General features: G+C 36.8%; 55 protein-coding genes (2 of these 55 cut by a window edge). 37 read left to right on the forward strand and 18 right to left on the reverse strand.

All coding sequences use genetic code 11. From position 1 onward, the window contains the following. Nucleotides 1-806: the 5' portion of a glycine betaine ABC transporter substrate-binding protein gene (locus E2R67_RS01255; protein WP_134289094.1), read on the reverse strand. Its footprint begins 1,960 nt before the window's first position; 806 of the gene's 2,766 nt are visible here — the first part of the coding sequence; the start codon lies at nt 804-806; its stop codon lies beyond the left edge, outside the window. A 386-nt stretch (nt 807-1,192) separates the two neighbouring features. Beyond that, the gene (locus tag E2R67_RS01260) at nt 1,193-2,566 is read right to left on the reverse strand and encodes an MATE family efflux transporter (protein ID WP_134289095.1); all 1,374 of its coding nucleotides are present in this window, start codon (nt 2,564-2,566) and stop codon (nt 1,193-1,195) included. A gap of 247 nt (nt 2,567-2,813) precedes the next feature. Between E2R67_RS01260 and E2R67_RS01265 the strand changes: the two genes are divergently transcribed. Next, nucleotides 2,814-3,464 carry a DsbA family oxidoreductase gene (locus E2R67_RS01265; protein WP_134289096.1) on the forward strand — a complete coding sequence of 217 codons (651 nt, stop codon included), beginning with the start codon at nt 2,814-2,816 and terminating at the stop codon, nt 3,462-3,464. A gap of 84 nt (nt 3,465-3,548) precedes the next feature. Further along, nucleotides 3,549-3,824, forward strand: a complete 276-nt coding sequence (locus tag E2R67_RS01270) for a nitrogen fixation protein NifW (RefSeq protein WP_134289097.1) — start codon at nt 3,549-3,551, stop codon at nt 3,822-3,824. 10 nt (nt 3,825-3,834) lie between these two features. On the opposite strand, the gene E2R67_RS01275 is transcribed toward E2R67_RS01270, so the two are convergent. Continuing rightward, nucleotides 3,835-4,308 (reverse strand): GreA/GreB family elongation factor, encoded by a 474-nt coding sequence (locus tag E2R67_RS01275; protein ID WP_134289098.1) that lies wholly within the window; start codon nt 4,306-4,308, stop codon nt 3,835-3,837. Between the two features lie 1,115 nt (nt 4,309-5,423). Between E2R67_RS01275 and E2R67_RS01280 the strand changes: the two genes are divergently transcribed. Further along, complete coding sequence (locus E2R67_RS01280) at nt 5,424-6,077, forward strand: hypothetical protein (RefSeq protein ID WP_134289100.1); 654 nt, start codon at nt 5,424-5,426, stop codon at nt 6,075-6,077. 216 nt (nt 6,078-6,293) lie between these two features. Continuing rightward, a complete protein-coding gene (locus E2R67_RS16580) occupies nt 6,294-6,458 on the forward strand; it encodes a hypothetical protein (RefSeq protein ID WP_166739290.1) in 165 nt (54 codons plus the stop codon). On the opposite strand, the gene E2R67_RS01285 is transcribed toward E2R67_RS16580, so the two are convergent. After that, complete coding sequence (locus tag E2R67_RS01285) at nt 6,455-7,642, reverse strand: benzoate/H(+) symporter BenE family transporter (RefSeq protein WP_134289101.1); 1,188 nt, start codon at nt 7,640-7,642, stop codon at nt 6,455-6,457. The genes E2R67_RS16580 and E2R67_RS01285 overlap by 4 nt on opposite strands. 69 nt (nt 7,643-7,711) lie before the next feature. On the opposite strand from E2R67_RS01285, the gene E2R67_RS01290 reads away from it, so the two are divergent. Next, complete coding sequence (locus tag E2R67_RS01290; RefSeq protein ID WP_134289102.1) at nt 7,712-8,251, forward strand: helix-turn-helix domain-containing protein; 540 nt, start codon at nt 7,712-7,714, stop codon at nt 8,249-8,251. A gap of 49 nt (nt 8,252-8,300) precedes the next feature. After that, complete coding sequence (locus E2R67_RS01295) at nt 8,301-8,792, forward strand: GNAT family N-acetyltransferase (protein WP_134289104.1); 492 nt, start codon at nt 8,301-8,303, stop codon at nt 8,790-8,792. A gap of 233 nt (nt 8,793-9,025) precedes the next feature. Here the strand turns inward: E2R67_RS01295 and E2R67_RS01300 are convergent, their stop codons facing one another. Together E2R67_RS01300 and yihG are read right to left on the reverse strand one after the other, a co-directional pair. After that, on the reverse strand, nt 9,026-9,313 hold the full coding sequence (locus tag E2R67_RS01300) for a hypothetical protein (protein ID WP_134289105.1): 288 nt from the start codon (nt 9,311-9,313) through the stop codon (nt 9,026-9,028). A 356-nt stretch (nt 9,314-9,669) separates the two neighbouring features. Next, on the reverse strand, nt 9,670-10,551 hold the full coding sequence (gene yihG, locus E2R67_RS01305; RefSeq protein ID WP_134289106.1) for a 1-acylglycerol-3-phosphate O-acyltransferase, YihG family: 882 nt from the start codon (nt 10,549-10,551) through the stop codon (nt 9,670-9,672). A gap of 247 nt (nt 10,552-10,798) precedes the next feature. On the opposite strand from yihG, the gene E2R67_RS01310 reads away from it, so the two are divergent. Both E2R67_RS01310 and E2R67_RS01315 read left to right on the forward strand, forming a co-directional pair. Continuing rightward, the gene (locus E2R67_RS01310; protein ID WP_134289107.1) at nt 10,799-11,674 is read left to right on the forward strand and encodes a DMT family transporter; all 876 of its coding nucleotides are present in this window, start codon (nt 10,799-10,801) and stop codon (nt 11,672-11,674) included. Beyond that, a complete protein-coding gene (locus tag E2R67_RS01315) occupies nt 11,671-12,255 on the forward strand; it encodes an acyl carrier protein phosphodiesterase (RefSeq protein WP_134289108.1) in 585 nt (194 codons plus the stop codon). Before E2R67_RS01310 ends, E2R67_RS01315 begins: the two co-directional genes overlap by 4 nt. Before the next feature lie 66 nt (nt 12,256-12,321). Here E2R67_RS01315 and E2R67_RS01320 read toward each other — a convergent pair whose 3' ends face one another. Then, the gene (locus tag E2R67_RS01320; RefSeq protein ID WP_134289110.1) at nt 12,322-12,891 is read right to left on the reverse strand and encodes a phosphoribosyltransferase; all 570 of its coding nucleotides are present in this window, start codon (nt 12,889-12,891) and stop codon (nt 12,322-12,324) included. A gap of 251 nt (nt 12,892-13,142) precedes the next feature. Beyond that, complete coding sequence (locus E2R67_RS01325; RefSeq protein ID WP_134289111.1) at nt 13,143-14,132, reverse strand: 2-hydroxyacid dehydrogenase; 990 nt, start codon at nt 14,130-14,132, stop codon at nt 13,143-13,145. Nucleotides 14,133-14,489: 357 nt separating this feature from the next. Here E2R67_RS01325 and E2R67_RS01330 point away from each other — a divergent pair, with 357 nt between their 5' ends. Continuing rightward, complete coding sequence (locus tag E2R67_RS01330) at nt 14,490-16,601, forward strand: protein-disulfide reductase DsbD family protein (protein ID WP_134289113.1); 2,112 nt, start codon at nt 14,490-14,492, stop codon at nt 16,599-16,601. A gap of 1 nt (nt 16,602) precedes the next feature. Next, nucleotides 16,603-17,118 (forward strand): protein disulfide oxidoreductase, encoded by a 516-nt coding sequence (locus E2R67_RS01335; RefSeq protein ID WP_134289114.1) that lies wholly within the window; start codon nt 16,603-16,605, stop codon nt 17,116-17,118. A gap of 58 nt (nt 17,119-17,176) precedes the next feature. On the opposite strand, the gene E2R67_RS01340 is transcribed toward E2R67_RS01335, so the two are convergent. Beyond that, nucleotides 17,177-18,085: a LysR family transcriptional regulator gene (locus E2R67_RS01340; RefSeq protein ID WP_134289115.1), complete on the reverse strand. Its 909-nt coding sequence runs from the start codon at nt 18,083-18,085 to the stop codon at nt 17,177-17,179. A gap of 117 nt (nt 18,086-18,202) precedes the next feature. Here E2R67_RS01340 and E2R67_RS01345 point away from each other — a divergent pair, with 117 nt between their 5' ends. Then, nucleotides 18,203-18,835, forward strand: a complete 633-nt coding sequence (locus E2R67_RS01345) for a LysE family translocator (protein WP_134289116.1) — start codon at nt 18,203-18,205, stop codon at nt 18,833-18,835. Nucleotides 18,836-18,899: 64 nt separating this feature from the next. Here the strand turns inward: E2R67_RS01345 and pckA are convergent, their stop codons facing one another. From pckA to hslR, 3 genes are all read right to left on the reverse strand, one after another. Then, nucleotides 18,900-20,516: a phosphoenolpyruvate carboxykinase (ATP) gene (gene pckA, locus E2R67_RS01350; RefSeq protein ID WP_134289118.1), complete on the reverse strand. Its 1,617-nt coding sequence runs from the start codon at nt 20,514-20,516 to the stop codon at nt 18,900-18,902. Between the two features lie 148 nt (nt 20,517-20,664). Further along, nucleotides 20,665-21,525, reverse strand: a complete 861-nt coding sequence (gene hslO, locus E2R67_RS01355) for an Hsp33 family molecular chaperone HslO (RefSeq protein WP_134289119.1) — start codon at nt 21,523-21,525, stop codon at nt 20,665-20,667. A 29-nt stretch (nt 21,526-21,554) separates the two neighbouring features. Next, a complete protein-coding gene (hslR, locus tag E2R67_RS01360; protein ID WP_134289120.1) occupies nt 21,555-21,959 on the reverse strand; it encodes a ribosome-associated heat shock protein Hsp15 in 405 nt (134 codons plus the stop codon). 290 nt (nt 21,960-22,249) lie between these two features. Here hslR and gspC point away from each other — a divergent pair, with 290 nt between their 5' ends. The 15 genes from gspC to E2R67_RS01430 all read left to right on the forward strand — a co-directional run bounded on the left by gspC (nt 22,250) and on the right by E2R67_RS01430 (nt 35,297). After that, nucleotides 22,250-23,092, forward strand: a complete 843-nt coding sequence (gspC, locus tag E2R67_RS01365; protein WP_134289122.1) for a type II secretion system protein GspC — start codon at nt 22,250-22,252, stop codon at nt 23,090-23,092. An 82-nt stretch (nt 23,093-23,174) separates the two neighbouring features. Next, nucleotides 23,175-25,178: a type II secretion system secretin GspD gene (gspD, locus tag E2R67_RS01370; RefSeq protein ID WP_134289123.1), complete on the forward strand. Its 2,004-nt coding sequence runs from the start codon at nt 23,175-23,177 to the stop codon at nt 25,176-25,178. Further along, a complete protein-coding gene (gspE, locus tag E2R67_RS01375) occupies nt 25,175-26,695 on the forward strand; it encodes a type II secretion system ATPase GspE (protein ID WP_134289124.1) in 1,521 nt (506 codons plus the stop codon). Before gspD ends, gspE begins: the two co-directional genes overlap by 4 nt. Before the next feature lies 1 nt (nt 26,696). Next, nucleotides 26,697-27,908 carry a type II secretion system inner membrane protein GspF gene (gene gspF, locus E2R67_RS01380; RefSeq protein ID WP_134289125.1) on the forward strand — a complete coding sequence of 404 codons (1,212 nt, stop codon included), beginning with the start codon at nt 26,697-26,699 and terminating at the stop codon, nt 27,906-27,908. A gap of 43 nt (nt 27,909-27,951) precedes the next feature. Continuing rightward, nucleotides 27,952-28,071, forward strand: coding sequence for a pilus assembly FimT family protein (locus tag E2R67_RS16985; protein ID WP_445177023.1), 120 nt, complete (start codon nt 27,952-27,954; stop codon nt 28,069-28,071). Nucleotides 28,072-28,316: 245 nt separating this feature from the next. Further along, the gene (gspG, locus tag E2R67_RS01385; RefSeq protein WP_134289126.1) at nt 28,317-28,751 is read left to right on the forward strand and encodes a type II secretion system major pseudopilin GspG; all 435 of its coding nucleotides are present in this window, start codon (nt 28,317-28,319) and stop codon (nt 28,749-28,751) included. Continuing rightward, entirely contained in the window at nt 28,752-29,342 is a 591-nt protein-coding gene (gspH, locus tag E2R67_RS01390) for a type II secretion system minor pseudopilin GspH (RefSeq protein ID WP_134289128.1), read from the forward strand. Nucleotides 29,343-29,371: 29 nt separating this feature from the next. Next, the gene (gspI, locus tag E2R67_RS01395; protein ID WP_166739291.1) at nt 29,372-29,734 is read left to right on the forward strand and encodes a type II secretion system minor pseudopilin GspI; all 363 of its coding nucleotides are present in this window, start codon (nt 29,372-29,374) and stop codon (nt 29,732-29,734) included. Continuing rightward, the gene (gene gspJ / locus E2R67_RS01400) at nt 29,721-30,353 is read left to right on the forward strand and encodes a type II secretion system minor pseudopilin GspJ (RefSeq protein WP_134289131.1); all 633 of its coding nucleotides are present in this window, start codon (nt 29,721-29,723) and stop codon (nt 30,351-30,353) included. The genes gspI and gspJ overlap by 14 nt, the downstream gene beginning before the upstream one ends. Then, nucleotides 30,353-31,330 (forward strand): type II secretion system minor pseudopilin GspK, encoded by a 978-nt coding sequence (gspK, locus tag E2R67_RS01405; protein WP_134289133.1) that lies wholly within the window; start codon nt 30,353-30,355, stop codon nt 31,328-31,330. The genes gspJ and gspK overlap by 1 nt, the downstream gene beginning before the upstream one ends. Before the next feature lie 22 nt (nt 31,331-31,352). Further along, nucleotides 31,353-32,549 carry a type II secretion system protein GspL gene (gene gspL / locus E2R67_RS01410; protein ID WP_134289134.1) on the forward strand — a complete coding sequence of 399 codons (1,197 nt, stop codon included), beginning with the start codon at nt 31,353-31,355 and terminating at the stop codon, nt 32,547-32,549. Beyond that, entirely contained in the window at nt 32,549-33,031 is a 483-nt protein-coding gene (locus tag E2R67_RS01415; protein ID WP_166739292.1) for a type II secretion system protein M, read from the forward strand. The genes gspL and E2R67_RS01415 overlap by 1 nt, the downstream gene beginning before the upstream one ends. Nucleotides 33,032-33,049: 18 nt before the next feature. Continuing rightward, a complete protein-coding gene (locus E2R67_RS01420; protein WP_134289136.1) occupies nt 33,050-33,805 on the forward strand; it encodes a type II secretion system protein N in 756 nt (251 codons plus the stop codon). Nucleotides 33,806-33,927: 122 nt separating this feature from the next. After that, nucleotides 33,928-34,554: a transcriptional repressor LexA gene (gene lexA / locus E2R67_RS01425; protein ID WP_134289137.1), complete on the forward strand. Its 627-nt coding sequence runs from the start codon at nt 33,928-33,930 to the stop codon at nt 34,552-34,554. Nucleotides 34,555-34,664: 110 nt separating this feature from the next. Next, complete coding sequence (locus E2R67_RS01430; protein ID WP_134289138.1) at nt 34,665-35,297, forward strand: SCO family protein; 633 nt, start codon at nt 34,665-34,667, stop codon at nt 35,295-35,297. Nucleotides 35,298-35,369: 72 nt separating this feature from the next. Here the strand turns inward: E2R67_RS01430 and E2R67_RS01435 are convergent, their stop codons facing one another. Next, nucleotides 35,370-35,858, reverse strand: a complete 489-nt coding sequence (locus tag E2R67_RS01435) for a GNAT family N-acetyltransferase (protein WP_134289140.1) — start codon at nt 35,856-35,858, stop codon at nt 35,370-35,372. Between the two features lie 161 nt (nt 35,859-36,019). On the opposite strand from E2R67_RS01435, the gene metA reads away from it, so the two are divergent. From metA to miaE, 4 genes are all read left to right on the forward strand, one after another. Beyond that, a complete protein-coding gene (gene metA / locus E2R67_RS01440) occupies nt 36,020-36,937 on the forward strand; it encodes a homoserine O-acetyltransferase MetA (RefSeq protein ID WP_134289142.1) in 918 nt (305 codons plus the stop codon). A 196-nt stretch (nt 36,938-37,133) separates the two neighbouring features. Continuing rightward, nucleotides 37,134-40,817, forward strand: a complete 3,684-nt coding sequence (metH, locus tag E2R67_RS01445) for a methionine synthase (RefSeq protein ID WP_134289143.1) — start codon at nt 37,134-37,136, stop codon at nt 40,815-40,817. 213 nt (nt 40,818-41,030) lie between these two features. After that, entirely contained in the window at nt 41,031-44,273 is a 3,243-nt protein-coding gene (locus E2R67_RS01450) for a DEAD/DEAH box helicase (RefSeq protein ID WP_134289144.1), read from the forward strand. Beyond that, complete coding sequence (gene miaE, locus E2R67_RS01455; protein WP_134289146.1) at nt 44,274-45,032, forward strand: tRNA isopentenyl-2-thiomethyl-A-37 hydroxylase MiaE; 759 nt, start codon at nt 44,274-44,276, stop codon at nt 45,030-45,032. A gap of 55 nt (nt 45,033-45,087) precedes the next feature. On the opposite strand, the gene E2R67_RS01460 is transcribed toward miaE, so the two are convergent. From E2R67_RS01460 to E2R67_RS01470, 3 genes are read right to left on the reverse strand one after another with little or no spacing between them, the layout of a single operon-like run. Next, complete coding sequence (locus E2R67_RS01460) at nt 45,088-46,188, reverse strand: YcbX family protein (protein WP_134289148.1); 1,101 nt, start codon at nt 46,186-46,188, stop codon at nt 45,088-45,090. Nucleotides 46,189-46,212: 24 nt separating this feature from the next. Next, on the reverse strand, nt 46,213-46,671 hold the full coding sequence (locus E2R67_RS01465; protein ID WP_134289149.1) for a methylglyoxal synthase: 459 nt from the start codon (nt 46,669-46,671) through the stop codon (nt 46,213-46,215). A gap of 22 nt (nt 46,672-46,693) precedes the next feature. Continuing rightward, entirely contained in the window at nt 46,694-47,062 is a 369-nt protein-coding gene (locus tag E2R67_RS01470; RefSeq protein WP_134289151.1) for a YijD family membrane protein, read from the reverse strand. Between the two features lie 217 nt (nt 47,063-47,279). Here E2R67_RS01470 and sthA point away from each other — a divergent pair, with 217 nt between their 5' ends. After that, nucleotides 47,280-48,710 carry a Si-specific NAD(P)(+) transhydrogenase gene (sthA, locus tag E2R67_RS01475; protein WP_134289152.1) on the forward strand — a complete coding sequence of 477 codons (1,431 nt, stop codon included), beginning with the start codon at nt 47,280-47,282 and terminating at the stop codon, nt 48,708-48,710. A 55-nt stretch (nt 48,711-48,765) separates the two neighbouring features. Here sthA and nudE read toward each other — a convergent pair whose 3' ends face one another. Then, nucleotides 48,766-49,317: an ADP compounds hydrolase NudE gene (nudE, locus tag E2R67_RS01480; protein ID WP_134289154.1), complete on the reverse strand. Its 552-nt coding sequence runs from the start codon at nt 49,315-49,317 to the stop codon at nt 48,766-48,768. A 457-nt stretch (nt 49,318-49,774) separates the two neighbouring features. On the opposite strand from nudE, the gene yrfG reads away from it, so the two are divergent. Then, complete coding sequence (gene yrfG, locus E2R67_RS01485) at nt 49,775-50,440, forward strand: GMP/IMP nucleotidase (protein WP_134289155.1); 666 nt, start codon at nt 49,775-49,777, stop codon at nt 50,438-50,440. Here the strand turns inward: yrfG and E2R67_RS01490 are convergent. Beyond that, nucleotides 50,437-53,193 carry a penicillin-binding protein 1A gene (locus E2R67_RS01490; RefSeq protein WP_134289156.1) on the reverse strand — a complete coding sequence of 919 codons (2,757 nt, stop codon included), beginning with the start codon at nt 53,191-53,193 and terminating at the stop codon, nt 50,437-50,439. The genes yrfG and E2R67_RS01490 overlap by 4 nt on opposite strands. Before the next feature lie 187 nt (nt 53,194-53,380). Here E2R67_RS01490 and pilM point away from each other — a divergent pair, with 187 nt between their 5' ends. The 5 genes in view from pilM to E2R67_RS01515 are tightly spaced (at most 29 nt apart) and all read left to right on the forward strand, a layout consistent with a single transcriptional unit that may run on beyond the window. Beyond that, on the forward strand, nt 53,381-54,439 hold the full coding sequence (pilM, locus tag E2R67_RS01495) for a type IV pilus assembly protein PilM (protein ID WP_134289157.1): 1,059 nt from the start codon (nt 53,381-53,383) through the stop codon (nt 54,437-54,439). After that, nucleotides 54,439-54,993, forward strand: a complete 555-nt coding sequence (locus tag E2R67_RS01500) for a PilN domain-containing protein (protein ID WP_134289158.1) — start codon at nt 54,439-54,441, stop codon at nt 54,991-54,993. Before pilM ends, E2R67_RS01500 begins: the two co-directional genes overlap by 1 nt. Further along, the gene (locus tag E2R67_RS01505) at nt 54,993-55,565 is read left to right on the forward strand and encodes a type IV pilus inner membrane component PilO (protein ID WP_134289160.1); all 573 of its coding nucleotides are present in this window, start codon (nt 54,993-54,995) and stop codon (nt 55,563-55,565) included. Before E2R67_RS01500 ends, E2R67_RS01505 begins: the two co-directional genes overlap by 1 nt. Beyond that, nucleotides 55,565-56,086, forward strand: coding sequence for a pilus assembly protein PilP (locus E2R67_RS01510; protein WP_134289161.1), 522 nt, complete (start codon nt 55,565-55,567; stop codon nt 56,084-56,086). The genes E2R67_RS01505 and E2R67_RS01510 overlap by 1 nt, the downstream gene beginning before the upstream one ends. A gap of 29 nt (nt 56,087-56,115) precedes the next feature. Continuing rightward, nucleotides 56,116-57,671: the 5' portion of a type IV pilus secretin PilQ gene (locus E2R67_RS01515; RefSeq protein WP_134289162.1), read on the forward strand. Its footprint extends 136 nt past the window's final position; 1,556 of the gene's 1,692 nt are visible here — the first part of the coding sequence; its start codon is at nt 56,116-56,118; the stop codon falls past the right edge of the window.

The raw sequence follows: 57,671 nt of genomic DNA on the forward strand, positions 1-57,671 counted from the left end.
CTAATAGCTGCATTATTTGAATTAAAAACAGATAGGTCATAAAACAGGCTTCCTAGTGCTAATATTGCGACGCCAACAAATGCCATTAATAGAATATTAGGTAATTCAGGAGATGGAATCGTTTCTTCCGATAGGAAAAAAATGATTACTAAAAGAATTGCTGAAACAGTTCTCGCTCCTCCTTCAGTTAACACTCCCTGTTTAAAGTTACTCAGGTTTAAATTTTGGCTTTTTGAAATTTCATTCCATACGTCAATAGATTTCATACGGAAAAAACAAGTTAATGCCATTGTTGCACCACCAAGAGCTGCTATTCCGACCGTTTTTAGCATAGGACTATCAAATAAAATCCAATCGGCTATATCAAGGTTTGGTGCGGTTAATACGATAAATCCTGAAAAAGCAGCTCCTGTGAAGATGTAATCACTGATCGATATTTTATTGCTACCTCGTCTTAGTGCGGTATCAATCAAGAAAAAAAGTATTGGCCAAGTTTCATATATCAGTATGGTGATGACATCAAACTCTTCAGAAGAGTTAAGCGCAGAATATAATAATAGATGGGTTGAGCAACTTAATGAGCCTGCTAGTAAAGTCGGTAGTGCGACTTTTTTTAAATTGTGACTTGAAAGTAAGCTTTTGAAATGAAGCTTTTCGTTACCTACAAACAGAAACGCTACAAAAGCCAGCGTACAAAGAGCTGCGAAAGAGTGCGTCATTGCGGCTACATATAAAATACTAACTTGATCAATGATGTGATTAACAATAGGGGGGTACAGCATCCAAAGTGCAACTGCTGTAATCATGAGGGAAACTGGACTTTTAAGTAAACTACTACAATTTAAACGCACGAGGTTATTTCCTTGTAATCATTCATATATTATTAACTCTAAATATTTTAAAGTAATAAACTACATATATTGAAACAAATACTGTGCTTGATTAAAGCTGTAAAATATATTGTCATTATTCGTTTTTTAAAGTCTCATACATTATGAGATTATATTTTTTTTAAATGCTATTTTGATAGTAGCAAATAAAATTTTTAATAAGTATTGCTGAATAACTTGGGAGTATCTAAGGTCTAATAAGCAATTAGATCAGAATACACGAAAATAATTAATAAAAATCATTATAAAAATTTTAACATTTATTCATGCAAGATAAAAATTTATTGAATTTTGTTCGTTACTTAATCATGTATTAAATGTTGTGCTTTTGTAAGATCAAATTCTTTAAGTGATTTTCTTGCTAATCTTCTAAACGGCAAAGCTTTCACTATTTCTTCGAAAGGTTGTACTGCAAAAGCCCAAAAGATAGATTCATCTAATCCAAAAATAATAAAAGCACAAAGCGGGATAGAAATGATCCATTGCCCTGTAAAGTTGATTTTAAAAACGGCGGTTGTTTTACCAAGTGCACGTAAGATATGTCCGTGAACGGTATTGTAGCCACGTACGATAGGCAACACTATGTAGATTGGAGCAATAACCGCTAATGCATGATAAGTGGTTTCACTCAACGCAGGGTAAATATCTGCAATGACAAAGCCAATCAACGCAAAGAAAAGCGCACATAAAATCGATATAACAACAGTAATATCAACACTTGTATCTACATTCTTCACTAAACCTTCCATTTTTTTAGAACCAATGGCTTGGCTAATAGTGATTGCCGATGCATGTGACCATGCTGCAAAAAGCTGAGAACTTGCTATTACCCAAGGCATGATCAAGGTAATTGCTACATAAGCATTAATCTCAAGTTGAGAGTAAAGCAATTGATAAATCGTCGCGCCAATCGATAAAATAAGCATATTTGCCGCAATGGGAAATATTTCTATCGCGTGCCCTTTGATATTACGTTTCATGGTACTGAAATTATTGGGTACGGTTAACTCAAGGTTAGGCGTATTACGTACCGATGAATAAAGATAAATAAGGCGAATGGTTATGGCAATAATGCTGCCCAGTGCCGCGCCTTGAACACCCATTGCAGTAAATCCAATTGTGTCGCTAAATTGATGGCCATGTATAAATAAGTAGGACAGGAGTGCGTTGACGGGTAACTCAATAAGATAACCTTTAAAAGGTATTTTAGTTTTACTTAAACTATTAAATAGAGCAATCATGACCTGCGTAACCGCGGTATAAAGGACGATATATTTAGATATATTTAAATAATCTTCAATTTCTTTATAAAGCTCGGTATTTTGAGTTAGTAATTGAATTAAATGCGTATCAAACAAGGTTAATAACAACCAAAATAAAGAAGCAACAGAACTGTTAATTAATAACCCCGACCAAAAAGCTTTTGATAATGACTCTGCGTTGCCAGAGCCAACAGCTCGACTCAGTACTAATTGTGTTCCATTTGCTAAGGCCATTTGCAGACCTAGAATGAAAGCGACGATTGTCGTTGCAATGCCCATCGCTGCTAATGAAATTTCCCCTAAAGGTGATACTAATAAAGTATCAATCATCAGCATGGATTGCATTAATAGTGCATTAAGTGCCAGCGGCCAAGCTAACGCGATATTTTTTCGAATGTAAGATTGGTTGTGCATAATTAGGTCTTAATTGAATAGAAGTCAAAAATATTAAGCGCGCAGTATAATATTTTTAAAGCAGAAAAGTATTAATTACTTATCTGGCTTAGTTAATTTACAACTTGGGCTCTTTAAGTTTATCGTTTTGAGTGCTGACTTACCTTTCTTGAGCGTTCGTTCATAATGAGGTATATTAAGCATCTTTAGCCAAGGTTATATTGTAAAATGTATCCTTATTATATTTTATGAATGAAGAGAGGTTGCCATGAGCAATAAAATTCAATTAGATGTTGTTTCAGATGTGGTTTGCCCTTGGTGTATTGTTGGTTATCAAAATTTAAAAAAAGCTATCGATGAACTCGATGTTGCTGACCGCATTGATTTACAATGGCAGCCCTTTGAGTTGAATCCTAATATGCCGCCTGAAGGGCAAGACCTTCGCGAACACGTTGCTGAAAAATACGGTTCTTCTTTAGAAGAAAGTAACCAAGCTCGCGTTAATATCACTGCTCGCGGTAAAGAAGCTGGATTTACCTTTAATTTCTTTGAAGAAATGAAAATAGTGAATACACGAGATGCACATATTTTACTCGAGTATGCTCATGAAATGGGTAAACAAACTGAATTGAAACTACGTTTATTCACTGCGGCGTTTACTGATCAAAAAGATGTTTCTAATCGTACTACTTTGTTAGAAGAAGTGGCCGCATTAGGTTTAGATATCAACGAAGCTACAATGCGTCTAGATAGTGATAAGCATCGCCAAGAAGTGATCGCTCAAGAGCAAGAATGGCAACGTTTAGGTATTTCAGCAGTACCAACGGTTGTATTTAACCGCACTAGCGCAATGTCTGGTGCCCAACCTGTTTCTGCTTACAAAGAAGCATTAACTGAATTTTTGTCATTGAATAAATAAGTTGAAAATAGCTGCTCTAAAACAAAGTTGGGGCTAAATGACTTGGTATAATTGCTCACTTATATAATTAGTGAGATTCTTATAGTGAGCGGTTTAACCATAGAGCAGCAATTAGCTGAGATGAAATCAGTAGAAGAGTTGATGTTATTTTTTGACATTAGCTGTGAAAGTGATTTTATTAAGCAACATGGTTCGGCATTAATAAAACGATTTTCGGGTAATATTCTTATTAAGAAACCCATTGATTGGTTTGATTATCGTCGTTGCCTAAAGAATGCTTATTGCCGAATTCAGCGATCTCTTTTACCTGCAGGCCAGCGTAGTGCTTGTCGTGGTTGTACTTCCTGTGAGCGACGTTAATTTCTCCTGATTAAATAATTTGTAGAATGTCATAGTCTTGGCGTTTATTGGCAACTGTAAGGCTAACTTGATCATCCTCTTGTTGATTTAATAAAGCGGCACCCATTGGAGATTGTGGCGTGACGACTAACACAGTATGCTGATTCCATTGTAATTTTATACCTCCAGCCACCGGACAAATTAACAAATATTTCGCTTGTTCATTTTCATCAACTAACACTACTAAAGCACCTAATTCCCCTTTATTTGATTTCCCTAAAGGTAAGTTGATACAAGCATCTAGATCGGCTTGGCATTGCGTTACTCTCTGTGATTGACCTTGTGCCAAATAAGCGGCTTCCAATGCTAAAGTATCATATTTATTCTCGGCAATATTTTCTTCGCTTGTCGCTGTTTCATGGGCGCGCTGAGCTGCCGCTTTTGCGCTCTCTAATAGTTTTTGTAAATGCACCATTAACTGTTGATGTAATTGTATTTTATTCATTATCTGCGACCACTGAGCGATCCCTTTTTGAGTATTAAGATAAAAAGGTCGATCATAACTTGCTGTTTGTAACTATGCTATTAATAAAGCAATTCCTAAAATGAACAGTCTGCAAAAGGGAGGTTGGTTATCTCATGTAGTTGCATTAATTTTTTGTTAAATCTGATTGCTTTATAACCAATAAGACAATTATAAAATTAAAGCTAAATGCAGTTTTTGCTTAATTTGTTCTTTTTTTATGCAAGTAAATCTTAATATTTATAAAAATTATTATTATTTAAAATCCTCTTGTGCGAGATCGACCATTGCTAATGTACTAGATCCTCTCTTTAAGCATGTAATTTTAGATGTTAATAAAATTTAATTTAAAGTTAACTTGTTGAAAATTAAGATTAATGTTTTTTTTGTTGTTCCTTTTTCTTAGTTTGTTCGTGTTGAGTCGCAATTAATGCTTGATAAGCATCGTATTATTTATCCCGCAAACAACAACGGAGCTAATTTACAGGATGTAAACTAGCAACGAAGATAACAACAGGATGTTGTTATAAGGACGCTTCAAGGATTGAAGTTAGATAAACAGGAAGTTTATCGTCAGGAAAAAAGTTAAAACGTTGCTACAGGATGTAGCATAGGACACCTTCCAAGGAATGGGAGCCGTTAATAAACAGGATGTTTATTGAATATGGATGTGTCATGGAAGAAACCCAATGGATGTTGGGAATGATAAGCAGGATGTTTATCATAAAAGGATGTAAACAGGGAAGAAGCCCAAAGGATTTGGGAAGTGGATGCCTAGTATGGCGGTAGTCAAAGGATGCATTGCATGGAGCAATTTTCTATCATGGATTGATAGTGTATGACTAATTTAGGGCAGCTTAGGTTGCCCTTTCCTGTTTCTGGCGTTTGGCTTTTTCATCAACCTCATCTTATTAACTCAATGTTAGATATCAAACACCTTCACCTCATTTAACTTCAATTTATTTAAAACTACTTACTCTGCAATATATTCATTTATCATCTATTAAATACGTTATTAAAATACCTACAAACTAATAAGAGTGTTGATTATTAATAGATCAAAACGTACTCTAACTTCTTTTTTATGAGTATTGTATATGGCTATTTATTCCGCTGTCGAAATCCCTTTTGATTACCGTAATACATGCTGGTTCTGTGGTGAACCAAGTGATAAAAAAATTAAATTTCCTCAACACGAATATGAAATTAATATTCTTGATCATCAACCGCTTAGTTTACCAAGCTGCAAAGAGTGTGCAGGTATTGTGAAGCGCTCTGCTTTCCCTTCTATTTATGGTTACCGAGATGCGGTCAAGCAAGCCTTAGCAACTAAGCACCAAAAAGTCCTTAGTATTGGCTCTAATTGGACTAAAAGAGAGTTAGAAGAATCTGAACTAGAGGGAAGTGCGTTCGAAGGTTTTAAGCGTAGTGCTTGGCCTATGTTTGAAATGATGCAAGCACGAATTAATTACCAAGGTTGGCCGTTAGTTATTAACAATAATTTATTAGAAGTGGATAGTAATAATGAAAGCTTTGAGTTTGATGGGGTTAAATATGTGTCATTAGATGATGCCGTCACACATGCAGTTAAAACTTTCTTTTTAGACGAAGCTTTGTTTACACGTGTATTAAGCGTATTAGGTAAGAATAAATTTAGCCAAGCAATACGTTTATGCCGTTTGTATCCTAATTTAACGCCTAAAACACGTGAAGAAGTTTTTCTAGAAATACTTGATAGCATCGGCATTTAAATGGAATGGTATTTAAAGAAAGTGGCATTTAAAAAATAATCTAATACCAATCATAGTAAGTAACTGATCTATTTTACTTGTTAAAATGGCTTATTTTTTCGTTGTAAGTTTCGTAAAGGGAACAACCATTTACATCAACTTACGCCTCAAACTAAGCTATTTTTCCAGCGCAAAATTTAGATCAGTTATTTAATACAATTGGTATAAGGAATCGATATGACAGACAAAGCAAAACCTACAGAAGCTGAAGTACAAGAATGGTTGGACGGCGTTCATTTTAGTAGTGCTTGTAATCTTCCACTAACAGAAGAAAAACACAAAAGCGATAAAGAGTCTCCTAAAAAGAGTCATAGTAAACCTGTTATAAAGCGTAAAGATTAATGCTGTTCACGAACCTTTTTATTAATAAATAAAGCTAATAAACCACTTAGTAAGCCTAACACCACTGAGCTTATTCCCCATAATGAAATAGGGGATGCAGTCACAAGTAGCGTAAGCACGGCTGCTTCGTTGATATGCTTGTGCTCGCTATTGAGGCTGTGTTGTAGGCTATGCGTAATCGTACTGAATAAAGCAATACCAGCTAACGCTAAGATCAGGGTATTAGGCAGCAATGCAAACCAAGCCATAATATAAGCAGCAAAAACACCTAGCAATAAATAAAAAATACCAGCCCAAATACTTGCCCAATAACGCTTACTAGGATTGTTGTGGACTTCTTCAGTCATGCAAATAGAGGCGCTAATCGCCGCTAAATTTAATGCATAGCCACCAAAAGGCGCTGCAATAATATTGCACAGGCCTGTAATTGATAAAATAGACTTTATCGGAGCTTTGTAGCCGAAGCTTTGTAGCATGGCAATGCCAGGAATATTTTGTGCCGCCATGGTTACCATGAATAATGGCAAACTAATACCAAGTATTACTGACCATGAAAAATCTGGTTGGATAAATTGCCATTCACTCCATTGCCATTCGATGTTTTTACTTTCAATTAATTGTAATTGCCAAGCAAGCAAAACGGCAACTAGCATAACAATCAACAATGCCCATTGTGGAAAGAAACGTTTACCCAATAAATAACTCACGAACATAGCAATAATAAGCAAAGGTTGGCTATTCATTTGTTCAAAAACAGAAAATCCGAAATTCAATAAAATACCAGCCAACATTGCAGATGCTAACTGCGAGGGTAACCATTTAAATAGTTTTTCAAGAGGAAGCAATAATGGAGTTACACATAATAAAATAGCGCAAACAATAAACCCTGCTGTTGCTTGATTAAGGGTAAAACCTTGAGCATTTGCAATTAATAGCGCAGCACCAGGAGTCGACCAAGCAATAAGAATGGGTATACGATAATAGCATGATAGTATGATACTTAAGCTTCCCATACTCATGCCCAAAGCCAAAAACCAGCTTGCAACTAGGTGCGTATCTCCACCTAAATTTAATACTAGCTGATAGATCAATGCAACTGAGCTAGAAAAGCCAATAATAACTGCAACTAACCCAGCACTCATTGCAGCCATGATAGAGTTGATTTTTTGGTAAACTATTTTCATAATAAGCCTGTGCGTTTTAACGTACGAAATGGCAAGTTAACATTAACCGTTATAACGCACAAGGAAAATATGTCTGATTTAATTACGATGACAGTCGCCACACAACTAAAAAAAGCGCGCTCGGAAAAGGGCTGGAGTTTAGATGTAACGAGCCAGCATTGTGGTGTGTCAAAAGCAATGTTAGGGCAAATAGAGCGTGGGGAATCAAGCCCAACGATTGCTAGATTGTGGAAAATAGCGACAGGTTTTTCATTGCCATTATCTGATTTTTTGGGGCAAGATCATAAGCAGGACTTGGCTAACAAGTTCGTTGAAGATGAGAAAATTAGTATTGAAACTATTTTTGAATATGATCAAACTACGCGGATGGAAATGTTCAACTTATATTTCGCAGTTGCTCATGAACAACGTTCAGAACCCCATCAAACAGGCGTTATAGAGCATATTGTTGTCACGCTTGGTAGTATGGAGTACTTTATTGATGGAGAATGGAAGCTTTTAAATGTTGGCGATAAAGCTAAATTTTTTGCCGATCAGGAACATGGTTATCGTAATGTAGGTGATACTCCGCTACAGTTTCTTAATATTATTTATTATCCAAGTGAATAGAACTGACTTCGTTGAATAAACGTAAAGAATTGCAGATTTAAGGAAAGGAATGAGTAATGTAACGGTTTATTATTTAGAAATGCTAAATAAAAATCAGCTTAACACAAAAGCTGTGGTTTCAAATTTAGTGATCACTGAAGCTAAAATAAAAGAGTATCGTTTTAATCGTTTTTTGTATTCTTTAGTCGGTGAAGCATGGCAATGGAATGATAAACTCACTGAATCAGATCAATCATGGAAAGCTTATTCTGAGCGTGATAATTTGCGTACTTGGGTTGCTTATTCTGAAGGTGCTATAGCGGGTTATTTTGAGTTAGAAATAAGTGACAATCAGGAAGTTGAAATTAAATATTTCGGGTTAGCGCCTGCCTTTATTGGTAAGGGGTTCGGTGGTTATTTATTAACTTATGCGATTCAACAAGCTTGGGATGCCTGTAATGCGAAACGAGTTTGGGTACACACTTGCAGCTTAGATCACCCTGCAGCTCTGGCTAATTACCAAGCACGAGGGTTTGCATTATATAAAGAAGAACTTGAATAATACCAATCACGATAAATAGCTTATCTATTTTACTGGCTAAAACAGCCATTAAAGTATTTTACTTAATACTACCGATAGAGGGGTAACGATGTTAACCTCTCGAAAGGTGTCAATTTACGCCTTGAATTAAACTGTTTTTCTTCGCAAAATTTAGATAACATATTTAACGTAATTGGTATAAGTATTTTATGTTTTTGAAAAAAGGCCACATTAGTGACCTTTTATAAGAGCGTTTAGAGTGTCATCTCTTTATTAAGATATTCCTTAACTACCCTCATATTTAAGCTGGAACAAAATGCTTTCCATTGATTAGGTGCTAAAAAACAAAGCATATTATGAAATTCCCAAACTAAACAGACTTCGCCTGACAATTTAATTTTTATAGCATTCGTTTGAAATGTACGTCTAATTTCATTCAATTTTTCATTGGGTAAGTCATTATTTATATTTGTTATTGGTACGATAATGACATCTTTTCCTAGTGCTCTAATATGGGCAACTTTATATATTTTTTTAGACATTAATTACTTCCTAATTGAAATAACGCTGAGTCGAGCAAGATTGCTTTTTATTGTAAGTTTTGTAAAGGGAACAGCCATTAAAGTGTTTTACTTAATACTGTTGATAGAGGTTTAACGTAGTTAACCTAGAAAAACATCAACTTATGCCTTAAATTAAGCTATTTTTCCAGTACAAAACTTAGATCTGTTATTTAATACAATTGTTATTATTTTGTTTGAAAAATGTTAATAGAAGAATAGTAAGCATAACATGTGTGAAATAGTCACACTAGATAAATAAAAAATGAACTTTGCATTTATTATCAGTTGCTTATGTTTTTTTGTTGAGGTTTCATGTGACCACTAGAATTTTTTGTTTAGTTTTTCTTATAGATCTCAGCTAATCGTTGATCTTTTTTCTGCCAAACTTGACTTAACCATTGTTGAAATTGTTGTTTGTAAATGGGGTCATTAAAATAATCGCCTTGTACTTCTGCTGTGATTTCAATGACATTGATTTGTACGACTATCTTTTTCATTTTCCCCATTAATAAGTCCTTAAAAGGGGTTTCTCGGTTTTGAGGATAAGCTAACGTCACATCAAGAATGCAATCGAACTGTTCGCCCATAGCCGCTAATGTATAGGCTATACCACCGGCTTTAGGCTTTAGCAAATATTGGTAAGGTGAATCTGTTTGCTGTTGTTTCAAAGGCGTTACACGAGAGCCTTCTACGTAATTAACAATAGTGGTGGGAACTTGTTGAAACTTTTCACAAGCCTTACGTGTACTTTTCATATCCGCAATGCGCTTTTCTGGATGCTTTAATAAATATTGAGATGAATAGCGGCGCATGAATGGCATATCTAATGCCCAACAAGCTAAGCCAACAAAAGGAACAAAGAGTAGCTGTTTCTTAACAAAAAACTTGGTCATGGGCATGCTATCTTTGAATAATGAGCTGAGTACCACTATATCCGTCCAGCTAATGTGATTGCTCATTAGCAGGTACCAGGATTCTTTATTTAATGATTCATTGCCAGTTACTTGCCATTCTACGTTATTAAATAATGTGAGTAGAAACTTATTAATGGTTGCCCAGCACCACATGATTTGATTTGCCATTTTAGAAAAAAATCGTTGGCTTGCCAGAATAGGAATAAGCCACTTTGCGATTGCGCAAGCGACCATGATCATTGAAACGACGGCTGTATTTAAGATCACCAAGATTGTGCTTAAGAATAAGAGTAGGTAAGACAAGCTTGATTCCTTAAAAGTAAATAGGAGTTAATTATACAAATTCAATATCCGCTGGCAACAAGATGAATATATAAAGTATGAGGTTTGTATTATATATCTGCGCTATAAACATATTGTTTGTCCTCGTTAGATGTTCAGCTTAGAATCTGCCTACTTTAATGCTTGCTGAATTTTCCTCTTACACGATAACGAGTATGAGTAATAACAAGCTGGTGTTAGGATACCCACTTTTTGTTAGAGAATACTTATGCCTGCAGGATTTTTCTTTTTAGTCGCGACCTTTTTATGGGGAAGTTCTTTTGTTGCTTTAAAAGCGGCGATTGATGTTTATCCACCTTCTTTTGTTATCTTTTTTAGGATGTTACTCACCTTGATCCTTTGTTTATTTCTGTGGCGCTGGATAAAATGTTTTGATTATCAAAAGGGTGATTGGAAATGGTTATTAGTAATGTCATTAGCAGAGCCTTGTTTGTATTTTTTATTTGAAGGCTATGCATTGCAATATACTTCAGCTTCGCAAGCTGGGATCATCGTTTCATGTTTACCTTTGTTGGTCGCTTTTCTTGCCTTCTTTATGATTCAAGAAAAGTTAAGTAAACATATCATTATAGGCTTCAGCTTATGTATTACAGGCAGTATTTTATTAAGTATTGTGTCACCTGAAACAGAACAGGCACCTAATGCTTTACTGGGGAACACCTTAGAGTTTATTGCTATGTTATGTGCTGCGGTTTATGTGGTCAGCACTAAGCACTTGTTACAGCGCTACTCTGCTTTGTCGTTAATTGCATTACAGGGTTTTGCAGGAACTGTGTTTTTTGCTCCATTTTTGTTTTTTATAGAGTGGCCTCCGCAACATGATATTAATGCGTTACTGAATATTGTTTATTTAGGGACTGCGGTGACATTAGGTGCCTATGCAACTTACAATTATGCATTGGCACGTTCATCGGTGTTAACAGCTGCGGCCTATTCTAATCTAGTGCCTATTTTTGCTTTGTTATTATCTGCTCTGCTATTGAATGAGGTATTAACGACTTGGCAATGGGTGAGCATCTTTATTGTGTTTATGGGAATTCTTGTGAGCAAAGGACATGCAGAAAATAAGGTCGTTGTCGTATGAATTATCTTGCTCATTTGCATATTGCAGATCATACCAAGACAAGTTTCAGTGGTAATTTTTTAGGGGATTTTGTGAAAGGAAACCCTGATGGTAAGTACCCTGATGAGATGGTGAAAGGAATTCGTTTACATCGGCATATTGATAGCTTTGTAGATAAGCATCCACAAGTGCTTGCCGCAAAATTATTATTTCCAAAAGCTTTACGTCGTTATGCACCGATTGCGTTGGATATGTTTTGGGATCACTTTTTAGCATTACATTGGAAACAATTTCATCACTTAGTTTTGCATGATTTTTGTTTGTTAGCGGAACAGACAATAGAAAAAGAAACTGCAGATAAACAGGTTGTTCTCCCTGAGCGTTTTGAAAGAGTTAATGGTTGGGTGTGGCAAGATAAATGGTTAGAGTCTTATCAGACAATTGATAATATCAGTTACGCGTTAAAACGAATGGCAATGCGCAGTGAAAGAATGGCTCCTTTAGGTGATACAGGAAAAGTATTAAGCGAGCACTATGAGCAATTAAGTGTTATTTTCTTTGCCTTATACAAAGAAGTATTACAAGAAAGCATGAACTATTAAAAGTTATTCAATATAAAAAAGAGACTAAATAGTCTCTTTTTTTATTAAGCACTTAGACGAGAAGGATTAGTCTTCTTCATTAAATAAGTGCTTGATATTAGCAAAGTCACTTTTACCTTCATGGATCTCTTTGACTGAAAGTCCAGATACTTCATGTGGGAAAACTAACCATTCTTCAGATTCATGAATGTAGTAATCAGGTACCATATCTACGGCCTTATTCTTAGGCTTGTAATAAGGTGTTGCGATACGTACATCTCGTGGCATGTTTAAACGCATCACTTCATTTAGTTTTTCAGTTAATGCAACGACGCTGCGGCCTGAATCAAATACGTCATCAACAATTAATAACCCATCGTCAGCATTCGCATTTTCAATGATGTAATGTAAACCATGTACTTTAATGGTCTTGCTTTGCTTGCCAATACCGTAATAAGAAGAAGTACGTACAGCGATATGATCTGTTTCTACTTTTTTGTAGTCAAAGTATTCTTGAACTGCAATCCCGATTGGTGCGCCGCCACGCCAAATACCAACAATAAACTGTGGGCGGAAACCACTATCGTAAACTTGTGCTGCAAGACGAAACGAGTCTTCAAGTAATTGTTGCGAAGTAATAAAGACTTTGTCAGTCATATCATGTTCCTTTGGAATTAATTTAATCGACGGAGTTTAAACTAAAACAGCCCCTCTGCACAATTTACAGGTAAAAAAAGATAGTAAAAAAGTGTTTTTAAGTGAGGTTTTGCTTGTATTCATTTTGATTGGTTGGATTTTGGCATGTGTTAAAGCTGTGTATATTGATCTCAATGTGTATTGTTTCAAATGACAGATAAAATCAGGGTGTTGATGTGGTTAGGTTTTATCTGCCAGATAAATTTTTGTAATTAATGACTTACTTGGTTAACACTGGTGTTGCTGTTTTCAAGTTCAGTTAAGTTATTTAGTGTTGTTTCAGCAATACTTGTTAGCGCTTCTTTCGTTAAAAAGGCTTGGTGTCCTGTAAAGATAACATTGTGGCAAGCCGATAAGCGACGGAAAGTGTCGTCGGTAATAATTTCACTAGAATGATCGTTAAAGAATAAATACTCTTCTTCTTCATAAACATCTAACCCTAAACCACCGATTCGGCCAGATTTTAATGCATCAATGGCATCATTTGCATTCAATAAACCACCGCGGCTTGTGTTGATGATGGTGACACCATCTTTCATTAGTGCAAAAGTGTCTTTGTTAAGTAAATGTTTATTATCATCCATTAATGGGCAATGTAAGCTGATCACATCGCTATTCGCAAACAGTGTTTCTAAGCTTACGTATTCAGCGCCTAATGAAATAGCATGTTCCGATGGATAAGGATCTGAAGCGAGAATTTTACAACCAAAACCTTTAAAGATAGCCATAGTCGCAATGCCTATTTTACCAGTGCCGATAATACCGACAGTTTTACCGTGCAAGTTAAATCCAACTAACCCTTCTAGAGAGAAGTTAGCATCACGAGTACGTTGGTAAGCTTTATGTGTACGACGATTAAGCGTCATCAACAATGCAATCGCATGCTCAGCAACCGCTTCTGGAGAATAAGCTGGAACACGGACTATCGTGATCCCTAAAGCTTTAGCGCAAAATAAGTCGATGTTATTAAAACCTGCACAACGCATAGCAATATATTTAATGCCTAACTCATGCAATTGAGTTAATACCGGTGCACTTAAGTCATCGTTTACAAAGGCGCATACTGCATCATATCCTGCTGCTAGTGCTGCAGTTTGACTGTTAAGCTGCGTGTCGAAAAAATTAATACTCATGGGTGCGGAAATAAGAGGCTCAAAATGCTGGATATCATAACTACGAGAACTGAACATCGCGACTTTCATAAACTGTGCTCCATATTGAAAAGGTTATCCTATGGAGTTATAACGATTTTAGTGCCTAACAGCAATATCTAACCTTGGATTATTTTATTTAAGCAGGTTGTTGAGTTAAAGATGTCTCGTATTATTTACCTTCTTTACAAGATAAAAATAAATGAAATTTATTCTTACAAGTAAAGGTCTTATAGATTCACTGCTGCGAATCTTTTACTATGTGTTTTGTTTTGTTTTGTTTTGTTTTGTTTTGTTGTGTTGAGCTTTCAATGCGGAGTGAATGATTTAGCGGTAACTATATTAGTGAATTGCTAAACGGTTATTCCTTGTTTTACTTATTATTACCTTGTTTTTATTGGAGTGTTAATGTCCATTATTAAGCGTTATATTTTCTCTTTATTATTATTTTGTTTTTTTTCAAGTAGCGCATTAGCAGAAGCGCCATCGACCGGCTGGTTAAGTAACTTTAATCACCTTCCTGTTAAAGTTAATTTTCAATTAACAGGGCAACCAGTACAAGATAATAAGGTGAATGGATTATTAAATGTCACTTTAGAAGGTGATTGGAAAACCTACTGGCGTTCTCCTGGTGAAGGGGGCGTTGCACCTACTTTTGATTGGCAACCTCAATCTTCCAATATTCAAGATGTTCATTGGTCTTGGCCGACACCAAAACGTTACCCTGTTTTAGGCGTTGAAACAGTGGGTTATAAAAATCAAATACATATTCCTATTCAAGTCGCTGTTGATGATGCAAAACAAGTTAGCCGCCTCAAAGGTGTCTTAACGCTTGCTTCATGTACTACGATTTGTGTACTAACAGATTACAACATCGATTTAACTTTTGATCCGACTCGTTTAACGATCGATGAAAATGTCGCCTTCTCGTACGCGCAAGCGGTTAGTAGCGTGCCGATATTAGTTTCTGAAAACGCGGTTAAAGCGCAAAAAAATAATGCGAATATTACGCAAGTTGCTAACTCTTGGGATCAATTTAATCAGCAAGTCATCGTGCAGGTTTCTCATCAAGTTCCTTGGCAGTCACCTGATATCTTTATTGATAGTCGTAATCCTGAGCTTGCCGACGTATTTTTTTCTAAACCTGTCATTTCTGTTACTGGCAATCAAATGACTGCCGTTTTTGATGCAAGTAGTTGGGGTGGGGAAGTTAACCTAACTGGTGAGAATGTAAGCGTTACCGTTGTTGATAAAGATATTGCAGTGGAAATCACAACCATCTTAGGTAATGAAAGAATATCAACACCGAATGAATCTATTTTCTCTATCTTTGTAATCGCCTTGTTAGGTGGATTAATACTCAATGTGATGCCTTGTGTATTACCTGTTTTGGGCATGAAATTAAGCTCGATATTAAATGTTGATAGTGATCAGCGTTCGCAAATCCGTAAACAATTTTTAGCTTCGAGTATTGGTATTATCAGCTCTTTCTGGTTTCTCGCTTTATTCCTCTTTTTACTTAAACTATCGGGTGAAGCGCTTGGCTGGGGAATTCAATTCCAAAACCCTTACTTTATCGCGTTAATGGTTGTGGTAACGGCTCTATTTACGGCAAATATGTTAGGTTTGTTTGAAATTCAATTGCCTGCATCGATGCAGACGTGGTTGGCGACTAAAGGTGGACATTCTTATATTGGTCATTATTTACAAGGTGTATTTGCAACGTTATTAGCGACACCTTGTACGGCTCCTTTCTTAGGAACTGCGGTAGGTTTTGCACTAGGTGCTTCTGCTTGGCAATTATTTGCAATATTCACTGCACTAGGTCTAGGTATGGCATTGCCGTGGTTATTGATTGCACTGTTTCCAAGTGTTGCGCTGCTGTTACCTAAACCGGGTAAGTGGATGGGGACAATCAAACTGATCTTCGGTTTATTAATTCTTGTGACTTGTTTGTGGTTAGTCAGTTTATTGAGCAACTTTATCGGATTGCTTTATACCGTGTTAGTTGTGTTATTTATTTTAATTAGCTTTGGGTTATTAATTGTTAAAAAATACGGAAAACGTGTTTTTGTGATTGTTTTTTCGTGTTTCTTACTTGTTTCTTCAATCGGGTTTATTGTTGCGAGTTTAACTGCAAAATATTGGGCGACACCACTTAATGAAGAAATTGCATGGACACCATTAGATACACAAGTGATTAACCAAGAAGTGGCAAAGGGCAATGTTGTCTTTGTGGACGTGACTGCAGATTGGTGTGTTACCTGTAAAGCCAATAAAATAGGTGTGCTATTACAAGATCCTGTTTATAGCAAACTACAACAACAAAATGTTATCGCAATGAAAGGTGATTGGACTGTTCCCTCTGAGTCTGTAACCACTTACTTACAGTCTTTTGACCGTTATGGTGTTCCTTTTAATATTGTTTATGGCCCTGCGGCTCCAAATGGAATCGAGCTATCTACTATTTTGAACAGTGATGATGTACTAAACGCGATAGAACAAGCGAAGGGACAATAATATGTCTGAAAAGAAAAAAACAAAAAAAGGTTGGGGAGCTCGACTCAAATCTATATTAGGTTATGTTTTATTTTTCTTGGTCGTTGGCTGGGGTGTTGATTTATGGCGAGCACAGGAGCTTGTTTCTGGTAAGGCGCCTGAATTGACAGCTGTTAGCGTGCAAGGTGAATCAATAGACTTGCTTGCAATGAGTCAAGAAAAGCCTGTTTTGGTTTATTTTTGGGCTACCTGGTGCAGTGTTTGTAGTACGGTTTCGCCTTCGGTTGATTTGGTAAGTGATGGTTATCAAGTGGTGACTGTTGCATTAAGCTCGAGGCCTGATGAACGTGTGCAACGATATCTTGGCGCTAAAGAATATGACTTTACCGTTGTTAATGATGAAAAAGGTTTGATCAGTCGTCAGTGGGGAATTTCAGTCACGCCGACTTTATTTATCATCAATAAAGGTGAAATATCTTCGGTGACAACTGGATTTACTTCGCCTTTTGGAATGTGGGCGAGATTATTTCTGAGTTAATGGAGTTACCTGCTAATGTGATTATTAGCAGGTTTATAATAAATTAAAGATAAAATGATTAATTTATTTTATCTTTAATAAAGTCAATGAAAACACGGCTTTTGCTTGGCATGTATTTGCTTTGTAAAAACTGTAAACAAATATCTCCTTGGTAATTACCTTGTAACTGCCATGTCTCTAAAATAGGCACTAATAATCCTTCTTTAATTGCTTCTTTTGCAACAAAATCGGGTAAAGTGCCAATGCCTAATCCTTGTTCAATCGCATCTCGTCTCATTCCGCTATGGTTAACCAAATAACTGCCATTCACATGTACTGTGGATTGCTGATTATCTTTAGTGAAGCGCCAGCGATTGTCGGTTACATTCTCACCTAAACAAATGCAGCTGTAATCTTTAAGCTGTTCTGGGTGAGTAGGAGTGCCGTGTTGTTGTAAATATTCAGGACTAGCACATAAGATTTGCTCCGTGCGGCCAATTTTTATATTGACTAATGATTCGATGGGTTTCTCATTAATATGAATTAAAATATCTACAGCATCATGAATGGGATCTAATAGCCTATCAGTTACCTTTAAATGTAGTTTAATTGTTGGGTATGTTTTTGAAAACTCAACAAAAAGAGGCCTTAACACTTGGTTGGCCAATGATTTTGGTGCCGCTATACGCAATAACCCCGTAGGTGTTGTGCTTGCCGAGCTACTTGCACTAACAGCCTGATCTGCGGCATCTAACATTTGTTTACAATAATCAAAGGTAATTCTTCCGGATTCGGTTAACGCTAATTGTCGGGTTGTACGTTGTAATAATTTTAATGCCAATGCATCTTCTAAACGACTTATTTGTCGGCTCACCGCTGATGGCGTTACGCCTAATTTTTTTGCTGCTTTACTAAAATTACCCTGTTCGATCACAGTTACAAAAATCGCAAGATCAGGCAGTAAAGGAATAAGTTTATTTGTGTTCATTGGGCACAAGTCCTATTACAAATGAGTATATTGTTGCTTGGAGGTCGCTAATTTAACATGTTCCTATCAATTACACAGTATTTTACTGAGTAGTGTCTTGATTAAAAGGAAGTGAACATGGAATCATATTATTTAGCCCCTTATTATACTGAGTTAATTGCAGTTACTAGTATTGCTGTCTTTATGGCTTTGCTTCCTGGAGTGGATTTTGTAATGGTTACTCGCACTAGTATTCGTGAGGGACGATTTGCTGGTTTTTATACTACTTTAGGTATTTGTTTATCCATTTGTATGCATGCAACTTATACTTTAGCAGGGCTCGCAGTTGTTATTGCTAATTCGGTTTGGATTTTTTCAATCATCCAATATCTAGGTGCAGCTTATCTGATTTATATGGGGTGGCAATTACTTAAAAACAATCAACAAATAAATACAGATTTAGACATTGATAATAAGCCCGTAACGTCGTTATCTGCATTGCGATCTGGCTTTATGACAAACATGCTTAACCCTAAAGCTCCTTTGTTTTTTTTAAGTATTTTTACCCAAGTTGTTGCAATCGATACGCCTTTTTCTATACAAATTATTTACGCATCTATAATTGTGTTTGCCCATTTTATTTGGTTTTCAGCAGTGACTTTATTACTTTCACATCCAAGCCTATTACCGCGTTTTAATCGCTATAAACATACAATAGATAAACTAGCTGGTATTGTTTTGGTTGCTTTTGCGATTAAGATTATTATTTGAATTTATATTGGGTTGGTTTATGGATATTAATTAGGACGTGTAATACCCATAAACCATTCTCTCTTTAAGTTAATACTGGTCCTGCTGAGATTAGCGCTTTACCTTCTTTTTTATCTGTATATTTCGCAAAGTTATCAATAAATAAATGAGCTAATTTATGTGCTTTTTCATCCCATATTTCGCTATCAGAGTAAGTATTACGAGGATCCAAAATAGCACTGTTTACACCATGTAATGATGTTGGTATTTGTAAATTAAAAAGTGGAATAGTTTTGGTTTCTGCTTTTTCAATAGAGCCATCTAAAATCGCGTCAATAATTGCTCGGGTATCGAGAATTGAAATTCGTTTCCCTGAGCCATTCCATCCCGTATTCACTAGATAAGCTTCGGCATCACAAGCCTCCATTCGCTTAACTAATTCTTGTGCGTATTGAGTGGGATGTAATGTTAAAAAAGCGGCTCCAAAGCAAGCGGAAAAGGTTGGTGTTGGTTCGGTTATTCCTCGTTCTGTACCTGCTAGTTTTGCAGTAAATCCTGATAAGAAATGATATTGGGTCTGCGCTTTTGTTAGTTTAGACACTGGCGGTAAAACACCAAATGCATCTGCTGTTAAAAAAATCACTTTTTTTGCGTGACCGCCTTTTGAAATGGGTTTTACAATATTTTCTATATGATCAATTGGGTAAGAGACTCGCCCATTTTCTGTTTTGCTTGGATCGTCGTAATCCACAACTCCTTGATCATTGATCATCACATTCTCTAATAAGGCATTACGTCTAATTGCTTGATAAATGTCTGGCTCAGCCTCTGCGCTGAGGCGGATTGTTTTGGCATAGCAGCCACCTTCAAAATTAAATACGCCATCATCATCCCAGCCGTGTTCGTCATCACCAATTAATGCGCGCTTTGAATCCGTTGAAAGGGTTGTTTTTCCTGTTCCCGATAACCCAAAAAAGATAGCTGTATCACCTGATTTCCCTATATTTGCTGAGCAATGCATAGAAGCCATTCCATTGAGCGGTAAGAGGTAATTCATCACTGAAAATAATCCTTTCTTCATTTCGCCACCGTACCAAGTGCCGCCGATTAATTGGATATTCTCAGTAAGGTTAAATGCGACAAAATTTTCAGAGTTAAGACCTTGTTGTTGCCAATCAGGATTGTTGGTTTTTGAACCGTTTATCACTACAAAATCAGGTTCAAAATTAACAAGCTCTTGTTCCGTTGGGCGTATAAACATATTGGTCACAAAGTGAGCCTGCCAAGCGACTTCCATTATGAAACGGACTTTTAAGCGTGAATTAACATTTGCACCGCAGTATGCATCTACAACATATAAGCGTTTATTTGAGAGCGCGTTAGTGACTATATTTTTAAGGTGTGACCAAGTGTGTTGATCAATAGGTTTGTTATCGTTTTTGCCTTGATCACTCCACCAAATCGTATCTCTCGTGGTGTCATCTTTAACTATGTATTTATCCTTGGGCGAGCGACCTGTAAAAATACCAGTATCAACAGCTACGGTACCATTTTCTGTTATTATTCCTTTCTCAAAGCCTGTTAATTGAGTTGCTGTCTCTTCTGCATATAAAGTGTCATAACTAGGATTATAAATAACTTCAGAAACGTTTTTGATACCATATTTTTCTAATTGCTCAGTTGATAATGTATGCAATGTCATATGCGTCCCTCTCAATTGTTAATTATTTGTTACAGCAGAAGATCATGAGAGTAGGTGAGTTTGGCTAATTTAATTGGGATCGGAGTCGGAAAGTTGATTAAAAAAAAGCCACAATTGAAATTGTGGCTATTGGATCTCTTTTTTACCGTTAGTGTTGTGGATTATCTGGCGTTAATAAGATCTGTAAATCTTGTTCTCTGAAAGAGTAAGTTGTTGCACAGTACTCACAGCGCATATCAATGCTTTCTTGCTCTTCTAATATTTCTGTAATTTCACCTGGAGCCAATGTTGCAAGTGAAGAAAGGCAACGTTCTTGTGAACAACCACATTTAAAGCTGATAGGTTGTAGTTTGAATAAGCGAACATTTTCTTGATGGTATAAACGGAATAAAAGGTCTTCATTTTTTAACGTATAAATTTCTTTCGCTTTAATTGTTCCGGCAAGCGCACATACGTGAGCAAAATCTTCTTCGTGCGATTCAGAGCTCGCTGGTAAAGTTTGAATTAACAAACCTGCTGCTTGAACAGGAGAAGTTTGGCTGTTTGCAAATAAGCTAATTTTTGTTGCTAATTGCTCTGATTGGATAAAGTAATCTTCTAAACAGGCAGCTAAACTTTCTTTTTCCAGCGCGACAATTCCTTGGTAAGGTTCGCCATCTTCTGGTGAAATGGTTAACATTAATGTGCCTTTACCAATCAATTCTAAGAAAGATAAACCTTCAGTATTACCTTCGTAACGTGCTGTTCCACGAACCTGTAAATCTTGGTTTGCATTGATAACGGCCATGCTTAAAGGGCCATCTCCTTGAATTTGTACGGCGATCTTGCCTTTAAATTTTAAGGTTGCAGTTAATAGGCTGGTAGCAATTAACAATTCACCAATAATGTTGGCAACGGCTTCAGGATAATTGTGATTATCAATACACTGCTGAAACGTTTCGTGTGCTTTAGCTATTTCCCCACGGATTTGGAAATCATCAAATAGGAAACGTTGTAGTTGGTCTGTCATAGGTTCTCTCAATATATATTCGGCAGCAATTAATCAAAATTAGCTGTATTACGTTGTATTTTTGCTTGTATTAAATCACGTCGTTCTTTTTTGTTTGGTCGACGGTTTGGGTGTGGTGCATTTTGTAAACTTAATTTACGTAAAACGTTATATTCTTCGCGCTTTACGATACTTTTTTCTGTTTCTTTATAAAGTGTTTGAGCAATAGGGGCACCACCACGATGACCGGAAATAATTTCAACCGTGACTTCTAACATTACATCGCCTTGACGTATTGACAATAATGCGCCTACTTCAACATTTTTACTGGCTTTTGCTCGTTGACCGTTATAGTGCACTTTGCCGCCTTGCACCATATCGCGTGCAAGGCTTCGGGTTTTATAAAATCGTGCAGCCCACAACCATTTGTCTAATCTAACCGCTGAATCTGTCATTATTTATTCACTTTAAAAAGTATAGCTTAGTGTAACAAAAATCATTTATTTGCTAAACCAAAAGAAGTCATGCAAGGCAAACATTGAAATGGGGGCAAAAATCAACAAATCAAGTTGTAAGTTAGTACCTTTAATAAAACCAATTTTAACGAAGGGCTTTTAATGCAGTAAATACTTATTATAAGCCTCATTGTTGGAGTGTTGAGTTTGTTGTAGTATGGAGAGCACGTTAGTATCAATATGAATGTTAATGCTTAATTAACTATAGGGTGTGAAGTAGAGTGTCTGTTATGTTTCAACAATTACCTAAAATAATATTTATGACAATAAGCGTTTTGATCGCTTATCAGTCGGCATTGTTGACGTGGTCACTTTATCCAATAAAGGAGACTCCTTATAACTGGGAGCCATCAACACAGAAATTAGCTCAAAATAAAACATCAATCGATACTTATGGGCTACAGAAACAGTTTTTATTTGGCGAATATGAAGGCATTCGTAGTGCTCTTAAAGTTCAAGATTTAAAGGAAGTACCAAAAACAAGATTAAGGATTTCATTGGTCGGTATTATTGCAGCTTCAGATCCTACGTTATCAAGTGTGATCATAGAATATAAGGGTAAACAAGATAGTTATTTTCTTGACTCGGTTATTGCTGGTGCGAATGCAAGGATTGATGAAATATATCATGACCGTATTATTATTGTGGTTGATGGTGAACAACAAGTATTAGTTTTAGATGGTTTAGATGATAATGCAAGTGTAGTACAGAAGAATACAACGAGTAAACCTAGACGAACTTCTCGGAATCGAAGGGAGCAAAGTACAGAAATCGCACTTGATAGAAAAGAATTGTTAAGTAACCCAAGTAAACTATTGGATTATATTAACATTTCTCCTGTTAGAGAGGGAAATGAAGTTAAAGGTTACCGTGTTAAACCAGGGAAAGATGCTAGTTTGTTTGAAGAAGCAGGATTACAATCGGGCGATTTAGCAGTGGAGCTTAATGGTGTTGATTTGACTGATACAAGTGAAGCTGTTGGGTTAATGAAAGAGTTCCCTACTATGACTGAAATTACTTTAACCATTGACCGAAATGGTGAGCTGAACGAGTTGTTTTTTAGCATTCCTTAAAATAAAAAAATGTAACTAACTGATAATAATATAATTCATTTTATAGATTGATGGAATAAATATAATAAATGAGGTTTCAATAATGGTTTTGAGAGTCAAGAGAATATTAAAGCGCTTAATTGGGGCTGGTATTTTTGTCTTATTTTTACCATCTACATCATTACAGGCTGTTGAATATTCAGCATCTTTTCAAGATGCAGATATTAATCAATTTATTAATATTGTGGGTAAAAACCTACAAAAAACAATTGTTCTAGATCCAGCTGTACGTGGCAAAATCAATGTGCGTAGTTATGACGTTTTAAATGAAAAACAATACTATCAATTCTTTTTAAGTGTACTTGAAGTGTACGGCTTTGCTGTGGTTGAAATGGAAAGCGGTATTCTTAAAGTGATCAAAGCAAAAGATGCAAAAGTTGCGGCTATCCCAGTTGTTGATGGGGGGAGTGAGTTTACGGGTGATGAAATGGTGACTCGAGTTGTTCCTGTTATTAATGTGTCGGTAAGAGAGCTTGCTCCTTTGTTACGTCAATTAAATGATAATGCTGGCGGTGGCAATGTTGTGCATTATGACCCTTCGAATGTAATTATGCTCACTGGACGTGCAGCAGTTGTAAATCGATTAGTTAATATTATTGAACGAGTTGATAAAGCAGGTGATCAGGAAGTTGATATTGTAAAATTAAAATTTGCTAGTGCATTGGAAATGGTGAATATGATCAATTCCATTCAAACAAATTCTACTTCCTCAAAGAAAACATCAGTAAGTGTTTTACAGCCGCGTTTGGTAGCAGATGAAAGAACAAATTCAGTTATCATTAGTGGGGAACCTCAAGCACGTGAACGAGTAATTACCTTAATTAATTCATTAGATAATGAATTAAAGAATAATGGGAATACACGTGTTTTTTACCTTAAATATGCGAATGCACAAGAAGTTGTCGATGTATTAAAGGGAGTTAGTAAAGGTATTGAGCAAACGGGAGGCAAAACTAATTCTTCTAATCAATCTTCTTTAAATATAGAGGCGCATGAAGGCACTAATTCAATTGTTATTTCAGCACAACCTGCATTAATGTCTTCTCTAACAAGTATTATTCGACAGCTTGATATTCGACGAGCTCAAGTATTAGTTGAAGCGATTGTTGTTGAGGTTTCAGAAGGTGATGGCATTAATTTAAGCGTGCAATGGGCTTCTAGCTCTGGTGCTGCGACTCAGTTTAGTGATAATGGGGCTTCAATTAGTGCGCTTGCGACAGGCGTGTATGCTGTAGATAATGATGAAGATGATTATGAAGACCTCTCCTCTGCATTAGGGTCAATTGCAGGAGGAATTGCAGGATTCGTTACCAGTGATTGGGCTGCTATATTGCAAGCGTTAAGTAGCTCTAGTACATCAAATATTTTGGCGACACCAAGTTTAACTACTCTTGATAATCAAGAAGCAAGTTTTATTGTTGGTGATGAAGTGCCTGTGTTAACTGGTTCAACGTCAAGCTCCACTAATGATAATCCTTTTCAAACCATTGAACGTCGTGAAGTGGGAATTAAATTAAAAGTTACCCCTCAAATCAATCAAGGTAACTCAGTACAGCTAACGATTGAGCAAGAAGTCTCGAATATTAAAGGGCAAACGTCTGTTGATATTATTTTCGCAACAAGAGCAGTTAAAACAACAGTATTAGCAAAATCAGGTGAGACGATTATTATCGGTGGTTTAATTGATGAAGCTGTCAGCGAAACTATTGAGAAAGTGCCACTCCTTGGCGATATTCCTTATCTTGGGGTGTTATTTAGATCGACTAAAAGTACAACGACAAAACGTAACTTAATGATTTTCCTACGTCCAACAATTATTCGCGATGACCAAACTATGCTGGAATTAAGCCAACGTAAATATGGATTAATGCGTGCTATTCAGCAAGAGCAATCTGAGAATGGGATTATGTTAATGCCAAATACTAGCTCTCCAGTACTACCAGAATGGGGACAACCTGTTGAAATTGATCCTAGTATGTTTGATCGAAATAGAAGCAAGCAATTAAAAGAAAATGATGCTGATGAAAAAGTGGATACTTCAGCATGAGTGCTTTAAGTGATATTGCTCCACCTAAAGGCGTTGAGCCAGAAGAATTTACTCCCTCAGGACAACTGCCTTTTACTTTTTCTAAAAAACATGAATTAGTCATGTCTCATGAAGGAAAAAATAGCACTTTATGCTTTAAACAAGCACCAAGTGTCGCACTTTTATCTGAAGTTAGAAGAGTTATTGGGCACGCCTTTAACCTTCAAAAAGTAGATGCAGATGTTTTTGATAAATTAGTCGCTCGAGCCTATCAATCTTCTTCATTGGAAGCACAGCAATTAATGGAAGATTTAGGTGCCGATGATTTATTCACTTTAGCCGAAGAGCTTCCTAGTACTGATGACTTATTAGAAACAGAAGATGATGCGCCGATTATTAAATTAATCAATGCAATGTTAGGGGAAGCAATCAAAGAAGAAGCTTCCGACATTCATATTGAAACCTTTGAGCAAAGCTTAATTATTCGTTTCCGTATCGATGGTGTGTTACGTGAAATTTTAAAACCACAACGTAAACTTGCAGGGTTATTAGTTTCACGTATCAAAGTAATGGCAAAGCTTGATATCGCAGAGAAACGAGTGCCGCAAGATGGCCGTATATCATTGCGAATCGGTGGGCGTGCTGTTGATGTTCGTGTTTCGACAATGCCATCAAGCCATGGTGAGCGAGTTGTATTACGTTTGTTAGATAAAAATGCAGTTAAATTAGATTTAGCAACCCTTGGAATGACTCCTAATAATCATCAATTATTGCAAGGTCTGATACACAAACCTCACGGTATTATCTTAGTGACAGGTCCAACGGGCTCAGGTAAAAGTACAACACTTTATGCAGGTCTGTTAGAGATTAATTCTAAAGATAGAAATATATTAACCGTCGAAGACCCAATTGAGTATGCGATCGACGGCATTGGACAAACTCAAGTTAATACAAAAGTTGAAATGACGTTTGCGCGAGGATTAAGAGCTATTTTACGTCAAGACCCAGATGTGGTTATGATTGGTGAAATACGAGATCTTGAAACTGCTGAAATAGCTGTACAAGCCAGTTTGACTGGGCATTTAGTATTATCCACATTACATACTAATACTGCTGTTGGCGCTGTTACTCGTTTAAGAGATATGGGAGTTGAGCCTTTTCTTTTATCATCAAGTATTTTAGGTGTCTTAGCACAACGATTAGTTCGCCGCTTATGTAGTGAATGTAAAGAAGCTCAATCTGCAAGCTCCGCTGAAAAAGTTATTTTAGGTTTTGCAGAAACAGAAGCGGTGACGATATATAGGCCTAACGGCTGTAGCCGTTGTAACTATAGTGGTTATCGAGGTCGAACGGGTATCCACGAATTATTAGTTGTTAATGAAGTCGTGCGAGAGTTAATTCATACAGGTGCTGGTGAGCAAGCAATTGAACGTGAAATTCGTAAAACATCTTCAAGTATTCGCGAAGATGGTATTCAAAAAGTATTGTTAGGGCAAACTACGTTAGAAGAAATTTTACGTGTGACACGAGAAGACTAATATGGCTACTTTTTCTTATAAAGCCTTAGACGCGAAAGGTAAGCAAAAAAAAGGAACGCAAGAGGCTGATTCTGCTCGTATGTTGCGCAATCAATTGCGTAAAGAGGGGTTAATTCCGCTAGAAGTGGAGTCAGTCGCTTCTAAACGCAATAAACCAAATAAAGCCTTTATTCAAAGCAAAATTAAAACATCAGACTTAGCCTTAATTACGCGTCAATTATCGACACTTGTTGCCTCGTCCATTCCTATTGAAGAATCATTGCAAGCGGTGGCGGAGCAGTGTGATAATCCGAAAATAAAGAATATGATTTCCTCGGTACGCGGAGGTGTAATTGAAGGTCATAGCCTCGCTGATAGTATGCGTAATTATCCAACAATTTTCGATAATTTATTCTGCGCAATGGTCGCAGCTGGTGAAAAGTCAGGGCATCTTGATAAAGTACTTGAGAGATTAGCTGATTATGTTGAACAGCGGCAAGAAATGAAAAGTAAGATGATGCAAGCTTTGATTTATCCTACCGTATTAACCATTGTCGCAATTTCAGTGGTTGCTATCTTATTAACTTCGGTTGTACCTCAGGTAGTTGGGCAATTTGAAAATATGGGAGGAGATTTACCTGGCTCAACCGTGTTTTTAATTGCAGCGAGTGATTTCTTAAGCGCTTATGGTTTGTATTTTGTTTTTGTTTTTGTTTTAGGCTTATTGCTATTTAAACAGCACCTTAAAAAAGCGAGTAATCAATTACGATTTGATCGCATTTTGTTAACTTTTCCTGTTATTGGGAAAGTTGCGAATGAACTTAATACGGCTCGTTTTGCCAGAACATTAAGTATTTTAAATAGTAGTGCTGTGCCTCTACTTGAAGCAATGAGTATTGCTGGTGATGTGTTAAGTAATAATTATATACGTTTAAAAGTTGCTGAGGCATCGGAGCGAGTTAGGGAAGGAACAAGTTTAGGAAGAGCCTTAGCTAATACAAAATTATTTCCTCCTATGATGTTGCATATGATTATTAGTGGTGAAAAAAGTGGTGAATTAGGGAGTATGTTAGAACGTTCCGCTGATAATCAAGATAAACAGTTCTCTGCGCAGGTTGCATTAGCATTAGGAATATTCGAACCGGCGCTTGTTGTTTCGATGGCGGGTGTTATTTTGTTTATTGTTACCGCTATTTTACAACCAATTTTAGAACTTAATAATATGATTTCATAATCAAAATTGTCGAACGATTATAAATAAGAAGAGAAAATTTAATATGAAAAGAACCACTCCAAAACAAAGAGGCTTTACGCTATTAGGTTTAATGTTTATGAGTATGATTATTGGTGGTCTAATTGCATGGGGTGTAATCAGTTTATTGGGTAACAACTTTTGATGCTAGTTGTGTGATAGTCAAAAAATAAAAGCTAATATTGCTTAATAAAGTATTCAAAAGGTGGGTAGATTATGTTGAATCATTACAATAAATATTGATCAGCATAAATAACATTAGTGTTAGGGATATTCACCTTGACGCTTGTCGTTTCAATGGCAAACATGGTGACTGCTATTTTGGAAGTGAATAATACGATTTTAATATAAAGATATTGTTGAACTATTAAATAATAAAAAGGGTTTAGTGTGAAAAAATTAAATACAAAACAAGCTGGCTTCAGTTTATTAGAAATCATGGTGGTTATTATGATCATTGGTGGTATGGCTGCATTGATTGTGCCTAATTTAATAGGTAACAAAGGAAGAGCTGATGTGCAAAAAGTAAAATCAGATATTGTTGCGTTAGAAAATGCATTAGGCATGTATAACTTAGATAACAGTACATACCCTACAACGGATCAAGGTTTAGAAGCATTAGTCTCAGAACCAGATAGCTCTCCTGCTCCGCGTAATTACAGAGAAGGTGGTTATATCAAACGTCTTCCACAAGATCCGTGGGGTAATGACTACATCTTAAATAACCCTGGTGAGAATAGTAAAATTGATGTGCTTTCTGTTGGTCTTGATGGTGAAGAAGGTACTGAAGATGATATTGGTAATTGGAATTTAAATGATAAGTAATTGTTTAAATTATCTAAACCAATAATGCCTCATGCAAGAGGGTTTACTCTACTAGAAGTCATGCTTGTATTAGTTTTAATGGGCATGATTTCTATTGGCGTCGTAATGACTCTGCCAAGCTCTGTAGGTTTTGACAAAGATAGTCAATGGCATGCTCAACGTTTTCGTTCTCTATTACAACTCGCTCAAGATCATGCGCTGATTTCAAACAGTGAACTCGGTATTGAATTTGGCGAACAAGAATATCGATTTGCTTTTTATGATTTAAAAAGTAAAAAATGGAAGCCTTTGAGCAACCCCCGTGTTAATGATTATATTAAAATACCCATTAGCATAAGTAGTGAATATTCCTTGGTAGGGAGTGTTTGGGACGAAATTGAACAAGAAGATGACGATCCATTTTCTGAAAAAGAATATTTGGTGGAGATAGAAGGGCAAGAAGCTGAAATAGATATAAATCCACAGGTTTTTATTATGTCTAGCGGTGAAGTGACACCTTTTAGTTATCTATTTTTTAATACGGAAAATCAAAAAGATAGAGTCACAGTGACTGTTAGTATGAGCGGTCAAATAGAAGTTATTAGAGAGTAAAGTGGATGAAATCTTTTGTTGGTAAGTTAATGAAAAGAAAACAAGGAATGACCTTATTAGAGGTTATGCTTGCTTTAGTTATTCTTGCCACTTCTGGGCTTGCTGTGATGCAAGCGGCTTCACAAGCATTAAATAACCAGAGTTATCTACAACAAAAAACCTTTGCAATGTGGATTGCAAGTAATCGTGTTGCTGAATTAAAACTACAAGAAACATGGCCTTCGTTAAGTTGGAAAAATGCTGAAGTGGAGTTTGCTAATGTAAAATGGTATTGGCGATATCAAGGAGTTGCAACTGCAGATCCTAATTTTATAGCGCTAGATGTTGAAGTCAGTGATAAAGAAAATGGGCAAGCTCTTGCACATATAAGGACTTACATTGCCAAGCCTTAAATACAATAAGCAAAAAAAGCATAAAGGTTTCACTTTAATTGAAATCTTAATTGCAATTGCTATCTTCGCTACATTAAGTTTAGCTGCTTACCAAATACTGCAAGGGGTTCTGCGTAGTGGCGAAATTAGTAAATCACATGATGAAAATCTAATCGAAGTTCAACGTGGAATGTTATTAATTGAACGTGATTTTCTGCAGATGGTTGCGAGAAATTCTCGATTAAGTGGTGTTGCTACAGAAAATTTAAAAGCTTTATATGTAGGCAAAGGCGTTTTGGATTCAGAATCTCAGGGGATTGAATTTAATCGTTTAGGTTGGACTAATCCACTTAATTTATTACCTCGCTCTAATATTTTACGTGTAGGTTATCGAGTTCAAAATGAACAATTACAACGAGTTTACTTTTTGTACCCCGATGTCGTTTCTAGAGAAAGCGAACAGCAACAAGTTATCTTAAATGATATTGAAGAATTAAGTTTTCGTTTTTGGAATAATGGTTGGGTAACAACTTGGAATGGAGGTGGTGTGCTCCCTTCTGGCATAGAGATCACCATCATGAGTAAACACTATGGTGAATTAAAGCGAGTGTTTCTGTTACCAAATAGTGAAGTGAAATAATGTTAAAGCATCGAAAAAAACGAGGCATTGCCCTGATCACTATTTTAATGATCTTAGCTATCATGGTGACCATCGCAACGACAATGACTGGACGAATGACATCTAGTTTATTACGCACCGAAGGTTTAAATTTCTCTCAAAAAGTGTATTGGTATGGGCAAGCTTCAGTCGAATTGAGCCGCATGATTTTAAATAATGATTTTGAAGATAGCGATGTGATCAGCTTAGATCAAATATGGGCGACGCCAGATTTAATCTTTCCTGTTGAACAAGGAACCATTTCAGGTAGCTTAAAAGATAATCGCAGTTGCTTTAACGTTAATGCTATTGGCGCTGCCGATAAAGACGAGGTTCGTGCGTTACCTGTGCAACAATTTCAAGCATTATTAGAAGCATTAGATATCGAAGAGTATGCTGCGGAAGTCATTGCGGAATCTACACGTGATTGGGTCGATGAAAACAATACGGAAGATGCGGCTCAAGGCGCAGAAGATAGAATTTACGAAGCTCGATCTGTTGCTTACCTCGCAGCCAATAATTTAATGGTGGATATCTCAGAATTACGCGCAGTTGAAGGTGTGACAGGGAAAATATTTGAACGTATAAAACCTTATTTATGTGCATTACCTGTATCAGACCAATCAATTAACGTTAATACGGTAGCCATAGAGCATTCTGATATTCTATACGCTTTATTTAAACCTAAATATGAATTTTCACAAGAAGATTTTGAAACGCTTTTAGAAGATCGCCCTAGTAATGGTTGGAGTTCGGTTGATGATTTTTTAGCTACTGGTTTATTAAGTGGCGAAACAATTTCATCGGAGCTCAAAGAACAGCTAAACGTTACAAGTGACTTTTTTGAGTTATACGGAATAGCTGAGTTTGAAAAGCGATTGATGGCTTTAAAAGTATTATTTGAAATAGAAGATAAAAAGGCAATTGCAATTCGTTTTCAATATGCAGGAGTAGAATAAATGGTGATTATGGAGATGTTTAGTGAGTGAACAATTAATTATTCGCTTATCAAGTGAGTCGCATCAAACCATTTATTGGTTGATTTGGTCTGATAGTGAAAAAGAAATTATAGAGTCTGGTGAACTAGATAATGCTGGAAATTTAAGTCAATTAAGCGATAAAGCGTTAACTCGTAAGGTTACCTGTTTATTACCTAGCGTCGATATCACACTAACATCTGTGGAAATAAAGGGGGCATTTACTCGACAAATACAGCAAGCATTGCCTTATATGCTAGAGGATGATTTGGCTTGTGATGTGGAGCAATTACATTTTTCTGTTTTTGCTAAAGAAACTGATTTAATCCAAGTTGCTATTTGTGCAAAAAATCAAATGCAAATCTGGTTAGATTGGTTGAATGATGCTGATATTGTACCTTTAAAATTCATACCTGAAATGCTTGCTTTACCTGTGCCCGTTGACCAGCAATGGCAAGCATTGCGAGTTGGTAAGCAATGGATTATTCGTGAAAGTTTACATTATGGCTGGGGCTGTGAAAGTGAAATGCTAGAGAGTATTTTACAATTGCGCTTAATGGATAATGCAGATCAAATCATTAATAGCTATAGCGGAAATGCGAATAGCGATCTTGCAGAGTGGCGTATAGTCGATTCTGCTTCTCCTCTACACTTATTGGCTCGAGGTTGTGCAAGTAGTCACTTAAATATTTTAGACGGTGAGTTTAAAGTTAAAAAAGAAAGTAACTTACAAATTGCTAAATGGAAATTGCCTCTGATAGCAGCTTCAATATTATTTATTATCGCTTTTATTAATTTGTTTGTTCAAAACAGCAGGGTGGAACAACAAACATTACAGGTCAAAAAACAAGTTGAAACAGTTTACAAAAAAGCCTTTCCTACTCAAAGAGCATTGCAATACAGTAGAATAAAGAAAAAGATAAAAGGCTTACTTAATCAAGCCTCAGCGGTTCCCGAAGCTGAGTTTTTAATTATCCTTAATGATTTACTTCCTGTGTTTAAAGCAGTACCTAGCCTGCAAATATCATCGCTTAAATTTAACAGCAAAAAGAAAGAAATTAGCTTATCTGTAAGTACCGATAGTTTCCAAGCGTTTGAACAATTAGCAAAACAAGTACCGGGCCAGTATCAACTTGAGCAAGGCGTTTTAAGTAATAATAAAAATCGTGTTAGTGGCCTATTAACAGTGAAGGTGAAATAGTGTTTGAACAACTAAAAGAATGGTGGGAAGGGATCTCCACACGAGAACAAAAACTAGTTTCTGTAGGTGGAGGGGTAGCCCTTCTTGTTGTTATTTATTATTTAATATGGTCGCCTGTGGCTTCTAATTTAGCCGCGAGCCAACAGAAATTAACAAGTACAGAACAAACACTGTACTGGGTTGAAACTAATATTGAAAAGCTACTTGAGGAAGGATTAATTCAAGAGCAAACACTTGGGAGAAAGCAGAATTTATCCCGCTTAATTAGTAGTACCGCTAAACGCAATAATATTAATATTTCTCGTATACAGAATCAAAATGAGCAAGTGGATGTATGGATAAATGATGTTGAATTTACAGCTTTTTTAAAGTGGGTAACTGCATTAAAGAACGACACACAAGTCAATGTTATCAATGTAGATATTAGTCAAAATCAAGTTGAAGGTATGGTGAAAATTAATCGCCTATCACTCAGTTATTAATTAAGTAAAAGGCCTTCTATGAAAGTTAAAATAGCGATACTTTTTTTCTTTGTGTATTGCATAACACTGCTGGTTAATTTGCCTGCTGCAGTTGTAGTCAGTTTTATTCCTGGAAATACAATTAAAGTGAATAACGTCACTGGTACTTTATGGAAGGGCGAAGCAAAGAAGGTGGTGATTAAAAACCCAAATTTAACACTTAAGAATGTAAAATGGGATATCGCATTATTAAATAGTTTATTTAACTTAACTTTAGAGACAGATGTCTCTTTTTATAATGGTGCTAAAGCAATGTCAGGTGAAGGTGTGCTTAAGTATGGACTAGAAGGTGCCAGTGTTTCTAATGTACTTCTTGATATTACTTCTGAAGAGCTAGTGCCGTTATTGCCTATGCCGTTACCAGCGAAAATTACCGGAGATTTTTCTGTTGTAATCAATGAAGCTAAGCAAGGAATACCATATTGTGAAACGCTTGTCGGAAAAGTCACTTGGAATGAAGCTTATGTTTCCAGTTCATTTGGAGATATTGATTTAGCTTCTCCTGTTGTCGAGCTATCTTGTCGTGATGGCAATATTTCAGCATTAGTTACGCAACAGTCAGAACATTTATCTACAAATTTAGATGTTACATTGACTGCTGGAGAAAGGTACCTGCTGACTGGTGAAGTAAAGGGGACAAGTCAATTAGCACCTTCAATTGCACAATCTTTAGCTTGGGTTGGCCCTGTTAATGATTCAGGCGCGACTGAAATTAACTTCAAAGGTAAGCTCTAAAAGCATCGGTTAAATTATATTTTGCTAGGAAGCATTAAATAAAAAAGACTCTTAACTGGTATTTACTCATGTATGAATATACACTGTGTTTGTTTACAGTTTAAATTCACGTGGAGTTCCCTATGAAAGAGTTGACCAAACGTCAAGGCGAAGTATTAGACGTTATTAAAGAGCAGATTGCACAGACAGGTATGCCGCCGACACGTGTTGAATTAGCAAAAATATTAGGTTTTAAGAGCGCTAATGCGGCAGAAGAGCATTTAAAGGCATTAGCTAGAAAAGGCGCGATTGAGATCTTATCGGGTACATCACGTGGTATCCGTGTGGTTGGTGAACATAAAGATAATGAAATTGAAGAAGAAGGTTTACCACTGATTGGAAAAGTTGCTGCAGGTGAGCCTATTTTAGCGACAGAAAATATTGAAGCACATTACGATGTCGATCCTAGTTTATTTCATCCCGCTGCAGATTTCTTGTTGCGTGTTGAAGGTGAAAGTATGAAGGACATCGGTATTATGGATGGCGATTTATTGGCTGTACATAAAACCCAAAATATTAATAATGGGCAAGTTGTTGTGGCGCGAGTTGAAGAAAGCGTCACTGTAAAACGTTTTTATCGTGATGGTAAAGAGGTCACTCTAAAAGCAGAAAATACACTTTTTGACCCAATTAAAGTTGACTTAGAGTTTCAATCGTTCGATATTGAAGGCATTGCTGTCGGCGTTATTCGTACTGCAGATTGGATGTAAACAAACAGATTGTTATACCAATTACGTTAAATAAGTTATTTTAACAAGTAAAATAGATTAGTTAATTATCGTGATTGGTATTACTTAAATCTTGAATAGAGAGTCGTGTAATGAAGCGTTGGATAATATTAATTAGTGCTGTTGTGATGATTGCCGTTGTTGGATTAGGAGTTTCACAGTTTTCACAGTCAAAAAATGATGCTTTAGTGCTGACTGAGCCGCCTACGCCATTACCTGAATTTTCTTTTCATAAAGCAGGTAAAGTTGCTTTTAGTAACGAATCATTAAAGGGTAAATGGTCACTTTTGTTTATTGGGTACACTTATTGCCCTGATGTCTGTCCGACAACACTTGCTGATTTGAATTATGTTTATCCAAGCTTAACGAATGATCAAGACACAACGACTCAAGTTGTATTTATTTCAGTTGATCCAAATCGAGATAAAGCAGAACAGCTTGCTGACTACGTGAATTACTTTAATGAAAATTTTATCGGTGTTACAAGTACTCATGAACAGCTTTGGCCTTTTGTGACTGAGCTAGGTTTAATTTATAGCGTGGTGGAAGAAGGCGAAACCAACGAATATTATTTAATTGATCATAGCGCATCAATTGTTTTGATTAATCCAGAAGGTCAATTTCATGCGACCTTTAAATCAGTTGTCAATGAACAGGGTATTAATCATGTCGATATGGAATTAATGGTCGAAGATATTAAGCGTATTCAAAGTGAGTATCTTTAAGGCTATTTTTAGCTAGAAAAATGAAATAGAGAGACTAAAAGCCTCTCTATTTGTTAGAGCGTTATTTTTTATTTATTGTAGTTTTTTAGTCCAAAATAAAGCGCTACCGAATGCTGGATCTAATTGATAGTCAGAAAACCCAAGTTTAGCATAAGCCTCACAAGCAATTTTATTTCCACTCAATACTTCCAGCGTTATTTTGCAACAATCTCTTTGTTTCGCGACTTCCTCAATTTTTTCAAATAATACTTTTGTTAATTTTTGCCCTCTAAAATCTGAATGCACTACAACATCATGGATATTCAATAAAGGTTTACAAGCAAAAGTAGAAAAACCTTCAATAGCAGTTAGTAAAGCGGCAGGCTTATTTTCAATAAAAACAAGCACAATAAAGACATCGCTACGTGTTAATAGCGTTTTAACGAGGTTCTGTTTTGCATAAGGGCTAAGGTCTTCACCTCCTCCCATTGGATCGCAAGCATAATGAGACATTAGTTTTAAATAAGCAGTAGCATGTTGCTCATTATTTAAATCCGCGATAACGGTTTGTACATCTTTCATTGCAATTCCTTGAAATTTTTAAAAATAACTATCAGAAGAGTTTAACTAATGGGCTGAATAGATACCACTCTAGGCTTAATATAAGCAAGATAAATAGAAATTTATATTTTTAAGTGTTAGACTTCTAGATGTCTAGATGGTTTTTAGTAAAGGAAGTAATTATGCCAATTCGTATCCCTGATGATTTACCCGCATCGAGCATTTTAAAATCTGAAAATATTTTTACGATGTCGGAGTCACGTGCAAGCCATCAGAATATTCGTCCACTACGTGTTTTGATTTTAAATTTAATGCCTAAAAAAATCGAAACTGAAACACAGCTAATGCGTTTATTATCTAACACGCCTTTACAAGTTGATATTGAATTATTGCGCGTAGATGCTCGTGCAACTAAGAACACTCCACAGAAGCATTTAGATAATTTCTATGGTGACTTTGAACGTGTTAAAGATCAAAAGTGGGATGGCTTTATTGTTACTGGTGCACCATTAGGCACAATTCCTTTTGAAAATGTCTATTACTGGGAAAAATTTACTGAGATTGTAAATTGGTCTCGCCACAATGTGACGTCAACTTTATTCTTATGTTGGGCTGCTCAAGCGGCCTTAAAAGTACTTTATGATCTAGATAAAGTGACGCGAGACGATAAGCTCTCAGGCATTTACGCACATCAAACGCATCACCATCATCATCCTTTAGTGAGGGGGTTTGATGATGAATTTTGGGCGCCTTTATCTCGTTATGCCGAATTTAATAGTCAAGAAATTAAAGACAAAACAGACTTAACCGTGTTTGCGGATGCACCGGATGCAGGAATGTATTTAGCTGCAAGTCCTGATTGTAGACAAGTATTTATTACGGGGCATCCTGAATACGATGCAAGTACGCTTAAAAACGAATATTTAAGAGATATTGAAGAAGGTTTAAAGCCAATTCAGCCAGTTAATTATTATCCTAATAATGATGAGAAGGAAGCTCCACGCGCAATTTGGCGTAGCCACGGTAATCTGTTGTATAGCAACTGGTTAAACTATTGTGTTTATCAGGTAACACCATACGACTTAACTGAGCTTACTTAGGCTAAATGAATTTATTAAAGCGAACTATCTGGTTCGCTTTTGTATTTTTCATCGTTAAAAATGTTAACTATCAAAAAATTCATTATTTATAACAAAATATTTCAAGTTGAAATCGGCTTTGAAACCTATGGTAGCTCTGTTTTATGCTATTATGAGCGCTGATTTTTTATCTAAGAATAAAGTAGCAGGGAACTCTATGTCAGTAAGTGATCGCAGTGCGTTGATTAAAGCGCAGCTAGAAAAACACATTCTTCTTATCGATGGTGGTATGGGTACCATGATCCAAGATCATAAATTTGAAGAAGCGGATTTTCGTGGAGAACGCTTTAAAGATTGGAGTTGTGATGTAAAAGGTAATAATGATTTATTAGTGCTAACTCAACCTGAAATCATTGCTAATATCCATCGCGAATATTTAGATGCTGGTGCAGATATCCTTGAAACTAATACCTTTAATGCAACCACGATCGCTATGGCTGATTATCAGATGGAATCTATTTCCGCTGAAATTAACTTACAAGCTGCGCGTATTGCAAGACGCGTTGCAGATGAAAAAACAGATGAAACCCCTGATCGTCCTCGTTTTGTTGCTGGTGTATTAGGCCCAACAAACCGTACTTGTTCTATTTCACCTGATGTTAATGATCCTGCTTATCGTAACGTTACCTTTGATGAATTAGTGGTTGCTTATATTGAATCAACCAAAGCCTTGATTAAAGGTGGTTGTGATTTAATTCTGATTGAAACAATTTTTGATACCTTAAATGCTAAAGCAGCTGTTTTTGCGGTTGAAACTGTTTTTGAAGAGCAAGGTTATAAATTACCACTGATGATTTCAGGTACCATCACAGATGCTTCTGGACGCACCTTATCAGGTCAAACAACCGAAGCTTTTTATAATTCATTACGCCATGCTGAACCACTTACTTTTGGTTTGAACTGTGCATTAGGTCCTGATGAATTACGTCAATACGTCCAAGAGATGTCTCGTATTTCAGAAACTTATGTTTCTGCGCATCCAAACGCTGGTTTACCGAATGCCTTTGGTGAATATGATTTAGAAGCAGATGAAATGACAGTTCATATTAAAGAGTGGGCTGAAAGCGGATTTTTAAATTTAGTGGGCGGTTGCTGTGGAACAACACCTGCGCATATCAAAGCAATGGCAGATGCAGTTGCAGATATCAAACCTCGTCAACTCCCAGAAATTGAAATTGCCTGTCGTTTAAGTGGCCTTGAAGCTTTAACTATTCGTCATGATTCTTTATTTCAAAATGTCGGTGAGCGAACTAATGTAACGGGCTCGGCACGATTCAAGCGTTTGATTAAAGATGAGTTATACGATGAAGCCCTTGAAGTTGCGTTACACCAAGTAGAAGCCGGTGCAGATATTATCGATATCAATATGGATGAAGCGATGCTTGATTCATTATATGCGATGAAAAAATTCTTAAACTTATGTGCTTCTGAACCTGATATTTCACGTGTTCCAATCATGGTCGATTCTTCTAAATGGGAAATTTTAGAAGAAGGCTTGAAGTGTGTGCAGGGTAAAGGGATTGTTAACTCAATCAGTATGAAAGAAGGTGTTGATAACTTTATCCACCAAGCTAAATTAATTCGTCGTTACGGCTTTGCTGTGATTGTGATGGCCTTTGATGAAGAGGGGCAAGCAGATACGCGTGAACGTAAATTTGAAATTTGTCAGCGTTCTTACGACATCCTTGTTAATCAAGTTGGTTTTCCACCTGAAGATATTATTTTTGACCCAAATATTTTTGCTGTCGCAACTGGGATTGAAGAGCATAACAACTATGCAGTTGATTTTATTGAAGCTGTTAAAGACATTAAAGATAACCTACCACATGCGATGATTTCTGGTGGTGTGTCTAACGTTTCTTTCTCATTCCGTGGTAATAACCCCGTTCGTGAAGCGATTCATGCTGTATTCCTCTATTACTGTATTAAAAACGGTATGGATATGGGGATTGTGAATGCTGCGCAATTAGCAATTTATGATGATATTCCTAAAGAATTAAAAGATGCGGTTGAAGATGTTGTTTTAAATAAAAACCCAGAAGCCACTGATGCATTACTTGATCTAGCCGAAAAATATCGCGGTGATGGCGCCGTCAAAGCTGACGATAGTAAAGCGCTTGAATGGCGTGCATTGCCAGTGAACGAACGTATTGCTCATGCTTTAGTGAAAGGGATCACTGAGTTTATTGAAGAAGACACTGAGCTTGCCCGTCAAGCTGTGAATATGCCCATTGAAGTTATTGAAGGTCCATTAATGGATGGCATGAACATAGTGGGGGATTTATTTGGTGAAGGTAAGATGTTCTTACCGCAAGTGGTTAAATCTGCGCGTGTAATGAAGCAAGCCGTGGCATATTTAAATCCTTTCATTGAAGCGACTAAAGCCGTTGGTGCAACCAACGGTAAAGTGGTGATGGCAACGGTTAAAGGTGATGTGCACGATATAGGCAAAAATATTGTAGGCGTTATTTTACAATGTAATAACTATGAAATTATCGATCTTGGGGTGATGGTACCCACTGACAAAATTATTAAAACTGCCCTTGAACATAATGCAGATTTAATTGGCTTATCTGGTTTGATTACGCCATCACTAGATGAAATGGTTTACGTAGCAAAAGAAATGCAACGCCAAGGGTTAACTATTCCATTATTGATTGGTGGGGCGACCACCTCTAAAGCGCATACCGCTGTTAAAATTGAACAGAATTACGATCAACCTGTTGTTTATGTTTCTAACGCCTCACGTGCTGTAGGTGTTTGTCAGAAACTATTAACGCCAGCGCATAAGCCTGAATTTATTGAAAAATTAAATTTAGATTACGAGCGTGTGCGTGAGCAACATGCCAATAAACGTCCTCGTAGTGCTCCAATTGGTTTGCCTCAAGCGCGTGCTAATGCGGCTAAATTGGATTGGACTAATTACCAACCCAAAGTCCCTAATAAATTAGGCGTACAAGTCTTTAAAACTATGCCGATCAGCGTATTACGCGAATATATCGATTGGACGCCTTTCTTTATGACATGGGGACTCGCGGGTAAATATCCACGTATCCTTCAAGATGAAGTTGTGGGTGAAGAGGCGACGCGCTTATTCGCCGATGCATTGGCTATGTTAGATACAGTGGAAGCAGAAGGTGAAATTAGCGCAGCAGGTATTGTTGGTTTATTCCCTGCAAACAGCGTTGGTGATGATATAGAAATCTATACCGATGAAACGCGCACTGAAATATTGCAAGTGAGCAACCAATTACGCCAGCAAACAGAGAAAAAAGCGCCATTTGTAAATCATTGTTTAGCGGATTATATCGCCCCTAAATCTTCAGGTGTGGCTGACTATATTGGTGCCTTTGCGGTCACTGGTGGTATTGGTGAGCGTGAAGTGGCAGACCGTTATAAGGCCAATAACGATGATTATAACGCGATTTTAGTGCAAGCTGTTTGTGACCGTTTAGCCGAAGCCTTTGCAGAATATTTACATCAACAAACGCGTAAAGATTATTGGGGATTTGCTGCCGATGAAACCTTGGGTAGCGATGACTTAATTCGTGAAAAATACCAAGGTATTCGTCCAGCGCCGGGTTACCCTGCTTGTCCTGAGCATACTGAAAAAGTCATTATTTGGGACTTGATGAACGTACAACAAGAAATTGGTATGGAACTTACATCGAGCTATGCAATGTATCCGGGGGCAGCGGTTTCAGGTTGGATTTTCTCTCACCCCGAAAGTCGTTATTTTGCGATAGCGCAGATCCAACAGGATCAAGTTGAAGATTATGCCAAACGTAAAGGCTGGGATATGTTAACGGCTGAACGTTGGTTAGGGCCAAACATAAGCTAATCAAGCTATATATTCTGCCGCTTTTTGCTGACTTGCATAAAGCGGCTTTTTTTTGAGAAAATCAATGCAGCTAATTGATTACCTTATAAAACGATACGAATTAGTAAAAAAAGACATCGTTTAGGTAGGATTTTTGTAATTTGATGATTAGTTCTTTATTTATGAGGACTATGTCTCTATCATTAACGATCCGTTTTTTAGATGGTTTTTCCAATGCCTAAAGTGACTCAGCAAGATATTTCAACAAGTTTTGGTCGTAACATTATTGACCGAGGCACCCTCTATTTCAAAGAAAGCCGTGTATTAGCGTGCGATTATGACGAAGAAAGCAAAATGCTTGTTGGATTAGTCAAAGGCTCTAATGACACGCCCTATAATACTAAAGCGTCAATAAAAACATCTAACAAAGGCGGCTATATTATTCAGAGCACTTGCTCTTGTCCTGTTGGTTGGAATTGTAAACACGCTGTTGCTTTATTACTTGCTTACCAAGCTGATACTCCAAATTATAATATCGAAAATAGTTACCAAACTTGGTTTGAAATGCTCAACGGTAAAGTGGGTCATGCTGACAAAGTTAAAGCGTCTGCTTATCAAGGCTTCTTCCGTTTTTCTTTCGATAGAAAAGTACTCAATCACGAACATCGTTACATTAAAGTTGAATATGGTTCAGTGCGTTTTTTAAAGAGTGAAAATGCTTACGTGTTCAGTGAAAAAGATTTAGTTTCAGTGGCTGATAACGAAAGCTGGATGGAAAGCTTTAAATGGGTAGAAGACGTAGATGTTGAAATCCTACGTTTATTACTTACAAAAGAAGGACGCGCACCTAAACTTGGTAAAACTTATATTAAAAGTGAGTTAGATTTATTAGCGCTGCAAAAAATATTACATACGGGACGTTGTTTTTGGGAGCAGCTAGATCAAAAAATTACGCTTTCACAGCCTCGTCCTATTAAACTTGAATGGGATGCAACGGAAGATAACTTAAAACAGTTAAATGTTAATTTACAAGAATGTGAGAACTGGCTGCTAATTCCAACTCCCACTCCGTATTTTTATGATTTAGATAGACACCAATTTGGTGAAATCGAGACCAACTTTAATCGTGATTGGTTATTGTCTTTATTACAAACACCACCATTAGGTGATGAGCAATGTGCACACTTCACTCAAGAAGTTTCTTTAGGGTTTTCACAGGATGTATTACCTAATCCTGAGCACTATGATATTCAGCATATTGACGAGAAATTACAGGTTATTTTTAAACTAGACGTACAAAAAATTAAATCGCAGGATTTATTTTTAGGGCGCTTATATTTTAAATATGGTGATTTACTACTAACGCCAAGCATATTGGAAGATCAAAATCGTAATCAATATATGCATAAAGGGCAGATTGTTAGTTTATCGCGTGAAATAGAAGCTGAGCTAGCCGCAGTTAATGAGTTTAATGAGCTTTGTTTGCTAGATGTTTACATGTATGACCCAAAATACAAATTAAACAAAGATCTACAAGGTATCCTGCCGCCAGAGTTAGGTGGCTCTCAAGAGTTTCAATGGTTGTCACTGTTAACCGCGCATAAAGCTCGTTTAGAAGTCTTAGGTTGGAAATTTGATATCGCAAAAGACTTAGCCTTACAAAGTCAGAATGTTGATAGCATCGATATAGATGTTGATGAAAAAGGCAATTGGTTTGATTTAGGGGTTTCCATTGAAGTAGAAGGCAACCGTATCGAATTATTGCCTTTATTATTAGAATGGTTACGCAGCAATGAAGATTGGCAACAAAATAGCTACGATATTTTATTAGCGCAAGGTAATGGGCGTCCATTACGCGTTAAGCGAGAATCCATTCAGCCTATCCTTTCGATTTTACAAGAATTAGGTGAAGTGAATGAAAATAAAATTAACTTACCACAAAATCAAGCCGCTTTATTAGCACAACTACCTGATATTAATCGCTGGGTTGGCGGTGAACATGTACAAGCGTTAGCAAAAAAATTAGTTAACTTTAGCGGTATCCAAGAAGTTCCATCGCCGGAAAAACTATCTGCCGATTTACGTGATTATCAAAAAGATGGCTTGAATTGGTTAATGTTCTTAAATGAATATGGTTTCTCTGGCGTGTTAGCCGATGATATGGGTTTGGGTAAAACGGTTCAAACATTAGCGTATCTTGCTTACAAAAAAGAATTGGGTTTATTAACACTGCCATCAATGGTGATTTGTCCGACTTCATTGGTAAGCAACTGGTTAAACGAAGCGGTTAAATTTACCCCTGATTTAAAAGTGTTAGTGCTGCACGGTGTTAATCGCCATCAATATTTTAAAGATATTAATAACTATGACTTAGTGATCACAACTTATCCTTTGATTGCGCGCGATTTTAAAGAATTTACCGAGCTTTCTTTCTCTGATTTGATTTTAGATGAAGCGCAAACCATAAAAAATCCATTAGCTAAAATGACTAAAAGCATTAAGTTAATGGATGCAAAACAGCGCTTATGTTTGACTGGTACTCCGATGGAAAATCATCTTGGAGAGCTTTGGTCTTTATTCGACTTCTTAATGCCTGGATTCTTAGGTTCTTACAGCACCTTTAATCGTGTTTATCGTAAAGGTATTGAAGGCGAAGGTAACCAACAAATTCAACAGTGGTTAATTCAGAAAACAAAACCATTCTTACTACGTCGTACTAAAGACGATGTGGCGAAAGAGTTACCGGCTAAAACTGAAATTATTCATACTATCGCGTTACAAAATGATCAACGTACCTTGTACGAAAGCATCCGCATTACCATGGAAGCAAAAGTGCGTGATTTATTGCGCGAAAAAGGCATGGCACGAAGCCGTATTGAATTTTTAGATGCATTGCTTAAGTTACGTCAAGCGTGTTGTGATCCACGCTTAGTGAAGCTTGAGCACGCACAAATTATTAAAAGTTCGGCTAAATTAGACTTCTTAATGGATATCGTGCCTGAAATGGTTGAAGAGGGCAGACGTATTCTGATCTTCTCACAATTTGCACAAATGTTAGGTTTGATTGAAGAAGCATTAGAAGAAACGGGAATAGGTTTTGTTAAATTAACAGGGCAAACGCGTAACCGAGGTGATGTGATTGAAAAATTCCAAGCCGGTGATGTGCCTGTCTTCTTAATTTCACTGAAAGCGGGTGGCGTTGGTCTTAACTTAACTGCTGCTGATACAGTTATCCATTACGATCCTTGGTGGAATCCTGCGGTAGAAAATCAAGCCACTGACCGAGCATATCGAATCGGCCAAGATAAGCCTGTTTTTGTTTATAAACTGATTTGTGAAGAAACCGTAGAAGAACGTGTTTTAGCATTACAGGCACGCAAACAAAAATTAGCGGATAGCGTGTATGGTAAAGAGCAAGAAGAAGATTTTGCACCAGATAACAGCGATGCATTATTGAAATTATTCGAGCGTTACTAAGTGTCTACGGAACAATTATTAGCGCCGATCAAAGCATTTCTACATTCGGAAACACCACAAGCTTGGGTTGAAAAAGCCAAGCTTGTGGAGCATCAACCTGCTTTATTAATTGACCATATGATTTGTGAATTAAAAGCGGCGCAAACTGCCATGTTATTAATTCGCCGTTATGCCGTTGATAAAGAGAGTGGTGATGCGCTAATGGCTTGGTTAACGCCTTATAACGATTATGTTTATCGTAAACAAGGTGACTGGAAGGCATTAGCCAACAATAATTTATCCAAAAAAATAGTCGCTAAAGCGAATACTCCCTATGGCCAAGATCTGATTGATAAAATGATTTTATTGATCAAAGAAGAGTTACATCATTTTTATCAAGTAGTAGAAATCATGCAAGCTCGCGATATTACTTTTCATTTTGTTGGCTCAAGTCGTTATGCAAAAGAATTACTCAATCATGTCACCACGCATGAGCCAGAAACCTTAATTGATAAACTTATATGCAGTGCTTATATTGAAGCTCGATCCTGTGAGCGCTTTGCAAAAATAGCACCGCATCTTGACCCTGTGTTAAATAAATTTTATCTGTCTTTATTACGTTCAGAAGCGCGTCATTATCAAGATTATCTAGCACTCGCGGAACAAATAGCAGGCAAGGATATTAGTGAACGTATTGTTTATTTTGGTCAGGTTGAAGGGGATTTGATTACTAGTCCTGACCACGACTTTAAATTTCACAGCGGTTGTCCAAGTCAGTAGGCTGTTATATAACAAACACTGAAAGAGGTTTGTTATATAAGCCTGTTAGCTAGGGTTAATGCTCGATGCTAATATCTGTTTCAGGGATTGCACTGCAAGCTAATATATAACCTTCGGCGATTTCATTTTCAAATAAACCTTGGTTATTCAATACCTTTACTTCACCTGATAATAATTTAGTTTTACAACGACCACATTTCCCTCCACGGCAAGAGTAAGGAATATTAACGCCAGCTTGCTCAGCTTGATCTAACAATGTTGATTGATTGTCGCCAGTGGCTTCAATATTTGAATTCGCAAAATGGAGCTGCACTGCTTTTTTATCATCTTCTTCGATTGCTAACATGGATTGATAGACGCGAGGTTGATGTGATTGTAATACTTGAACTTGGTCTCCACTGCGTATCATTCCTTCATTTAAAGGAATTAAATTCTGTCCAAAATCGATATCACCCTCATAGAATCTAAACTGAGCTAAGGTTTTAAGAGGTTGCTCAATATCTGCTACACCAGTTTTAGGGTCAACATTAGTAAAATTACAACGTGAGCAGGGTTTACTCACTTCAAATTCTACTTCACCAATTTTAATACGCGCCCAGTTATCTTCAATAAAAGGTAAATCCCCTTTGATCAAAATATTAGGCCTAAAGTTGAGGGCCGTGACTGGTGTTTCTAATAAGGTATTAAGATGATCAACTGAAGATTGGTTAATCAGTAGTAATGGGTAACCATCAGCAAAACTGACTTGAGTTTGTTTATTCTTAACGCAACGAGAGGTGTTTTCAGAAAAATAAACAAGCTTGCAAGGCTCTCCTAAAAAATCAGTAAACCATTGATCACAGTCTTTATTACAATGTTGCGCTTGCAAAGTGTCATCCCAAATCTCTACATCAAGTTGCTGCTGCGAGAATTGTTCGGGTTGAATATAAAAGCTTGGCTGTTTAGGCGCACTCAGATACAAGCCTTTTTTGGAAAACTCAATGTTAACTTGGGTAAGTTGTGGGTGAGTACGACCAGTTATAAATTTACCTTCTGGATCAACCAGCATATAGCGTCGATCATCCTTCAAGCCTTTTTCTTCAACTAAGGCTTGGCGCAAGGGAATACCTTTGGTGGATTTGATTGGGTAAATATAAATATCAGTGACACTTTGCATAGTCGATAGTAAACCTTATGGAGATTAATCTGTGCGTTCTGCTAAATATCCGTGATAATCAGGAATACGTGTCGCATAATTTTGATCTAGATGTACAGAATCCATAATAAAATCTGCCGTTGAAATATTGGTTGCCATAGGAATATTCCAAACCGCCGCAAGACGTAATAACGCTTTTACATCAGGATCATGCGGAACCGCATTAAGTGGATCCCAAAAGAAGATAAGTACATCTATTTTGCCTTCTGCGATTTTAGCGCCCATTTGTTGGTCGCCACCCATTGGGCCAGACATAAGGCATTCAATTGGTAAGCCTGTTTTTTTTGTTAATAAAGAGCCTGTAGTGCCTGTTGCAAATAGGTTGTGCTTTGCTAGTTGGTCTTTACGTTTTTCAACCCATTGAATTAACTGAGATTTCATATGATCATGTGCAACCAAAGCGATTTGCTTTGATACAGGTATTTCACGTGTAATATATTCCATTTTTATCTCTTCCTAATGATAATTATTTAGTTTCAGTTTCTTTCGTTGTATTGCCAAACATGAGTTTGTAGGTTAGCCAAATTAATAAAATAAGTGTGATGGTAACTGATAAAAAGTTTGAACCTAGTTCTGGGTGTTGTGCACCGATAAAAGCAGAATAAGAAAATATGCCTATAAAAAAGGTTGCCCAAGCGGGTCTGATGCTGCTTTCGTTGTTTGCTTCGTGTATGTATAAACGATAAAAATGGTTAACCGCAAAGAATAAGGTGAAGAATGGAAACGGTGAAAAGGTGACTAAAGAAATCGTCAATATTGAAAAACACGCGTTAGCGGATAAGCCTATTAAAAAAGTATAAACCAACCACTTTACAGATACATTACTGTCATGCATTGCTTTTTGCTCCTACCATTATGCGGTGTGTAAAATCTAAAAATACCATGAACTGTTTTCTATTTCTTCTTTTTATCTTTTATGACGCGATTTAAAGCGCCTAAAAATGAACAATTTGTGGTTAATATCATCTAGCGCACGCTTTATTACTAGAATGTGTGACAAATGCTAATAGATTGTTAAAATAAATTAAACTTGTGAATTTAAGGTCAATCCAATGTCTGCACCAAAAACTAAAAAAACTGCCGCGAAGAAATATGACTATGACGCAATTGTTATTGGCACAGGGCCTGGAGGCGAAGGTTCTGCCATGAAGCTTGCTAAAGCAGGTAAACGAGTTGCTGTGATTGAAAAATATCGAGATATTGGCGGAGGTTGTACCCACTGGGGAACGATTCCATCAAAAGCGCTTCGACACAGTGTTACTCAGCTTATTGAGCTTAAGAACAATTCCTTATTCACTAAGCATTACCCTCAACATGAATCATTTACCTTTGCTGACGTACTTCGACATACTGAGCAAGTGATTGGTAAACAAGTAAAAATGCGTAGTAGTTTTTATAATCGTAACAATTGTACGTTACATTTTGGTGAAGCTTCATTTGTCGATAATCATTCTATCAAAGTTAAAAGTGCAGATGGTTCAATTGAAACCATCACCGCACAAGATATTATTATTGCCACAGGTTCTCGTCCTTATCATCCTGAAGATATTGATTTCAATTCTCCTAATGTTTATGACAGTGACACTATCCTTTCTTTAGATTACCAGCCACAACATATTGTGATTTATGGAGCGGGTGTTATTGGCTGTGAATATGCTTCTATTTTTAGAGGTTTAGGCGTTAAAACTGATTTAGTGAATACGCGTGATAGATTGCTTTCATTTTTAGATGCTGAAATGTCAGATGCGCTTTCTTACCATTTTAGAAACTCAGGCATGATTTTGCGCCATGATGAAGAATATCAAAAAGTAGAATCATCAAAAGATGGTGTTGTTATCCATTTTAAATCAGGTAAAAAAATGAAAGCAGATTGCCTGTTATACGCAAATGGACGAACAGGTAATACTGACTTACTTAATTTACAGTCTGTTGGTTTAAAACCCGACAGTCGTGGTCAGATAGCGATTAATGAACACTATCAAACAGCGGTTGAGAATATTTATGCTGTGGGTGATGTGATTGGTTATCCTAGCTTAGCGAGTGCCGCTTACGATCAGGGGCGAATTGCAGCGAATTTGATTATTACCGGTGAAGGTAAAAGACATTTAATCAAAGACATTCCGACAGGTATCTACACTATTCCGGAAATTAGTTCTGTCGGTAAAACAGAGCAAATGCTGACACAACAAAAAGTGCCTTACGAAGTCGGCCGCGCACAATTTAAAGATTTAGCACGTTCACAAATTCTTGGCTCTGATGTGGGGAGTTTAAAAATATTGTTTCATCGTGAAACTAAAGAAATATTAGGTATTCATTGTTTTGGAGAGCGAGCTGCTGAGATTATTCATATTGGGCAGGCGATCCTGGAACAGGAAGGTGATGGCAATACGATTGAGTACTTCGCACATACTACCTTTAATTACCCTACTATGGCAGAAGCTTATCGTGTAGCTGCGTTGAACGGACTTAATCGTTTATTTTAAGCGCTTAGCTTAAGCAAGGTGATAACCCAGCTGGTGGGTTATCACTGTTTCCAGTTTACTTATTATAATTCTTTAATACCCATAATAACGCACTAATGCTTCTTGCTTCTTGAAAGTCATCGCGGGCTAATAATTCATCGGCTTTAGCTAATGGCCACTTAATGACTTCAAGTGGCTCTGGCTCATCGCCTAATAAGCTTTCCGGATATAAATCTTTTGCCATAAACAAGGTCATTTCGCTACTAAAGTAAGAAGGCGCCATCACTACTTTTTTTAATTCTGTAAACTGTTTTGCACCAAAACCAACTTCTTCTTTTAATTCACGATTAGCGGCTTCTATAGCGGTTTCGCCTGGGTCAACTAAGCCTTTAGGAAAACCAAGTTCATAAGTGTGTGTGCCAGCAGCATATTCACGGATCAATAATAAAGTATCAGCATCATAAAAGGGCACCACTAATACAGCTGGGTTGCCTCCTTGCATGCGTTCAAATTCGCGTTCTTCACCATTACTGAATTTAAGTTGTAATGATTCTATTTTAAAAAATCGGCTACAAGCGACGACACTTTTTTGTAAGATCTCTGGTAAGGTAAGTGAAGAATTGCTCATAGGTGCCTCGTTACTATTATTGGTGAATAGAAATGTTATCTTACAATGCTCCTTTTATCTACGGCAATGTTAACCCTCAGCGATAAACAATATTAATACCATTCCGCATAACATTATGCTTAGGGCTTGTTGAAGGAAAATGATAAAGAGCAAGTCGCCTGATTGAGTTGCTATTGCGATTGAATGCAACGTAGCTATCTAACCTCAATTCTGGATAAGCAAATCGATACAGCACCGTTATTTTCACGTATTTCAGCGTTAAATCATCTCCCAATAGCCAGCTATTGCTTCGATAATTTGCCTTGAACTACACAAAACTAACAGCACTGTATTGTATAAGTTTTTAACGTTTTGATATTAAAAGAATTTACGATTCCATTATCCAGAACTGAGGTTATCTATTATTTTAACCAACAAAATAGATCAGATATTTATGCGGATTGGTATAAGGAATGTTATGTTTTTAGAAAAAGAAGTCGACCTTGTTTTATTGGATATGGATGGCACGCTATTAGATCTACATTATGATTCTCATTTCTGGTTAGAGTTTATTCCAAAGCAATATGCAGTTGTTCATGGGCAAGAGATGGAACAAGCTAAAGATCATGTTTATGCCCAATATGAAAAGGTCTATGGGACTTTACCATTTTATTGTTATGACCATTGGAGTACCACATTGGAGCTAGATATCCACCAATTGCAGCATCAACATAAACATAAAATACAATGGCGTGAAGATAGTCTATGGTTTTTAAAGCAATTAAAAAAGATGAACAAGAAAATTGTTATTTTAACCAATGCGCACCCAAGTGGAATTGCCTTAAAAGATAAGCAAACTGAATTATTGTCCTATGTGGACCTTATTATATCGAGTCATGATATTGGACAAGCGAAAGAAAGTGAATACTTTTGGAATGCAGTGAAAAAAACGCTGAATAGTGATTTATCTCGCGCTATTTTTATTGATGATAGTGAAAGAATATTGCATTCAGCGAAGTCTGCTGGGGTTGATTATGTGGTTGGTATTAATAAGCCTGATAGTGAAAAGCCTGCACAATCAATGCAGAGCTTTTCAACTATTTGTCGATTTGAAGAGTTTTTCGAATCGGACTTTAAAGCTTAGAATAACTCTGCATCATAAGTAACGGGTGCAGTTTGATCGCCATCTTCGGTACTACCATCAGTCGCCGTTGAATCATTCGCTTTAGGAGCGACATATCTATTTTGAGAAACATATTCTGTCGGTGTTGTGCCTACCTTAAAGAACTCAAATAGAGTGGTATGGTCCGTTGACGAAGATAATAACCCCGTCGCACGGTCAATACGTGCCGTGGAAATAGTAATTGGGCGCTGTGGTGTAAAGGGCGGCTCATCAATGGTTGTTCTTAGCATAAAATCATTCCAAGCAGGCAGTGCTGTACGAGCACCAAATTCACCACCTGTTACTTGATTTTTATCTAAGTTTGCATTGCTACTCACTCGGCCCAATTTACGTTCAAAATCATCAAAACCTACCCAAGATGTTGCAACAGTTCGCCCAACAAAACCAGAGAACCAAGCATCTCTAGAGTCATTGGTGGTACCTGTTTTTCCACCCATATCTTGACGTTTTATCGCTCTTGCTGCTCTCCAACCTGTACCGTTCCATCCTGTTTGATGTTTCCAGCTACCACCGCCCCATACTGCGGTACGTAATAATTCTCGCGTTAAAAAGGCTGTTTCTGTAGAGATCGCGGATTCAGCAACTTGAATTTCACTAATCGGGGCAATCGCACAAACTTCACTACCGCCATCTATAATGGTCGTGTAAGCCATGACATCAGTATTGCCTTTTCTTGCTTCGTACATTTCCGTACATTCAGGGCAAACTGTCATTGGCTGTGCTTGATATAATACTGTGCCGTAAGCGTCTTCAATACGTTCAATAACGTAAGGCTCTACTTTGTAACCACCATTAGCGATAATCGCGTAGCCTGTTGCTAATTCAACTGGAGTGATAGAGGCTGAACCTAACGCAATCGAATAGTTTCTTGGCATATCTTCTTTTGCAAAACCAAATTTAGTGAGTTGTTTGATGACTTTATTTAATCCTAAGTCTTGTACTAAACGCACTGAAACTACATTTTTAGATTGCCCCAAAGCACGACGCAAACGGATTGGACCTTCATAGATTTCTGGTGAGTTTTTAGGACGCCATGCTGCACTACCTGTCCATTGATTGATTGGTGTATCGTTTACTAAAGTAGACAGTGTATAGCCATTATCAAGCGCCGCAGAGTAGATAAAGGGTTTAATATTTGAACCTACTTGACGTTTAGCTTGTGTTGCACGGTTAAACTTACTTTGTACAAAGCTAAAACCACCGACTAAAGAAGTGATTGCACCATCTTGAGAGTCCAATGAAACAAATGCTGAAGTCGCAAGTGGGTATTGTGAAAGCTCAAGTTTTTTTACTTTGATAATTTTTGTTTCCGTTGCAACTTCAAGTAAAGGGTCAACTTCAGTATTTAACGGATCACTAGCTTCTAAGTCCGAAGCGATTAAATCGGTGTCAGTTAGCTCATCGATATCTACACCAGCTTCGGTTTCAGTAACAACAGGCACCTCAACTTCTATTTCAACTTCTTTTTCAGTTGTCCATATTTGTTGTCCAACTTTAACAATTTCAGCTGCAGTCGTTGGTGCTTCGCCTTGTATTGATTCAGTTTTAAATGGACGCGCCCATTTTAGGCCATCCCAATCAATCGTTGAAACTTGTCCTTGATGACCTTTTGCAATCACATCAATACTTTGTTCATTCACTGCGACCACAACAGCCGGAGATAGATCTGCAAAATAAGCTTCTTCAGATAATCTTTCTATTATTTGAGCGGGTTCCCATGGTGCTTCATCTTCAGTCCATAGCGACCTTACTGCACCGCGAAAACCGTGTCGCTTATCATAGTTATGTAAGTTCTTAATCACCGCTTGATTTGCCGCTTCTTGCGCTTTTTTAGTTACGGTTGTATAAACATTAAAACCTTCGTTATAACTTCTCTCTTCGCCGTATAACTCAATGAGCTTATTACGAGCAATTTCCGCAATATAGTGCGCAGAAAGGGTTATTTCCGCCCCGTGATAACGACTTTTTACTTCTTCAGCTCGTGCTTCATCATATTCTTCTTGGGTAATATATTCTTCGCTTAACATACGCATTAATACTATGTTGCGACGTTCAGTGGCTCTTTCTACTGAGTAGATAGGGTTTAACCGAGAAGGTGCTTTTGGAAGGCCTCCTAACACTGCCATTTCGGATAATGTCAGTTCACTCACTGTTTTACCGAAATAAACTTGTGCGGCTGCACCAACACCGTAAGAACGATGACCTAATGAAATTTTATTCAGATAAAGCATTAAAATTTCATCTTTTGTTAGGATTCGTTCAATTTGAACAGCTAGGAAAATTTCACGAACTTTACGAATGATGGTACGTTCATTAGTTAAAAAGAAGTTTCTTGCAACCTGCTGAGTAATGGTACTTGCGCCTTGTCTTGCACTACCACTTGAGATCCAAACGCTTGCTGCACGAGCAATACCAATTGGATCAATACCAAAGTGTTGATAAAAACGGCTATCTTCCGTTGCGATAAATGCATTGGCAAGTTGATCTGGTATTTGTTCTCTTACTAATGGAATACGTCTTTTTTCACCAAATTGAGAGATCAATTCGCCATCTCGGCTAAAGACTTTCATTGGTACTTGTAAAGGGATTTTTTTAATACTAGTGACGTCTGGTAGGTCAGCTTGTAGGTAGAAAAATACAGCAGCTACACTTGCGACACCCATCACGCCTAATAAAATCATTAGTAAAAAAAATCGTTTGATCCATTTCATCATGTTTGAATAATTCCAATCAATGTTGTGACCGTGTCACTTATTCTTATTTCAAAAAAGCTAGTATATAGGGTTAAATAATGAGCGGAAGAGCCAACGTTGACTTTTCTCCTAGAAGTGCTCTATTTTTATACAATAATACTTAACATTCTAAAACAATCTGTTTATTAATACTAATATGGCAGGCGTTATGTTTTTTGGACTAATTAAAACCACTTCAGCGGGGCTTATTGGCATTGATCTTGGTTCCTATGCCATCAAAGCGGTCGCTATTTCCAACATACGCGGTATCTATCAAGTAGATGCCGTTGCAAATATGTTGCTGCCTAAAGGTTTGATTGTTGATAACCACCTTCAAGATATCAGTAAAATAAGCCTTGTTATCAGGCAATTACAAAAAAAACTGCCTGTCGATTATAGCAATGCTGCAATTGCCGTTACTGGTGCGGATGTTATGACCAAAGTTATGTCAATTAATTCAACATTAAATGATTTAGAGTTGCAGAGCCAAGTCGAAATTGAAGTGGAAAATGATATTCCGTTTCCCTTAGATGAAGTGTTTTTTGACTTCGAAATGTTGGCTGTAAATGAAGATGACGATTCGCTAAATAATATATTAGTCAGCACGGCACGCAAAGAATCTGTCTTGTCGCATGTTCAATGTGTTGATGAAGCTGGTTTTAAAACAAACATAGTGGACATTGCTAGTCATGCGCTTGCGCGTAGTGTTAATTACCTCTTGCCTATTGATAATCAGCAACAAAGTATTGCTGTCGTAGATATTGGTGCTTCACAAATGATGCTTAATATTATTCATCAAGGGGATATTATTTTTAGCCGCAGTAAAAGTCATGGTGGCGATGTATTTACTCAAATGCTTGTGGACCGCTATTGTATCTCTTTTCAAGATGCTGAAAAACTGAAGAGTAATGCCGAATTTCCTGGGGGGTGTGACATTGAGTTATTAGCACCTTTCATAGATCAAACGATCCATTATCTGCAGGCGGATTTGCATATGTTCGCCAATGCCTTTAACCACCTTCAAGTGAGAAAAATAATTGTTGTTGGTGCGGGTGGTTTATTACCTGGTTTTTTAAAGCGTCTTAATAATGAGCTAAATATGGAGGTGATCAAACTACAATATAGTAAGAAATTAAGGTTTAAGAAACAGGGTGATAGCGAGCTTTTTGAACAAGTGGGTTCACAATACATGATGGCATTGGGGCTAGCATTAAGAGGAGCTCTGTAATGTCTAACATTAACTTACTGCCATGGCGCGAAGAGCAAAAAAGAAATAAGAAAACGATATTTTTTATAATATTAACAATGACTTGCTTAGTGGTCTTGTTTACCTGTTACCTAGGAAAGGTTTTTATTGATTTAAAAATAGAAGCTCAAGTTAAACGCAATCATTTTTTACAAACTGAAATGCATATATTGGACAAACAGATTGCTGAAATTGAACGTATTGAAACACAAAAAAATGAACTAGAGCGACGTATTAACCTGATCCAACGACTTGAACAAAAGCGAAATGCAGCAACGCGTTTATTTAATGTATTACCTGAGATTACTCCGAATGGAGTGTATTTAACGGCTGTTAATTTTTCACATGAACAAATAAAAATAACCGGTTTAACGGAATCTAATGAACAAGTGAGTCAACTGGTTAGAAACATTGAAAAAACGAAATGGTTAACTGATGTCTCTTTACCTTCGATCGTTTCTGGATCTACTCAACCTATTAAGTTATCTAAGTTCTCTATGAATTTCTTTGTGTTTTCTAACCAAGGTCAGCGCTAATGAATATTGTAGACTTAGATTTTGAAAACGTAGGCCATTGGCCAAAAGCTTATCAAGCCATTCCAATTTTATTAGCTGCAATGGTTTTAAGTGTGCTTTTTTATTATTTCGTGATTGATGCGCAGCTTGAACAGTTAACATCTGTTGAATTTAAAGAGGAGAGGCTTAAAAGTGAATTTATCGTAAAAGCTAAAAGTGCGGCACACTTAACACTGTATCAAAAACACCTTAAAGAAACGCAAAAAATATTAGAGGGTTTTGTACATAAGTTGCCTAATAAAAAGGAATTAGCGAGTTTATTGGACGATATCAGTTTTATTGGTTCACATAATGGATTGCAATTTAAAAGTATTAATTGGGGAGTGAAAAAACAAAATAGCTTATCGGAAGAGGTGCCCATTAGTATTAAAGTTATTGGGACTTATGCGCAATTAGGGCAATTCTCCGCAGAGATCGCCGCTTTATCTCGTATTCTTGTATTGGAAGATTTACGCATCAAACCAACGGGCGAGAATGAGTTATTAATGCTAGATGTTGTTGCTAAAACCTATCGTTATAAGGATGCAAAATAATGAAATGGTTTTTTGTGCTGTTAATGAGTTTATTTTTGTTTGCTTGCAAAGACGTTAAAACCGATGATTTAGCAGAGTTCGTGGCTGATGCCAAAGCTCAGCAACATAACGTTGAAGATAATTTACCGATACTAATTGATCACACTGCATTAGCATTTACTCAGCAACAAGCGAGAAGTCCTTTTGTTAAACCCAAACAAGTAACCACGGCGTTTGAAAGTAAGAAAATAGTAAAAGGGTGTTTACAGCCTGATTTCAAAAGAGAAAAAGAAAGCTTAGAAGGTTTTTCTCTCGGTGATTTGCTGATGCGAGGAACCTTAAAAATAAATGCGCAACTGTGGGCAATTATAGAAGCGCCAAATAGCTTATTTTATAAGGTGAAAACAGGAAGTTACCTTGGTTTAAATCATGGGGAAATAACTCATGTGTTGGAAGATAGAATTCAATTGTTGGAATTGAAATTAGGTAGAAATGGCTGCTGGGAAAAACAAGCAACGGAAATAAAGCTACTCTTAAAATAAACAGAGTGAATGAAAATTAGGAGATAAAAATGCAACTTATCGAAGTGAATCAATCGAAAAAAGTGATCTTATCTCAATTATTCTTTGCTATGTTTATTTATTTTCTCGCACTTCAAGTACAGGCGAACACGACTCCAGAATCCCAGGTTAATCAAGTTTTAAAAATAGATTTTAAACGTGGTCCGACAGAAGCAGGGCAATTTTTTGTTTATTTAGACAATAATAATATTGCTGTGAATATTGATCGCCGAGGACAGCAGTTAATTATTGATTTTCAAAGTACTTTTATCAAAGAAGCTTTGTTGTATATTATCGATGTCGATGATTTTGCAACACCAGTAGAAAAAATAGAATCTTTTCGCATTGATAGTAAAACACGTTTCGTCTTAACGATTAAAGGTGGTTATAGTTTTCGCTACAAGCAATCAGATAACTTATTTGTTATTGATGTGTTTGAAAGTCAATCAAGAACAAAGAAAGCACGTCAAAGTCAGGCTATTTCCCTTAATTTCCAAGATATCCCGATTCGCAATGTTTTACAGTTGATTGCCGATGCGCAGAAACTCAATTTAGTAACTTCGGATTCAGTGACTGGACATATTACATTAAGACTCGATGAAGTACCTTGGGATCAAGCATTAGATATTATTTTAAAAGTAAAAGGTTTAGGAAAGATAAAAGAAGGCAATGTATTAATGGTTGCCCCTATTGCTGAACTCATCGCTAATGAAAACGATTACGGGAGTATTTCTGATGCAAGTAATAATGATTTGTTATACACAGAATTCATTCAAGTTAATTATGCGAAAGCGGCTGATATCGCGGCGATGTTAGCTTCTGAAAATACTCACTTACTCTCCGAAAAAGGTAACGTCAGTATTGATGCTCGAACTAATATTTTATTGGTTCAAGATACGGCAGCGGTAGTTAAATCCGTTAAAAAGATGATTCAAGTGTTAGATGTACCTGTGCGGCAGGTTATTATCGAAGCGAGAATGGTAACAGTGAATGATTCGGTAGGTGAAAAGTTAGGGATACAATGGGGCTTATCTGGCAGTTCGGGTAACGTCGCTACCTCGGGGACATTAACTGGAATCGGTAATGGTGTGACCGGAGATGTAAGTGAACGTTTAAGTGTGAATTTGCCGATTGTTGCGGCAGCGGGAAACCTTGCTTTTCAAGTTGGTAAGTTTGCAAATGGCAATATTTTGGATTTGCAGTTATCAGCTTTAGAGCAAGAAAACAAAGCTGAAATCATCGCCACACCACGTATTACTACCCTAAACCAACAAACAGCCTATATTGAACAAGGAACCGAAATTCCCTATGTTGAATCCTCTTCTTCAGGGGCTACATCGGTTAGCTTTAAAAAAGCAGTGCTTAGTTTAGAGGTCACGCCGCAAATTACACCTGATAATAATGTTATTTTAGAGTTAGTGATCACCCAAGATTCAAAAGGGGATACCGTTTCAACAAGCACCGGTGATGCGATTGCAATTAATACCCAAGAAATTGCGACACAAGTACTTGTAGAAAATGGTGAGACCTTAGTGTTAGGTGGAATTTATCAACAGCAAGTGACTAA

Origin of the sequence: Psychromonas algicola (genome assembly GCF_004378355.1) — a bacterium.
Classification (GTDB): Bacteria; Pseudomonadota; Gammaproteobacteria; order Enterobacterales; family Psychromonadaceae; genus Psychromonas.

Excerpts from the sequence above, each read along its gene's own strand:
- E2R67_RS01260 (WP_134289095.1), bottom strand. The coding sequence starts at position 2,566 with ATGCACAACCAATCTTACATTCGAAAAAATATCGCGTTAGCTTGGCCG.
- E2R67_RS01265 (WP_134289096.1), top strand. The coding sequence starts at position 2,814 with ATGAGCAATAAAATTCAATTAGATGTTGTTTCAGATGTGGTTTGCCCT.
- E2R67_RS01275 (WP_134289098.1), bottom strand. The coding sequence starts at position 4,308 with ATGAATAAAATACAATTACATCAACAGTTAATGGTGCATTTACAAAAA.
- E2R67_RS01280 (WP_134289100.1), top strand. The coding sequence starts at position 5,424 with ATGGCTATTTATTCCGCTGTCGAAATCCCTTTTGATTACCGTAATACA.
- E2R67_RS16580 (WP_166739290.1), top strand. The coding sequence starts at position 6,294 with ATGACAGACAAAGCAAAACCTACAGAAGCTGAAGTACAAGAATGGTTG.
- E2R67_RS01285 (WP_134289101.1), bottom strand. The coding sequence starts at position 7,642 with ATGAAAATAGTTTACCAAAAAATCAACTCTATCATGGCTGCAATGAGT.
- E2R67_RS01290 (WP_134289102.1), top strand. The coding sequence starts at position 7,712 with ATGTCTGATTTAATTACGATGACAGTCGCCACACAACTAAAAAAAGCG.
- E2R67_RS01295 (WP_134289104.1), top strand. The coding sequence starts at position 8,301 with ATGAGTAATGTAACGGTTTATTATTTAGAAATGCTAAATAAAAATCAG.
- E2R67_RS01300 (WP_134289105.1), bottom strand. The coding sequence starts at position 9,313 with ATGTCTAAAAAAATATATAAAGTTGCCCATATTAGAGCACTAGGAAAA.
- E2R67_RS01310 (WP_134289107.1), top strand. The coding sequence starts at position 10,799 with ATGCCTGCAGGATTTTTCTTTTTAGTCGCGACCTTTTTATGGGGAAGT.
- E2R67_RS01315 (WP_134289108.1), top strand. The coding sequence starts at position 11,671 with ATGAATTATCTTGCTCATTTGCATATTGCAGATCATACCAAGACAAGT.
- E2R67_RS01320 (WP_134289110.1), bottom strand. The coding sequence starts at position 12,891 with ATGACTGACAAAGTCTTTATTACTTCGCAACAATTACTTGAAGACTCG.
- E2R67_RS01325 (WP_134289111.1), bottom strand. The coding sequence starts at position 14,132 with ATGAAAGTCGCGATGTTCAGTTCTCGTAGTTATGATATCCAGCATTTT.
- E2R67_RS01330 (WP_134289113.1), top strand. The coding sequence starts at position 14,490 with ATGTCCATTATTAAGCGTTATATTTTCTCTTTATTATTATTTTGTTTT.
- E2R67_RS01335 (WP_134289114.1), top strand. The coding sequence starts at position 16,603 with ATGTCTGAAAAGAAAAAAACAAAAAAAGGTTGGGGAGCTCGACTCAAA.
- E2R67_RS01340 (WP_134289115.1), bottom strand. The coding sequence starts at position 18,085 with ATGAACACAAATAAACTTATTCCTTTACTGCCTGATCTTGCGATTTTT.
- E2R67_RS01345 (WP_134289116.1), top strand. The coding sequence starts at position 18,203 with ATGGAATCATATTATTTAGCCCCTTATTATACTGAGTTAATTGCAGTT.
- pckA (WP_134289118.1), bottom strand. The coding sequence starts at position 20,516 with ATGACATTGCATACATTATCAACTGAGCAATTAGAAAAATATGGTATC.
- hslO (WP_134289119.1), bottom strand. The coding sequence starts at position 21,525 with ATGACAGACCAACTACAACGTTTCCTATTTGATGATTTCCAAATCCGT.
- hslR (WP_134289120.1), bottom strand. The coding sequence starts at position 21,959 with ATGACAGATTCAGCGGTTAGATTAGACAAATGGTTGTGGGCTGCACGA.
- gspC (WP_134289122.1), top strand. The coding sequence starts at position 22,250 with ATGTTTCAACAATTACCTAAAATAATATTTATGACAATAAGCGTTTTG.
- gspD (WP_134289123.1), top strand. The coding sequence starts at position 23,175 with ATGGTTTTGAGAGTCAAGAGAATATTAAAGCGCTTAATTGGGGCTGGT.
- gspE (WP_134289124.1), top strand. The coding sequence starts at position 25,175 with ATGAGTGCTTTAAGTGATATTGCTCCACCTAAAGGCGTTGAGCCAGAA.
- gspF (WP_134289125.1), top strand. The coding sequence starts at position 26,697 with ATGGCTACTTTTTCTTATAAAGCCTTAGACGCGAAAGGTAAGCAAAAA.
- E2R67_RS16985 (WP_445177023.1), top strand. The coding sequence starts at position 27,952 with ATGAAAAGAACCACTCCAAAACAAAGAGGCTTTACGCTATTAGGTTTA.
- gspI (WP_166739291.1), top strand. The coding sequence starts at position 29,372 with ATGAAAAGAAAACAAGGAATGACCTTATTAGAGGTTATGCTTGCTTTA.
- gspK (WP_134289133.1), top strand. The coding sequence starts at position 30,353 with ATGTTAAAGCATCGAAAAAAACGAGGCATTGCCCTGATCACTATTTTA.
- E2R67_RS01420 (WP_134289136.1), top strand. The coding sequence starts at position 33,050 with ATGAAAGTTAAAATAGCGATACTTTTTTTCTTTGTGTATTGCATAACA.
- lexA (WP_134289137.1), top strand. The coding sequence starts at position 33,928 with ATGAAAGAGTTGACCAAACGTCAAGGCGAAGTATTAGACGTTATTAAA.
- E2R67_RS01430 (WP_134289138.1), top strand. The coding sequence starts at position 34,665 with ATGAAGCGTTGGATAATATTAATTAGTGCTGTTGTGATGATTGCCGTT.
- E2R67_RS01435 (WP_134289140.1), bottom strand. The coding sequence starts at position 35,858 with ATGAAAGATGTACAAACCGTTATCGCGGATTTAAATAATGAGCAACAT.
- metA (WP_134289142.1), top strand. The coding sequence starts at position 36,020 with ATGCCAATTCGTATCCCTGATGATTTACCCGCATCGAGCATTTTAAAA.
- metH (WP_134289143.1), top strand. The coding sequence starts at position 37,134 with ATGTCAGTAAGTGATCGCAGTGCGTTGATTAAAGCGCAGCTAGAAAAA.
- E2R67_RS01450 (WP_134289144.1), top strand. The coding sequence starts at position 41,031 with ATGCCTAAAGTGACTCAGCAAGATATTTCAACAAGTTTTGGTCGTAAC.
- E2R67_RS01460 (WP_134289148.1), bottom strand. The coding sequence starts at position 46,188 with ATGCAAAGTGTCACTGATATTTATATTTACCCAATCAAATCCACCAAA.
- E2R67_RS01465 (WP_134289149.1), bottom strand. The coding sequence starts at position 46,671 with ATGGAATATATTACACGTGAAATACCTGTATCAAAGCAAATCGCTTTG.
- E2R67_RS01470 (WP_134289151.1), bottom strand. The coding sequence starts at position 47,062 with ATGCATGACAGTAATGTATCTGTAAAGTGGTTGGTTTATACTTTTTTA.
- sthA (WP_134289152.1), top strand. The coding sequence starts at position 47,280 with ATGTCTGCACCAAAAACTAAAAAAACTGCCGCGAAGAAATATGACTAT.
- nudE (WP_134289154.1), bottom strand. The coding sequence starts at position 49,317 with ATGAGCAATTCTTCACTTACCTTACCAGAGATCTTACAAAAAAGTGTC.
- yrfG (WP_134289155.1), top strand. The coding sequence starts at position 49,775 with ATGTTTTTAGAAAAAGAAGTCGACCTTGTTTTATTGGATATGGATGGC.
- E2R67_RS01490 (WP_134289156.1), bottom strand. The coding sequence starts at position 53,193 with ATGATGAAATGGATCAAACGATTTTTTTTACTAATGATTTTATTAGGC.
- pilM (WP_134289157.1), top strand. The coding sequence starts at position 53,381 with ATGTTTTTTGGACTAATTAAAACCACTTCAGCGGGGCTTATTGGCATT.
- E2R67_RS01500 (WP_134289158.1), top strand. The coding sequence starts at position 54,439 with ATGTCTAACATTAACTTACTGCCATGGCGCGAAGAGCAAAAAAGAAAT.
- E2R67_RS01505 (WP_134289160.1), top strand. The coding sequence starts at position 54,993 with ATGAATATTGTAGACTTAGATTTTGAAAACGTAGGCCATTGGCCAAAA.
- E2R67_RS01510 (WP_134289161.1), top strand. The coding sequence starts at position 55,565 with ATGAAATGGTTTTTTGTGCTGTTAATGAGTTTATTTTTGTTTGCTTGC.